General features: G+C 67.6%; 46 protein-coding genes and 2 riboswitches. Of the genes, 22 read left to right on the top strand and 24 right to left on the bottom strand.

The window, feature by feature from the left end:
• Window positions 1-63: 63 nt before the first annotated feature.
• Window positions 64-1,122, bottom strand: coding sequence for a CDP-glycerol glycerophosphotransferase family protein (locus tag ACTJJM_RS15330; protein ID WP_071305912.1), 1,059 nt, complete (start codon window positions 1,120-1,122; stop codon window positions 64-66).
• On the opposite strand from ACTJJM_RS15330, the gene ACTJJM_RS15335 reads away from it, so the two are divergent.
• A complete protein-coding gene (locus ACTJJM_RS15335; RefSeq protein ID WP_100446813.1) occupies window positions 1,121-1,939 on the top strand; it encodes a glycosyltransferase family 2 protein in 819 nt (272 codons plus the stop codon). The two genes, ACTJJM_RS15330 and ACTJJM_RS15335, sit on opposite strands and share 2 nt — an antisense overlap.
• Before the next feature lie 43 nt (window positions 1,940-1,982).
• Entirely contained in the window at window positions 1,983-3,104 is a 1,122-nt protein-coding gene (locus tag ACTJJM_RS15340; protein ID WP_049480204.1) for a glycosyltransferase, read from the top strand.
• An 18-nt stretch (window positions 3,105-3,122) separates the two neighbouring features.
• On the opposite strand, the gene ACTJJM_RS15345 is transcribed toward ACTJJM_RS15340, so the two are convergent.
• From ACTJJM_RS15345 to def, 4 genes are all read right to left on the bottom strand, one after another.
• A complete protein-coding gene (locus ACTJJM_RS15345) occupies window positions 3,123-4,844 on the bottom strand; it encodes a glycosyltransferase family 39 protein (protein WP_049480205.1) in 1,722 nt (573 codons plus the stop codon).
• Between the two features lie 23 nt (window positions 4,845-4,867).
• On the bottom strand, window positions 4,868-6,199 hold the full coding sequence (rsmB, locus tag ACTJJM_RS15350; protein ID WP_043397505.1) for a 16S rRNA (cytosine(967)-C(5))-methyltransferase RsmB: 1,332 nt from the start codon (window positions 6,197-6,199) through the stop codon (window positions 4,868-4,870).
• A gap of 3 nt (window positions 6,200-6,202) precedes the next feature.
• A complete protein-coding gene (gene fmt, locus ACTJJM_RS15355; protein ID WP_010481179.1) occupies window positions 6,203-7,126 on the bottom strand; it encodes a methionyl-tRNA formyltransferase in 924 nt (307 codons plus the stop codon).
• Window positions 7,127-7,246: 120 nt separating this feature from the next.
• Window positions 7,247-7,759: a peptide deformylase gene (gene def, locus ACTJJM_RS15360; protein WP_010481177.1), complete on the bottom strand. Its 513-nt coding sequence runs from the start codon at window positions 7,757-7,759 to the stop codon at window positions 7,247-7,249.
• Between the two features lie 126 nt (window positions 7,760-7,885).
• Between def and ACTJJM_RS15365 the strand changes: the two genes are divergently transcribed.
• The 9 genes from ACTJJM_RS15365 to ACTJJM_RS15405 all read left to right on the top strand — a co-directional run bounded on the left by ACTJJM_RS15365 (window position 7,886) and on the right by ACTJJM_RS15405 (window position 17,487).
• Window positions 7,886-9,019, top strand: coding sequence for a LysM peptidoglycan-binding domain-containing protein (locus tag ACTJJM_RS15365; RefSeq protein WP_058978742.1), 1,134 nt, complete (start codon window positions 7,886-7,888; stop codon window positions 9,017-9,019).
• Between the two features lie 166 nt (window positions 9,020-9,185).
• On the top strand, window positions 9,186-10,313 hold the full coding sequence (gene dprA, locus ACTJJM_RS15370) for a DNA-processing protein DprA (protein WP_227199691.1): 1,128 nt from the start codon (window positions 9,186-9,188) through the stop codon (window positions 10,311-10,313).
• A 43-nt stretch (window positions 10,314-10,356) separates the two neighbouring features.
• Complete coding sequence (locus ACTJJM_RS15375; protein ID WP_005411195.1) at window positions 10,357-10,830, top strand: DUF494 family protein; 474 nt, start codon at window positions 10,357-10,359, stop codon at window positions 10,828-10,830.
• Between the two features lie 39 nt (window positions 10,831-10,869).
• Window positions 10,870-11,628 carry a pilin gene (locus ACTJJM_RS15380; RefSeq protein ID WP_019338922.1) on the top strand — a complete coding sequence of 253 codons (759 nt, stop codon included), beginning with the start codon at window positions 10,870-10,872 and terminating at the stop codon, window positions 11,626-11,628.
• A 49-nt stretch (window positions 11,629-11,677) separates the two neighbouring features.
• Entirely contained in the window at window positions 11,678-12,610 is a 933-nt protein-coding gene (locus ACTJJM_RS15385; RefSeq protein ID WP_010481172.1) for an RDD family protein, read from the top strand.
• Window positions 12,611-12,803: 193 nt separating this feature from the next.
• Entirely contained in the window at window positions 12,804-15,290 is a 2,487-nt protein-coding gene (locus tag ACTJJM_RS15390) for a DNA topoisomerase I (protein WP_224328632.1), read from the top strand.
• A 97-nt stretch (window positions 15,291-15,387) separates the two neighbouring features.
• Window positions 15,388-15,978, top strand: coding sequence for a Sua5/YciO/YrdC/YwlC family protein (locus ACTJJM_RS15395; protein WP_080354943.1), 591 nt, complete (start codon window positions 15,388-15,390; stop codon window positions 15,976-15,978).
• Between the two features lie 43 nt (window positions 15,979-16,021).
• Window positions 16,022-16,705, top strand: coding sequence for a DUF4124 domain-containing protein (locus ACTJJM_RS15400; RefSeq protein ID WP_049413061.1), 684 nt, complete (start codon window positions 16,022-16,024; stop codon window positions 16,703-16,705).
• A 35-nt stretch (window positions 16,706-16,740) separates the two neighbouring features.
• On the top strand, window positions 16,741-17,487 hold the full coding sequence (locus ACTJJM_RS15405) for a hypothetical protein (RefSeq protein WP_049413059.1): 747 nt from the start codon (window positions 16,741-16,743) through the stop codon (window positions 17,485-17,487).
• Between the two features lie 115 nt (window positions 17,488-17,602).
• On the opposite strand, the gene ACTJJM_RS15410 is transcribed toward ACTJJM_RS15405, so the two are convergent.
• Entirely contained in the window at window positions 17,603-18,379 is a 777-nt protein-coding gene (locus ACTJJM_RS15410; protein ID WP_049480208.1) for an SDR family oxidoreductase, read from the bottom strand.
• A 111-nt stretch (window positions 18,380-18,490) separates the two neighbouring features.
• On the opposite strand from ACTJJM_RS15410, the gene ACTJJM_RS15415 reads away from it, so the two are divergent.
• Complete coding sequence (locus tag ACTJJM_RS15415) at window positions 18,491-18,703, top strand: hypothetical protein (RefSeq protein WP_241874384.1); 213 nt, start codon at window positions 18,491-18,493, stop codon at window positions 18,701-18,703.
• A gap of 73 nt (window positions 18,704-18,776) precedes the next feature.
• Here the strand turns inward: ACTJJM_RS15415 and sppA are convergent, their stop codons facing one another.
• The 4 genes from sppA to ACTJJM_RS15435 form a co-directional block, all read right to left on the bottom strand.
• Entirely contained in the window at window positions 18,777-20,699 is a 1,923-nt protein-coding gene (gene sppA, locus ACTJJM_RS15420; RefSeq protein ID WP_019338929.1) for a signal peptide peptidase SppA, read from the bottom strand.
• 116 nt (window positions 20,700-20,815) lie between these two features.
• A complete protein-coding gene (locus tag ACTJJM_RS15425) occupies window positions 20,816-22,180 on the bottom strand; it encodes an MATE family efflux transporter (RefSeq protein ID WP_010481157.1) in 1,365 nt (454 codons plus the stop codon).
• Between the two features lie 235 nt (window positions 22,181-22,415).
• The gene (locus ACTJJM_RS15430) at window positions 22,416-23,000 is read right to left on the bottom strand and encodes a DUF3106 domain-containing protein (RefSeq protein WP_010481155.1); all 585 of its coding nucleotides are present in this window, start codon (window positions 22,998-23,000) and stop codon (window positions 22,416-22,418) included.
• Window positions 22,993-23,997, bottom strand: coding sequence for a hypothetical protein (locus ACTJJM_RS15435; RefSeq protein WP_440865798.1), 1,005 nt, complete (start codon window positions 23,995-23,997; stop codon window positions 22,993-22,995). The genes ACTJJM_RS15430 and ACTJJM_RS15435 overlap by 8 nt, the downstream gene beginning before the upstream one ends.
• Before the next feature lie 412 nt (window positions 23,998-24,409).
• Here ACTJJM_RS15435 and ACTJJM_RS15440 point away from each other — a divergent pair, with 412 nt between their 5' ends.
• Window positions 24,410-26,587, top strand: a complete 2,178-nt coding sequence (locus ACTJJM_RS15440) for a primosomal protein N' (protein WP_010481151.1) — start codon at window positions 24,410-24,412, stop codon at window positions 26,585-26,587.
• A 91-nt stretch (window positions 26,588-26,678) separates the two neighbouring features.
• Here ACTJJM_RS15440 and ACTJJM_RS15445 read toward each other — a convergent pair whose 3' ends face one another.
• Window positions 26,679-27,299, bottom strand: coding sequence for a glutathione S-transferase family protein (locus ACTJJM_RS15445; RefSeq protein WP_010481150.1), 621 nt, complete (start codon window positions 27,297-27,299; stop codon window positions 26,679-26,681).
• Window positions 27,300-27,411: 112 nt separating this feature from the next.
• Window positions 27,412-28,191, bottom strand: coding sequence for an NYN domain-containing protein (locus tag ACTJJM_RS15450; protein ID WP_010481148.1), 780 nt, complete (start codon window positions 28,189-28,191; stop codon window positions 27,412-27,414).
• Window positions 28,192-28,314: 123 nt separating this feature from the next.
• On the opposite strand from ACTJJM_RS15450, the gene ACTJJM_RS15455 reads away from it, so the two are divergent.
• A complete protein-coding gene (locus ACTJJM_RS15455) occupies window positions 28,315-29,595 on the top strand; it encodes an NAD(P)/FAD-dependent oxidoreductase (protein WP_049452933.1) in 1,281 nt (426 codons plus the stop codon).
• Between the two features lie 82 nt (window positions 29,596-29,677).
• Here ACTJJM_RS15455 and ACTJJM_RS15460 read toward each other — a convergent pair whose 3' ends face one another.
• Together ACTJJM_RS15460 and ACTJJM_RS15465 are read right to left on the bottom strand one after the other, a co-directional pair.
• The gene (locus ACTJJM_RS15460) at window positions 29,678-30,109 is read right to left on the bottom strand and encodes a nuclear transport factor 2 family protein (protein WP_010481146.1); all 432 of its coding nucleotides are present in this window, start codon (window positions 30,107-30,109) and stop codon (window positions 29,678-29,680) included.
• Window positions 30,110-30,250: 141 nt separating this feature from the next.
• A complete protein-coding gene (locus ACTJJM_RS15465; protein WP_010481145.1) occupies window positions 30,251-30,526 on the bottom strand; it encodes a GIY-YIG nuclease family protein in 276 nt (91 codons plus the stop codon).
• Between the two features lie 40 nt (window positions 30,527-30,566).
• Window positions 30,567-30,656: riboswitch (glycine riboswitch) on the top strand.
• Between the two features lie 13 nt (window positions 30,657-30,669).
• Window positions 30,670-30,773, top strand: a riboswitch (glycine riboswitch).
• An 84-nt stretch (window positions 30,774-30,857) separates the two neighbouring features.
• Between ACTJJM_RS15465 and ACTJJM_RS15470 the strand changes: the two genes are divergently transcribed.
• A complete protein-coding gene (locus ACTJJM_RS15470; RefSeq protein ID WP_019338935.1) occupies window positions 30,858-31,475 on the top strand; it encodes a trimeric intracellular cation channel family protein in 618 nt (205 codons plus the stop codon).
• An 85-nt stretch (window positions 31,476-31,560) separates the two neighbouring features.
• Here ACTJJM_RS15470 and ACTJJM_RS15475 read toward each other — a convergent pair whose 3' ends face one another.
• From ACTJJM_RS15475 to ACTJJM_RS15510, 8 genes are all read right to left on the bottom strand, one after another.
• Window positions 31,561-31,872 (bottom strand): DUF5076 domain-containing protein, encoded by a 312-nt coding sequence (locus tag ACTJJM_RS15475; RefSeq protein WP_019660800.1) that lies wholly within the window; start codon window positions 31,870-31,872, stop codon window positions 31,561-31,563.
• A 271-nt stretch (window positions 31,873-32,143) separates the two neighbouring features.
• Window positions 32,144-33,217 (bottom strand): 3-deoxy-7-phosphoheptulonate synthase, encoded by a 1,074-nt coding sequence (locus tag ACTJJM_RS15480; protein ID WP_010481143.1) that lies wholly within the window; start codon window positions 33,215-33,217, stop codon window positions 32,144-32,146.
• Window positions 33,218-33,512: 295 nt separating this feature from the next.
• Entirely contained in the window at window positions 33,513-33,770 is a 258-nt protein-coding gene (locus ACTJJM_RS15485) for a hypothetical protein (protein WP_223009776.1), read from the bottom strand.
• Window positions 33,771-33,882: 112 nt separating this feature from the next.
• Window positions 33,883-34,221 (bottom strand): DUF6616 family protein, encoded by a 339-nt coding sequence (locus ACTJJM_RS15490; RefSeq protein WP_010481139.1) that lies wholly within the window; start codon window positions 34,219-34,221, stop codon window positions 33,883-33,885.
• Between the two features lie 55 nt (window positions 34,222-34,276).
• Window positions 34,277-35,017: a DNA alkylation repair protein gene (locus tag ACTJJM_RS15495; RefSeq protein ID WP_440865799.1), complete on the bottom strand. Its 741-nt coding sequence runs from the start codon at window positions 35,015-35,017 to the stop codon at window positions 34,277-34,279.
• Entirely contained in the window at window positions 35,014-35,508 is a 495-nt protein-coding gene (locus ACTJJM_RS15500) for a MarR family winged helix-turn-helix transcriptional regulator (RefSeq protein WP_049452939.1), read from the bottom strand. The genes ACTJJM_RS15495 and ACTJJM_RS15500 overlap by 4 nt, the downstream gene beginning before the upstream one ends.
• A 72-nt stretch (window positions 35,509-35,580) precedes the next feature.
• Window positions 35,581-36,879, bottom strand: a complete 1,299-nt coding sequence (locus tag ACTJJM_RS15505) for a sensor histidine kinase (RefSeq protein ID WP_043397593.1) — start codon at window positions 36,877-36,879, stop codon at window positions 35,581-35,583.
• Between the two features lie 32 nt (window positions 36,880-36,911).
• The gene (locus ACTJJM_RS15510) at window positions 36,912-37,619 is read right to left on the bottom strand and encodes a response regulator transcription factor (protein WP_010481131.1); all 708 of its coding nucleotides are present in this window, start codon (window positions 37,617-37,619) and stop codon (window positions 36,912-36,914) included.
• Window positions 37,620-37,725: 106 nt separating this feature from the next.
• Here ACTJJM_RS15510 and ACTJJM_RS15515 point away from each other — a divergent pair, with 106 nt between their 5' ends.
• From ACTJJM_RS15515 to ACTJJM_RS15525, 3 genes are all read left to right on the top strand, one after another.
• Window positions 37,726-38,655 (top strand): pepsin/retropepsin-like aspartic protease family protein, encoded by a 930-nt coding sequence (locus tag ACTJJM_RS15515; protein WP_191863094.1) that lies wholly within the window; start codon window positions 37,726-37,728, stop codon window positions 38,653-38,655.
• Window positions 38,656-38,722: 67 nt separating this feature from the next.
• Window positions 38,723-39,886, top strand: a complete 1,164-nt coding sequence (locus ACTJJM_RS15520; protein ID WP_197644300.1) for a serine hydrolase domain-containing protein — start codon at window positions 38,723-38,725, stop codon at window positions 39,884-39,886.
• Between the two features lie 73 nt (window positions 39,887-39,959).
• Window positions 39,960-40,226: a hypothetical protein gene (locus ACTJJM_RS15525; protein ID WP_010481126.1), complete on the top strand. Its 267-nt coding sequence runs from the start codon at window positions 39,960-39,962 to the stop codon at window positions 40,224-40,226.
• A gap of 114 nt (window positions 40,227-40,340) precedes the next feature.
• Here the strand turns inward: ACTJJM_RS15525 and groL are convergent, their stop codons facing one another.
• Entirely contained in the window at window positions 40,341-41,990 is a 1,650-nt protein-coding gene (groL, locus tag ACTJJM_RS15530) for a chaperonin GroEL (RefSeq protein ID WP_010481124.1), read from the bottom strand.
• A gap of 81 nt (window positions 41,991-42,071) precedes the next feature.
• Window positions 42,072-42,359 carry a co-chaperone GroES gene (locus ACTJJM_RS15535; RefSeq protein ID WP_019338944.1) on the bottom strand — a complete coding sequence of 96 codons (288 nt, stop codon included), beginning with the start codon at window positions 42,357-42,359 and terminating at the stop codon, window positions 42,072-42,074.
• A gap of 351 nt (window positions 42,360-42,710) precedes the next feature.
• On the opposite strand from ACTJJM_RS15535, the gene ACTJJM_RS15540 reads away from it, so the two are divergent.
• The 4 genes from ACTJJM_RS15540 to ACTJJM_RS15555 all read left to right on the top strand — a co-directional run bounded on the left by ACTJJM_RS15540 (window position 42,711) and on the right by ACTJJM_RS15555 (window position 47,846).
• Window positions 42,711-44,501 (top strand): endonuclease, encoded by a 1,791-nt coding sequence (locus ACTJJM_RS15540; RefSeq protein WP_126559805.1) that lies wholly within the window; start codon window positions 42,711-42,713, stop codon window positions 44,499-44,501.
• A 68-nt stretch (window positions 44,502-44,569) separates the two neighbouring features.
• Entirely contained in the window at window positions 44,570-44,908 is a 339-nt protein-coding gene (gene cutA, locus ACTJJM_RS15545; RefSeq protein ID WP_010481118.1) for a divalent-cation tolerance protein CutA, read from the top strand.
• Window positions 44,905-47,286, top strand: coding sequence for a protein-disulfide reductase DsbD domain-containing protein (locus ACTJJM_RS15550; protein ID WP_440865800.1), 2,382 nt, complete (start codon window positions 44,905-44,907; stop codon window positions 47,284-47,286). Before cutA ends, ACTJJM_RS15550 begins: the two co-directional genes overlap by 4 nt.
• Window positions 47,283-47,846, top strand: a complete 564-nt coding sequence (locus tag ACTJJM_RS15555; RefSeq protein ID WP_440865801.1) for a TlpA family protein disulfide reductase — start codon at window positions 47,283-47,285, stop codon at window positions 47,844-47,846. Before ACTJJM_RS15550 ends, ACTJJM_RS15555 begins: the two co-directional genes overlap by 4 nt.
• The last annotated feature ends 163 nt before the right edge of the window (window positions 47,847-48,009 follow it).

A 48,009-nucleotide genomic window follows, 5' to 3' on the forward strand; every position in this document is an offset into this window, starting at 1 on the left:
CCCCCCCCCCCCCCCCCCCCCCCCCCCCCCCCCCCCCCCCCCCCCCCCGCTACATCACCCCCGTTACCGCTGCGAGGGGCCCCAATAGCCCAGGTCCTTGCGGATCTGCAGGTCGCGCACCCAGCTGCCGAACGGCTTGCGCCGCAGCGCGCCCATTTCACCCGACAGGAAATCCTCGGTGGCCGCGATCACGCGCTCGCTGGACAGGCCATCGCGGTACGGGTGGATGGCATCGGCGTAGCGCACGATTTCCGCCTGCAGCGCCGCGTCCGGGTGCAGCGCGCGCTGCAGCATCGCCTGCAGCTGCGCAGGATCATCGAAGTCGATCATGTGCGGCTTGGGCACGCGGTTGCGGAAAGTCACCACTGGCTTGTGCTGGACAATGAACTCCGAAACGATCGACGAGGTATCCGATACCAGCACATCGGCGGCGCGCTGTGCGGCCATCACCTGCTCGGGCTCGATGAAGCGGGCATTGGCACCGGCCAGCGCGCGGTAGCGTTCGAACAGTTCCGGCGGGCACTTCGGGTGCAGGGTCAGCAGCCAGTAGTGATCACCAGCAGCGATATCGGCGGCGATCTGCGCGTGCAGGTGCGGGGCCGCGCTCAACCGTTCAGTGAAGGTCGAGCCGAACAGGATCACCGGGCGCTCGCCGGCCGGAGCACGCAACGCGGCGCTCTCGCCACCGTCATCGCGGAACAGCGGGTCCAGCTTCGGCCAGCCGGTCTCTGCCACCGCGAAATGGCCATGCAGGACAGCGATCTCGCGGAACGGCGCAGTGGTGGCCGGCCCCTGCGTGCAGTACAGGTCGAACATGCCGCGCACCCGGAAGTGGCCGCGCGCACTGTCGCGCTTTTCCACGTTGAAGCCATGGAACAGCTGCACCTTGGCCCCCGAAAGAAACGTCGGCACCCAGTTGGCCGCGCTGAATACCGCCCGCGGACGCATTGCCAGGGCCTGCTTCAGGCCCAGGTTGGGCACCCCCGGCAGGCTGCTGCCGGCCGCGCCATCCTCGAACCAGGCTGCTACCTCCTGCCCGGACGCGTGCAAGGCCTGCGCCAACGGGGCGAGAATAGGCAGCGCATAGCGCTCCGTCGCAAACAACAGGTACCCGGCCATCATGTCCTCCACGACCGCTCCCATCGAACGGCCTTGCATCTCGGCGTGCATTATCGCGTTCAACGAGGCCGGGCGCATCGGCGACTGCCTGGCCTCGCTGGCCTTCTGCGATGAGATTGTGGTGGTGGACTCGCAGTCCACTGACGCCACCGTAGCCATCGCCGAGGCCGCCGGTGCCCGCGTGCTGCAGCGCCGGTTCGAGGGTTTCCGCAGCCAGAAGGCGTTCTGCGTCGAGCAGGCCAGCCATGACTGGGTGCTGTGCCTGGATGCCGATGAACGGATCAGCCCGGAACTGCGCGCGGCCATCGAACAGGCCCGCGACGGCGGCTTCAGCGGCCACGCCGGCTACCGATTCGCCCGCCTCTCGGAGTATTTCGGCAGGTTCCTGCGCCACGGCAACGCCTATCCGGACCGGGTGATGCGGCTGTTCGACCGCCGCCAGGGCGGCTGGCGCGGCAAGCGCGAGATCCACGAGGCGGCCAGCGTCGACGGCAGCGTCGGTACGCTGCGCGGCGACCTGATCCACTACCCGTACCGGTCATTGCAGCAGCAGCTGGCCAAGACCGAGAAGTATGCGCGGATGATGGCCGAGCACGAGTTCGCACGGGGCAAGCGGGCCACCCTGGGCAAGCTGGTACTGGCGCCGGCCTGGCGGTTCTGGCGCGGCTTCCTGTTCCGTGGCGGCTTCCGCGATGGCTGGCATGGCCTGGTCTACGCCTACGTACGCGCCAACTACGTGCGGCAGAAGACCATCATGCTGTGGATGCTGGGCAATGGACAGGCGGTGGCCGATCCGGCGCCTTCCGCGGACCGGCCGTGACCACGCTGTGTCACACTTCGCGGGCGTTGCCTGAAGATCCCCCATGAAAATCCTGTACACCAACTTCCACTATGGCGACGGTGGCGGCCACACCACGTACATCGTCTCGTTGGCGCGTGCGTTGCACGGCCAGCACACGCTCCATGTCGCCGCGCCGGCCGACAGCCGGCTGCTGCGGACCATGGCCGATGAAGGCCTTGCCCGCACACTGCCGATTGCGTTCGGCAGCGGCCTGCCAACGCTGCCCCGGCAGCTGGCCGAACAGCGTGCACTGCGCAGGCTGGTGCGCGATGAAGGCATCGACCTGATCCACGTCAACGGTGCGCGCGACCACCGCTTCGTGATGCAGGGGCTGCTTGGCATGCGCCGCCCGCCGATCGTGCTGACCAAGCACAACAGCAAACCCACCGACACCTTCGGCAATGTGCTGCGCGCGCGCTGGGCCACCGATCGGCTGATCGCAGTCTCGGCCGACACCAAGCGCCTGCTGGAACAGGGCCCATACCGTCGCTGCCCGATCGACGTGGTCCGCAACGGCGTGGACCTGGAGCGCTACTCGCCACAGCCGGCCGGCACCGGCAGCGCGCTGCGCCAGCAATGGACGCAGGATCCACAGGCGCTGGTGCTGGTCAGCAATGCCGGCACCGACGATTACAAGGGCTGGATCGACCTGGCCCAGGCCATCGCGCGGCTGCCCGATGCGGTACGCCCGCACGTGCACATGGCCGTGGCCGGCCACCTGCCCACCGCGCAGCAGCGCGAACAGGTGCAGGCGCTGGGCGAGGTGGCCGCGCAGGTGCACTTCACCGGCCTGCTGACCGATACCCGCGTACTGATCGCGGCCGGCGATGCTGGCTTCGTGCTGTCCCATGACGTCGAGACGATCTCCTTCGCCTGCCGCGAGATGATGGCCAGCGCCAAGCCGATGCTGGTCAGCGATTACGCGGGCCTGCCGGAAAACATCGAACAAGGCGTCGATGGCTGGGTCGTTGCCACCCGCGACATCGACGCCATCGCCGCACAGGTGCAGGCGCTGTACGCACAGCGCGATGCGCTGCCGGAACATGGCCGGGCAGCACGCCGCCATGCACAGCGGGAGTTCGGCCTGCAGACATTCGCCGACGCCACGCTGGCCAGCTACCACGCCGCCCTGGCCAGCCCCTGAGCCAGGTTGCCCGAACGCTCAATCGGTGATGCCGGGCCCCTGCAGGCGGCGCTCGTGCTCGAGTTCCGCCGCCGACGGCCGGCAGGTGCCGGCGACCGCGTCGGCAGGCACCAGCCACCAGCGGCGACGATTGGAAATGCCCGCCATTTCGGCCTGCGCACGATCAATGCAGGCCTGCATCGCATCTTCGTTCACCAGCAGCCAGCGGTGCTGCGGAACCAGCCGCTGCCAGCGCACGGCTGCCTGCAGCTGTTGATGCCAACGCGCTTCGAATCCAAAGGTGGCCGCAGGACGATCGGCCATCAGCAGGTTCTGCTCTTTCCATGCCACCAGTCCCAGCTCGGCCTGCGGGCCGATGCGTGCGCTGACCTCGCGCATCAGGCCACGGGCCGAGCTGGAATCGTTCAACACCGGATAGCCGACCAGGCTGTACAGCACCCAGACCCCGGCCAGAGTAGCGACCAGGGCAACGTGCCTGCGCCGGCGCCCGCACACCCACAGGCTCAAGGCCGACCAGGCCGCCATCGCCAGCGCCGCCCAGGCCAGCGCATCGGTGGCACCGGGAAGCAACCCGCGGCCATGGGTAAGGCGCACTTCGAAATCCGGATCACCCAGCAGCGCCAGCGCACCGACCAGGCCCAGCGCCAGTGCCAGCAACGCGGTGAATGCGCCCAGCACACGCTGCACATCGCGCCGCCTCAGCAGCCCCGGCAGCAACGGCGCCAACGCCAGGCAGAACATCGGCAATGCCGGCAGGATGTAGACGTCGCGCTTGCCGTGCGGAATGGAGAAGAACAGCACGACCAGCAGCCACCAGGCCAACGGCAGCAGGTAGCGCGCATCGCGCCGGCGCAGCCGCCGGAACCAGGCCGGAAGCGCCCACGGCAGCAGCAGGAACGCGGGGATCCACATCGACGGCATGATCGCCAGGAAGTACCACCACGGCTGGTGATGGTCCCAGGACTGCGTATAGCGCCGTGCGGTCTGCCGGAACAGGATGTCGTCCATGTAGGCGCGATACGGCTCCGAGCCGGTGGCCAGGCCGGCCAGCAGCATCGGCACCAGCCACAACGACACCGCCAGCAGGAAGGCCAGCGGTGCCAGCCAGAAGCGCAGGTCACGCACGTGCAGGCTCACCCGCGGCCAATGCAGCATGGATGCGACTGCGGCCGGCACGATCATCATCAGCGCCAGCACGCCTACGCCCTTGGTGATCACCCCGATGCCGGCGAAGAACCAGCCCATCCACCACCAGCGCCAAGCCGGGCCCAGCAGCAGATGGCGCAGCAGGCCGTAGTTGGCCAGGGTGATGAACAGCACCACCAGCGGATCGATCTGCGCCTTTTTCGCCTGGAAGGTGAAGTGCAGCGCGAACAGCAGTGCCCAACCCGCGTACAGCCCCACCTGCCGCGTCCACAGGCGGCGGCCGAGATCGACCACGCACCACAGCGTGCCCAGCGCGGCCAGCAGCGAGGGCAGCAGGAACGCCACCCGCCAGTGGCCGACCAGGCTGTACAGCGCGGCCTGCCACCACATCAGCATCGGCGGCTTGTCCGAATACAGTTCGGGGCCGCGATGCGGGAACAACCAGTAACCGCTGTCGACCATCTGCTTGGCCACCAGCGCGAAACGTGGCTCATCCGATGGCCACGGATCACGGAGGCCCAGGCCGGCCCCCAGCACCAGCAGGGCCATCACCACCAACAACCACGTCTGGCGCGACGCGTGGGTTTTCAGCATGGGACTCGAAACGGCAGCGGGGGTCAGGCTGCTTTTAACAGACGCGCGTAGAAGAAACCGTCAGCATCGTTTTCACCCGGCAGCCGCTGGCGTGCCACCCCTTCGCAATCGACGCCGAACGCGTCGCCCAGTGGCTGCGCAACGGCATCCGGATGCCACTTCAGGAACGCGCGCACCTGATCGATGTTCTCGGCGCGCAGGATCGAACAGGTGGCATACAGCAGCACGCCACCCGGGCGCAGCATCGACCAGCAGGCTTCCAGCAGGCGCGCCTGCACGCCAACCAGTGCATCGATATCTTCAGCGCGACGGTGGAACATCACATCCGGCTGGCGGCGGATCACGCCAGTCGCCGAGCACGGCGCATCCAGCAGGATCGCGTCGAACGGCACGCCATCCCACCAGGCACCGGGATCACTGGCATCGGCAGCCAGGGTCTGCGCATGTTCGCCCACGCCGGTGCGGGTGTAGGTATCGCGTGCGCGGGCCAGACGGCGCGCGTCGATATCCAGCGCCAGCAGGCGCAGGCTGGGGTCGCGCTCCAGCAGGTGCGCCGACTTGCCGCCGGGTGCCGCGCAGGCGTCCAGCACGCGGGCACCGGCCACCGGGGCCAGCGCATCGGCCGCACACTGCGCCGACAGGTCCTGCACCGAGATCGCGCCCTCGGCGAAGCCGGGCAGCTGATTCACGGCAACCGGAGAGGCCAGGCGCAACGCGTCGGCGCTGAGCGGACTGGCTTCCGCGGCGATGCCGGCTTCGGCCAGCGCTGCCAGTGCCTTTTCACGGCCGCCCTGCTGGCGGTTGGCGCGCAACCACAGTGGCGCCGGTTGCAGGCTGGCGCTGAAGATCGCGTCGGCCTGCGCCGGCCAATCGCGTTCCACCGCATCGGCCAGCCATTCCGGGAAGGCATCGCGCGCGGGCTGTTCCGGGAAACCTTCGCGCTGCGCGCGGCGCAGGATCGCATTGACCAGGCCTGCCTGGCGCTCACGGCCCAGTGCACGCGCGGCATCGACCGTGGCCGACAGCGCCGCGTGCGCCGGCAGCTCGAGCACGTCCAGCTGGGCGAACCCGACCATCAGCAGCGTGCGCAGGTCGGCATCACGCGCCGACAGCGGCTTCTGCATCCACGACTGCAGCGCCGCGTCATAGGTGCTGCGACGACGCAGGACGGCAAAACACAGGGCTTCCAGCAGCGCGCGGTCGCGGCTGTCGGCCAGCTTCGGCAGCGCCCAGGCCAGCTCGGCCTTCAGCGAACGGCCACGGGTGAACACCTGTGCCAGCACACGTGCGGCCAGCATGCGCGTGGCCGCGCCCGGCGCCGCCTTGGCGACGGAGAAATCGTTCTGCTTCGACACCGCTTATGCCCCCACGCGCAGATCGCGGCGGGCGTTGAGGTAGTCGGCCGCAGTAATCGCCTTGCCACCTTCCCGCTGCAGCACTCGCAGGCGCAGCGCGCCCTGGCCACAGGCGATGTCGATGCCATCGCGGCTGGCCGCCAGTACGGTGCCCGGTGCCTGGCCGTGGTCCGCCTCCAGCGCCACCGCACCATGGATGCGCACGCGTTCACCGGCCAGCGTCGCCTCGGCGATCGGCCACGGATTGAACGCGCGCACGGTACGCGCCAGCGCGCCGGCGTCCTGCGCCCAATCCAGCTTCGCTTCGGCCTTGTCCAGCTTGTGCGCGTAGGTCACGCCCTGCTCCGGCTGCGGCCGCGCGATCGGCTTGATGCCGGCACGCAGCAGGCCCAGGCCATCGGACAGCACCTGTGCGCCCAGCTCGGCCAGCTTGTCATGCAGCTGGCCACCGGTATCGGTGGCCGCGATCGGCAGTTCCTGGTGCAGCAGCACCGGGCCGGTATCCAGGCCGGCCTCCATCTGCATCAGGCAGACGCCGGTCTTGGCGTCGCCGGCCTGGATCGCGCGCTGGATCGGCGCGGCACCGCGCCAGCGCGGCAGCAGCGAGGCATGCACGTTCCAGCAGCCGTGGGTCGGAATGGCCAGCACCGCCTTGGGCAGGATCAGGCCATAGGCCACTACCACCATCAGATCCGGCTGCAGGTCGCGCAGCTGCTGCTGGGCGGCCGCGTCCTTCAGCGACTCCGGCTGGTAGACCGGAATGCCACGGGCCACGGCTTCCAGCTTGACCGGCGACGGCGCCAGGCCACGGCCACGGCCGGCCGGACGATCAGGCTGGGTGTAGACGGCCACGACCTCATGATGGCGCGCAGCCGCGCGCAGCGATGACACCGCGAATTCCGGCGTACCGGCAAAGACAATCCTCATGGCTACCCCACTTGCAGGATGGATTCGTGCAGGAAAGAAAACGGCGCCGTCGGCCGGCGCCGTACAGCCCGCGCGTGCCGCGCAGGCGCGGGCCACCCGAAGGGTGGCCCGGATTGGCGATCACGCCACGTGCTTGCGCTGCTTGGCCAGCTTCTTGCGCACCATCTCGCGCTTGAGCGGCGACAGATAGTCGATGAACAGCTTGCCGTCCAGGTGATCCATCTCATGCTGGATGCAGGTGGCCAGCACTTCGCCGGCTTCCATCTGCTGTTCCTGGCCGTTGCGGTCCAGGTACTTCACGGTGATGGTATCGGCACGGGTGACGTCAGCGAAGATGCCCGGAACCGACAGGCAGCCTTCCTGGTACACCCGGCCCCCGTCCTTGGCGACGATCTCCGGGTTGATGAACACATGCGGTTCATTCTTTTCTTCGCTGACGTCGATGACCATGAAGCGCTTGTGCACGTCCACCTGGGTGGCGGCCAGGCCGATGCCCGGGGCGTCGTACATGGTCAGGAACATGTTGTCGATCAGTTCCTGGAAGGCCGGCGTGGTGACTTCGGCGGCTTCGATCAACGCAGCCTTGGTACGCAGGCGCGGATCGGGGAACTCGAGAATGGGGAGAAGGGCCATGGCTGTTTCCGGATAGGGGGCCGGCACGCCGGCATACGTCGCAGATTCTAGCTCCAACGCTTGCCTTGCGCCCCGGTTTCTGGACTATAGTGCGCGAACCTGTTGGGGAATCAGGGCTTCACACCTATGTTGCTTCGTTTTCGTACGGTCGTCGCCGCGGCGATGCTGACCGTGGCTGCCTATGCTACCGCCGTGGAAGTGAATGGCGGGCACCCGGACACCTATGTGGTCCGAAAAGGGGACACGTTGTGGGATATCGCCGCACGTTTCCTGCAGAAGCCGTGGCTGTGGCCGGAGATCTGGCAGGCCAATCCGCAGATCGCCAATCCGCACCTGATCTATCCCGGTGACGTGCTCAGCCTGGCCTATCTGGACCGGGTGACCGTCGCTGCCAAGCCCGGCCCGCGCCAGGAAGCCCCGATCGATGCCATTCCGCTGGCCCAGGTCGAGCCGTTCCTGAAGCAGCTGAGCGTGGTCGACAGCATCGAGCAACTGCCCTACGTGGCCGGCCTGGAGGAAGAACGCCTGCGCGTCACCAGCGGCAGCGCGGTGTACGTACGCCTGGCTGACGCCCAGCTGGGCCAGCGCTGGGCCGTGGTCCGCCCGACCGTGCGCTATGCCCAGCCCAAGCCGACCGAGGACCTGACCGCCAACGGCGACGTCACCCCGGGCAGCGGCAACCTGTGGCGGGCCTACAACGCCCCCAACCACCGCCGCGGCGTGCTCGGCTATGAGCTGGCCCAGGTCGCCACCGGCACCATCACCCACGTCGCCGGCGGCAAGGTCGAGGCGTCCACCCTGGTGCTGGACAAGAACGAGGGCGGCCGCGAGGTACGTGCGGGCGACCGCCTGGTCCCGGTCGAGGCCAGGCCCTACGACCTGCAGTTCATCCCCCATGTCCCGGCCGCCGGTGTCGAGGGCGTCGACGTGCGCGTGCTGGCCGTTGCCGACATGTTCACCGCTGGTGGGCCGCGCGACGTGATCGCGATCTCCGCAGGCCGCGCGCAGGGCGTGGACAACGGCACCGTGTTCTCGCTGTGGCGCCCGGGCCGCCACGTGGCGCACCGCATGAAGTACCCGAACTCCTCGCGCATGGATGATTCGCTCAGCACCGGCGCCGGCCGCGTCTCGCTGCCGGACGAATACGCCGCACACGCCATGGTGTTCCGTACCTTCGACAACGTCAGCTACGCACTGGTGATGCAGGGCGTGAAGCCGGTGCGCGTGGGATACAACGCACTGCACCCGGATGCGCGGTAGAGTCGACTGTTAGTCGACTGCTCTTCACCGCCCCCCGAAAGCGCCCGCGCTGCGCGCGGTAGTCGACTGACAGTCGACTCTACAGGGGCGGTCTCCGGCAAAGTCTGACAGCCACATGCGAAGGCGCCCTAGGGCGCCTTTGTTGTATGCGCTCGATAGTGGGGGGATGACCAACCCAACTGACGAGGCGCTGCTGCGCCTGTTGATGGCAGGCGGCGCGCTGGCACCACGTCGGGCCCTGCTGGAGGCCGCAGGCAATGCGGAAATCGCGATCGCGCAGGGCACCGCGAACTGGCGCGCGCACGGCTGCACGCCAGAGCAGTGCGCCGCACTGGAACGCCCGGACGCCCGTGCCTCGGCCGTGGCACGGCGCTGGCTGGAAGACGACAACCAGCACCTGCTGGCCTTCACCGATCCGGCATTCCCCCCGGCCCTGCTGGATGTTCCCAACCCACCCCTTGCGCTGTTCATCGCCGGTGACCCCAGCCTGGCCTGGCGCCCGTCGGTGGCGCTGGTCGGCAGCCGCTCGCCAACGCCGGGCGGACGCGCGCTGGCAGCCCGCTTTGCCGGCTGTTTCGTCGAAGCCGGACTGACGGTGACCAGCGGCCTGGCGGCGGGCATCGACGCCGCCGCCCACCAGGCGACACTCGACGCCGGTGGTTGCACCGTGGCGGTCATCGGCACCGGCCCGGACCGGGCCTACCCGGACAGCCACGCCCGCCTGCAGGCCCGGATCGCTACCGAAGGCGCGGTGCTCAGCGAGTACCTGCCAGGCACGCCGGCACGCCCCGGCCACTTTCCCGCCCGCAACCGGCTGGTGGCCGGGCTGGCACTGGCGACGGTGGTGGTCGAGGCCGCCCAGCGCTCCGGCGCCCTGATCACCGCACGCCTGGCCGCCGAGGCCGGCCGCGAGGTCTGCGCCCTGCCCGGCTCGGTGCTCAATCCACGCGCGGCGGGCTGCCATCGGCTGATCCGTGAGGGTGCTGCATTGATCGAGCGCCCGGAGGAGGTCCTGGAACTGCTGGCCCCCGCCCTCCGCCAGCAGCTGCCGGGCTTGCAATCACGGTTGGCCACCCCCACTGAACAGGCACCGCCGGTACTCCTGCCGGCGCGCTGGGCCGACGACCCTGACTACCAGTGCTTGTGGCGGGCCCTGGACCACAACCCAAGCAGTATGGATTCACTGATCACGCGCTGTGGATTGACGGCGCCCCAGGTGTCCTCCATGCTGCTGGCCATGGAACTGGCGGGAATCGTGGTGTGCGTACACGGCCGCTACTGTCGAACTCCCTAGTTTCTTCACCTCCACAGCGTCGCGCGACGCAGGCCGAGGGGCAATGAAAGAGAGCATCCTGGACGTACTGCTGTACCTGTTTGAACACTATTTCAGCGAAGATGCGGACCTGATCCGTGACCGCGATTCGCTCCAGAACGGCCTGATCCAGGCCGGTTTCAGCCCAACCGAGATCAACAAGGCATTCGACTGGCTCGATGCCCTGGCCGCGCAGCGGCCGAGCGTGGCCCAGGCACGGGTCGATGGCCCCGTGCGCGTCTACCACGGCCCCGAGCTGGACAAGCTGGACGTGGAATGCCGTGGTTTCCTGCTGTACCTGGAACAGCACGGCATCCTCGACGCCGACCAGCGCGAGCTGGTGCTGGACCGGGCGATGGCCCTGGACCAGGACGAACTGGACCTGGACGACCTGAAATGGGTCGTACTGATGGTGCTGTTCAACCAGCCCGGCTCCGAGGCGGCGTATGCCTGGATGGAGACGCAGATGTTCATGGACGAGCCAGAACCCCTGCACTGACCGTACACTTGGGGGCATAGCGCATTCAGGAGCGTCCCCGTGAGCGAGTGGTTCCATGCAGAAGGCAACCGGCAGCAGGGTCCGCTGCCAGCGGAACAGTTGGTCGAGTTGTTCCGCAACAACCAGATCTCCCTGGACACCCTGGTCTGGCGCGACGGCCTGCCGCAATGGCAGCCGTTGCGCACCGTGGTCGACGAACTCGGCCTGATCGTGCCGGCGCTGGACGCTGCCACGCCACCCGTGGAACCCGAGCCCGAACCGGAACCGGTGGCACCGCCTCCGCCGCAGCCGCCGGTACTGCCGCCGTCCACCCCCTACACCACCAGTGCATCGGCCACCGCCCTGCCGGCGCCGAAGAAGAAGCTGTCCGGTTGCGCACTGACCGCCATCATCGGCGGCGGCCTGCTGCTGGTGCTGGTACCGATCGTGGCCATCCTGGCCGCCATCGCGCTGCCTGCCTACAACGACTACACCGTGCGCGCCAAGGTCGCCGGCGCAGTGACCGCACTGCAGCCGTTGAAGGACCAGGTGCAGCATTTCGCCGATGACGAAGGCCGTTGCCCCGGTGCCAACGACGCCGGCTTCCCGGCCCCGGGTGACTTCGCCCATGCAGGGCTGTCGGCGGTGAACATCGGTCGCTTCAACAATGGCCACTGTGGCATCGAAGCCACCCTGGCGCTGCCCGGCAAGAGCCTCGATGGCGACCTGCTGTGGCTGGAATACGATCGCGACAGCGGCCGCTGGGAATGCAGTGGCGAAAGCAACGACAAGTACCTGCCGCCGTCGTGCCGCGGCTGAGCCACGCGCACGCCAGCACCTCCAAGGATGATTCAACAGGGAACATGCAATGACTGAGTGGTACTACGCCGAAGGACAGCAACGCCAGGGCCCGCTGCCGGTCCAGGAGATCCGCCAGCGCTTCCAGCGTGGCCAGCTCAACCTGGACACACTGGTCTGGCGCGAGGGCATGGCCCAGTGGGCTGCACTGCGCCAGGTGGTCGACGAGCTCGGCCTGCAGACGCTGGCCGATGCCAGCACGGCCACCAGCAGCGGCGGCTTCGACCTGCGTGGCGACTATGCCGCCATCGACAACGGCAGCGCCCCGCTGCCCGGCACCGGCGCACTCAGCAGCTCGCCATACAGCGCTCCAGCCGCCGCCGGCGGCGGTGGCCACGCACAGCCGGTGGTTGGCGGTGAAGTGGTCTACGCAGGCTTCTGGAAGCGCGTGGCGGCCTACATGATCGACTACTTCGTGCTGGTCATCCCCGGCAGCATCATCGGTGCCATCCTCGGTGCGATCCTCGGCGCCAGCATGGGCGCGGTGGGCAGTGGCGAATCGGCCATCGAGATCGTGGCGCAGCTGGCCAGTGCCCTGATCAACCTCTGCATCGGCATGGCCTACTACACCTGGTTCCACGCCTCGCAGGGCGGCGCCACGCTGGGCAAGATGGCGGTCGGCATCAAGGTCGTGCGTGGCAACGGCGAGCGCCTGACCAAGGCGCGCGCATTTGGCCGCTACTGGGCCATGCTGCTGAGCAGCTTCACCCTCGGCATCGGTTTCCTGATGGCGGCCTTCACCGAGCGCAAGCAGGGCCTGCACGACATGATCTGCGACACCCTGGTGGTCGACCGCTGGGCCTACACCGACCAGCCGCAGCTGCAGCGCCGCGAGCTGGGCACGGTGACCGTGCTGGTGCTCGTGCTGACCGGCCTGCTGTCGCTGGCGGGCGTGGTCCTGCTGGTGTTCGCGGTCGGCTTCATCGCCAAGATGGCCTCATGAACGGCCATCCTCACGCCTGGCTGCTTGACATGGGCTGGCCGGGCGTGATTCCTCTAATAAGGTGAAACCTGAACGCCCGGCACATTACCGGGCGTTCAGTTTATGGATTTGCCCGTGGCCGCTTCACTAATGCGGCCGTTTGCTCCACCCTAGCGGCCCCTCTCCCCCGGTCCGCCCACAGACCTTTCCTGACATGCCCAAGCACCTGCTCATCGTCGAATCGCCGGCCAAGGCCAAGACGATCAACAAATACCTCGGCAAGGACTACACGGTCCTGGCCTCGTATGGGCACGTGCGCGACCTGATCCCGAAGGAAGGCGCGGTCGACCCGGACAACGGGTTCGCCATGCACTACGACGTGATCGACAAGAACGAAAAGCATGTCGATGCGATTGCCAAGGCCGCCAAGAGCGCCGACGACATCCTGCTGGCCACCGACCCGGATCGCGAGGGTGAGGCGATCAGCTGGCACATCGCCGAGATCCTGAAGGAACGCGGGCTGGTCAAGGACAAGCCGATGCAGCGCGTGGTGTTCACCGAGATCACCCCGCGCGCCATCAAGGAAGCGATCAGCCAGCCGCGCGCGATCGCCAGCGACCTGGTCGATGCCCAGCAGGCGCGCCGCGCGCTGGACTACCTGGTCGGCTTCAACCTGTCGCCGGTGCTGTGGCGCAAGGTCCAGCGCGGCCTGTCCGCCGGCCGCGTGCAGAGCCCGGCGCTGCGCATGATCGTCGAGCGCGAGGAAGAGATCGAAGCCTTCATCGCCCGCGAATACTGGTCGATCGCCGCCGAATGCGCGCACCCGTCGCAGCACTTCAACGCCAAGCTGATCAAGCTGGACGGGCAGAAGTTCGAGCAGTTCACCATCACCGACGGCGACACCGCTGAAGCGGCACGCATGCGCATCCAGCAGGCCGCGCAGGGCTCGCTGCATGTCACCGATGTGGCCAGCAAGGAGCGCAAGCGCCGCCCGGCGCCGCCGTTCACCACCTCCACCCTGCAGCAGGAAGCCTCACGCAAGCTCGGCTTCACCACCCGCAAGACCATGCAGGTGGCGCAGAAGCTGTATGAAGGCGTGGCGATTGGCGACGAAGGCACCGTCGGCCTGATTTCTTACATGCGTACCGACTCGGTGAACCTGTCGCAGGACGCGCTGGCCGAAATCCGCGACGTGATCGCCCGCGACTACGGCATCGCCTCGCTGCCGGACCAGCCGAACACCTACCAGACCAAGTCCAAGAACGCCCAGGAGGCGCACGAAGCGGTGCGCCCGACCTCGGCCCTGCGCACTCCGTCCCAAGTGGCGCGCTTCCTGACCGACGACGAGCGCCGCCTGTACGAGCTGATCTGGAAGCGTGCGGTGGCCTGCCAGATGATCCCGGCCACGCTCAACACCGTCAGCGTCGACCTCTCGGCCGGCAGCGAGCACGTGTTCCGTGCCAGCGGCACCACCGTGGTGGTGCCCGGCTTCCTGGCCGTGTACGAAGAAGGCAAGGACAACAAGAGCGCCGAGGACGAGGACGAAGGCCGCAAGCTGCCGGCGATGAAGCCCGGCGACCGCGTGCCGCTGGAACGCATCCAGGCCGAACAGCATTTCACCCAGCCGCCGCCGCGCTACACCGAAGCGGCGCTGGTGAAGGCGCTGGAAGAGTACGGCATCGGCCGTCCCTCGACCTACGCTTCGATCATCCAGACCCTGCTGTTCCGCAAGTACGTGGAAATGGAAGGCCGCAGCTTCCGCCCGTCCGACGTCGGCCGCGCAGTGTCCAAGTTCCTGTCCAGCCACTTCACCCGGTACGTGGACTACGACTTCACCGCCAAGCTCGAAGATGAGCTCGATGCCGTCTCGCGTGGCGAAGAAGAGTGGATCCCGCTGATGGCCCGTTTCTGGGAGCCGTTCAAGGAGCTGGTGGAAGACAAGAAGGAATCGGTCGACCGTGCCGAGGCCAGTGGCGCGCGCGAGCTCGGCACCGACCCGAAGACCGGCAAGCCGGTCAGCGTGCGCCTGGGTCGCTTCGGGCCGTACGCCGCCATCGGCAGCACCGCCGAGGATGCCGAGGAGAAGCCCAAGTTCGCCTCGCTGCGCCCCGGCCAGTCGATGCACACCATCTCCCTGGAAGACGCGCTGGAACTGTTCCTGATGCCGCGCGCGCTGGGTGAGGACAAGGGCGAGCCGGTCAGCGTCGGCATCGGCCGCTTCGGCCCGTTTGCCAAGCGCGGCAGCACCTATGCCTCGCTGAAGAAGGAAGACGACCCGTACACCATCGACCTGGCCCGCGCCGTGTTCCTGATCGAAGAGAAGGAAGAGATCGCGCGCAACCGGATCATCAAGGAATTCGACGGCAGCGACATCCAGGTGCTGAACGGCCGCTTCGGCCCGTACATCAGCGACGGCAAGATGAACGGCAAGATCCCCAAGGATCGCGAGCCGGCATCGCTGACCCTGGCCGAAGTGCAGCAGCTGATGGAAGAAACCGGCAAGCCGGTGCGCAAGGGCTTTGGCGCCAAGAAGGCCACCGCGAAGAAGGCCCCGGCCAAGAAAGCAGCGGTGAAGAAGGAAGCGGCGCCAAAGAAGGCCGCTGCAAAAAAAGCACCTGCCAAGAAGGCCCCGGCCAAGAAAGCAGTAAAGAAGGCCGCCGCCAAGAAGGCCCCGGCGAAGAAGGCCGCTGCAAAGAAGTAGATCCACGCCATGCATGGATGAGGGCCAAGGTGTGCGGACCAGCGGTCCGCACCTACCGTCCGCGCCGACCACCCCTTCTGCACGCAGCAGGGGGATAATGGAGGCCCACGCCGGGCCGGTCGCCGCCATGAAAGAACTCACCCTGGACTCTGCTGTCGCCACGCTCCGCGCGGGCGGCGTGATCGCCTACCCGACCGAAGCGGTCTGGGGCCTGGGCTGTGATCCCTCGCACGAAGCTGCGGTGCACATGGTGCTGCGGCTGAAGCAGCGCCCGATCGAAAAAGGCATGATCCTGGTCGCGGCCGAGCTGGCGCAGCTGGAAGGCTGGGTGCGCCTGCAGGCGCTGCCCGACGCCCGCCAGCGCGCGGTACTGGCCAGCTGGCCCGGCGCCAACACCTGGATCCTGCCCGCCGGCCCGCGCGCGCAGCCCTGGGTCACCGGCGAGCACAGCGGCATCGCGGTGCGCATCAGCGCACACCCGCTGGTGGCCGAACTCTGCCGCGCCTGGGGTGGCCCGCTGGTCTCCACCAGCGCCAATCTGGCCGGCGAACCACCGGCGCGCAGCCGCGAAGAGCTGGATCCGCGCCTGCTGCGCCTGCTCGACGGCATCCTTGACGGACAGACCGGTGGCCTGGCCCAACCCACCCCCATACGCGACGCGCTCAGCGGCAACGTGCTGCGCTCCTGAGCTGCCGATTGCACTGCCGCGGACAATCACGCACGCTGCCGCCATGAGCCTGCTGCGCGCCACCTTCAGCCTGTGCCTGCTGCTGCCGTGGACGGCGTCCGCCGCCGGGGCCGAGGACGTGCGGGTGTACCGCTGCGTTGCCAGCAACGGCGCCGTTGCCCTGCAGGACACGCCCTGCAACAGCGGCCGCCAGCAGGTACGCGACCTGCAGCGCCCGCGCGATCCCGCTCCACGGGTGGTACGCAGTGATGCCACGCCTCCGCCGCCCAGCGAACCCCCGGTCATCCGCGAGCGCGAAGTCCGCCACGTCTACATCCAGCCGCCGCAGCCGATGTACGAATGCGTGAGCGAGGATGGACGCCGCTATACCAGCGACAACAACGAAGGCAATCCGCGCTGGGTGCCGCTGTGGACCAGTGTCTGGCTGCCACACGGCCATCGGGGCCCGGCCTACCCGGGTCCGCGCCCGGCCATCGGCACGCCGATCGGCGAAGGCGCGGGTTATCGCCCTCCCTCGATCGGCATGGGCGTGCAGGTACCGGCCGGCAGCGTGCTGGTTCGCGACAGCTGCCATGCGTTGCCGCCGCAGGAAGTCTGCGCGCGACTGAGTGACCGCCGCTGGGAGCTGGATCGCCGTTACAACAGCGCACTGCAGAGTGAACGCACCGCCATCAGCAACGAACAGCGCGGCATCGATGCGCGCCTGTCGCGCGATTGCGAACGCTGAGCGCAGCAGGCCGTCGCAGCCTGTACGCTGTGCGCATGAACCGAGTGATCTGGCTGCTTCTGGTGCTGCTGCCTGGAAGCGCGTTGGCCGAAGAGGGCGTGATCTACCGCTGTACCTCCAGCAGCAGTGACGTCCCTACCCTGCAGCGCACGCCGTGCCCCACCGGCAGCAAGCAGCAGGTGCTGCGCATACCCGACCCGGCCAACTCGCAGCCGGCCGCCGCTGCACCTGTGGCGGCCGAACCTGCACCCGCCCCTGTCGAAACACCCGCGCCGGTGCCGGCCGGAGCGGCCGTTGCCCCTGCGGCCCCAGCGAAGCCACGACGCGCGGATGAAGGACGCACGATCATGGAGGCAGGTATGGTCGAACACGAAGGAGACGACCAGATCCTCGACAGCGCGACGCTGCGCCGCGATGCCGAGGCCCGCGCCGCCGCAGGTGATGGTCCACCGAAGCCGCCGCTTCCTCCGATCTTCCAGTGCACCGACAGCCAGGGCGGCGGCTACCTGTACGAGTACGAGGCCGCGCCCGGCCGCTGCGAGCTGATGACGGTACAGGGCCTTGGCGGAGTGACGCCGGTGAATGCCGCCAGCTGTGAAGTGGTGCGCGACCACTGCGAAGCGCTTCCCGAAGCGAAGCGCTGCGGTGGTTGGCAGCAGCGCTTCCGCGATGCCCGCGGCCGTGAGCGCTTTGCCGCGCCGGAGAACCGCGATACCGCGCGCGGTGAACGCAAGCGGCTGCAGGACGTGCTCGAAGCCAGCAACTGCCCGGTACCGGGGTGACAGCGGCGGCATGGCCGCACCTGCCCAAGGGGTGGATCTGTTGTAGAGCCGAGCCAGGCTCGGCTACCGTTGGCGGAGTGCAGCCGAGCAAGGGCTCGGCTCTACAGCAGAGCGATCAGAACCCGTAGCGCAGGAATCCACCATCCACTGCGATGCACTCGCCGGTGACATAGCTGGCCGCCGGCAGGCACAGGAAGCCCACGGCTGCAGCCACTTCCTCCGGCTCGCCGATGCGGCGCATGGGGGTGCGGTTGATCACTTCCTCGTAGTAGTCCGGGTCCGCCAACGGCCCGGACGTGCGCCGCGTGCGGATGTACCACGGCGCCACCGCGTTGACCCGGATGCCATCCTCGGCCCACTCGACGGCCAGGTTGCGGGTCATCTGGTGCATCGCCGCCTTGGTCATGCCGTAGACCACGCCGCTGCGCACATGGGTCAGGCCGGACACGCTGCCGACGTTGACGATGGACGACGACGCGTGGCGGGCCAGCAACGGATGCGCGTAGCGCGACAGCTCGAATGCCGAGAACAGGTTGGTCTCGAAGATCTTCCGCCATTCATCCTCGGAATACTCGGTGGCCGCCTTGGTGACGTTGCCGCCGGCGTTGTTGACCAGGATGTGCAGGCCATCGCTGTGGTCCTCCACCCAGTCCAGGATCTGGCGGCGGTCCTCGTCGTCGGAGACATCGGCAGCCAGTGCATGCACTTGCATCTGCGGATGCACGTCCAGCAGTTCGTCGCGCGCGGTCTCCAGCATGTCGATATCACGGCCGACGATCATCAGATCGGCGCCGAAGCCGGCCAGTTCATGCGCGATGGCAAGGCCGATGCCGGCGCTGGCGCCGGTGATCAAGGCGGTCTGGCCGTCCAGGCGCCACCGTTGCTGGGTCATGTGCTCTCCGGGGCCGCGCCCGCTGTGTTTCGATGCGGCAAGGATACGCGCTCACGGCCGCCCCCTGCCGAGGATGCGACACTGCCCGCACGCCCATCACGGAGTGCCGCCATGCGCATCCTGATCCTGTCCACGTCCCTGCTGGCCACCGTGCTGCTGTCCGCCTGCCAGCGCCCGCCCACACCGAACCCGGAGAAGCCGCCGGAACCGCAGGCCATGGCCCGCGCGATCCAGCAGCCACTGGACCGCGCCAAGCGCGTGCAGAAAACCGTCGATGACGCCGCTGCGAGCGAGCGCAGGGCCGAGGCTGACGCCACGCAGTAACCCCGCAAATGAAAACGCCCGGCCAAGGCCGGGCGTTCCCAGTAGATCCAGGCCATGCGTGGATGGCTTCCGGTCAGAACCCGCAGAAGCAGTACGCCAACGCCTTCACCGGCGTGCCGTTGCCCTTCTCGCGGGCCGCGTTCTCGACAAAGCGCAGCTGCGTATCCACTTCCGGCATCGTGCGCGCCAGCACCATCCGCGCCATGCCCGAGTCGGACAGCATCCAGGCACCGGCACGGCTGCCGGCGAAACCGCTGACGAACTGCGCGAACGGCGTTGCCGCCTTCTCGATGTAACGCACGCGATAGGCATCGGCCTTGCCCAGCTTGGCGCGGCTGGCGGCATCGGCCACGGCATCCTTCAAGCCACCGAAAGCATCGACCAGGCCACGTTCCTTGGCCTGCGCACCGCTCCACACGCGGCCACGGGCCACTTCATCGACCGCCTCGACCGGCTTCTTGCGGGCGTCGGCGACGCGACCGGTGAAGTCGGCGTAACCCTTGTTGATCACCGACTGGATGACCTGGCCCACGGCCGGATCCATCGGGCGGGTGACATCGAACGCACCGGCGAAACGGGTGGTGCCGACACCATCGGTGTGCACGCCGATCTTGTCCAGCGCGCGGCTGAAGTTCGGCACCATGCCGAAGATGCCGATCGAACCGGTGATGGTCGACGGATCAGCATAGATGCGATCGGCGTTCATGCTGATCCAGTAGCCACCGGAGGCAGCCAGGTCGCCCATCGACACCACCACCGGCTTGCCGGCGGCCTGCAGGGCCACCACTTCACGGCGGATCTGCTCGGAGGCGAACACTTCACCACCCGGCGAATTGACACGCAGCACCACGGACTTCACGTTCTCATCGTCACGCGCGGCACGCAGCAGCGCCGAGGTCGATTCGCCACCGATGCGGCCGGCCGGGAGATCGCCGCCGCTGATTTCACCGGCGGCCACCACCACCGCCACCTGCGGACGGTTGTCGACCGGGTTGCGGCGCGCATCGAGCTGGCCCAGGTAGGTGCCGAAGTCGACGTTGCGGAAACCACCGTCGGCATCGTCGTCGGCCACGCCGCGCTCGATCATCAGATCCTCGAATTCCTCGCGGGTCTTCAGTGAAGTCACCAGCTTCTGCTGCAGGGCGAACTTGGCCAGGTCACCACCGGCAGCGGCGATGCCTTCCGGCAGCGTGTCGATGCCGGCGGCCAGCTGTGCCGGGTCCAGGCGACGGGCCTTGGCGATGTCGCCCAGGTAGCGCTGCCACACGTCGTTCATCCAGAACAGGTCGGCTTCCTTGGAGGCCGGCGACGCAGCATCGAGCACGTACGGCTCGGCCGCGGACTTGTACTCGCCCACCTTGAACAGGTGCACGTCCACGCCGAGCTTGTCCTGCAGGCCGGAGCGGAAATACTGCCGGTAGCGGCCCAGGCCCTCGAGCACCACCGACCCCATCGGATCCAGGTAGACCTCGTCGGCCTGCGCGGCCAGCAGGTACTGCGACTGGCCCATGCTCTCGCTGTAAGCCACCAGCTGCTTACCGGAGGCGCGCAGGTCCTGCAGTGCGGCGGCGACTTCACGCAGCGAGGCGAAGCCCGACGGCTGCAGCTTGTCCAGCTCCAGCACTACGCGTTCGATCTTCTTGTCTTCCTTGGCCGACTCGATCACCCGCAGCAGGTCGCGCAGCTGGATCTCTTCGGCACCGTTGTCGCCCACCGCCTTGGCCAGCGCACGGCTGACCGGATCAGCGCTGAACTGCTCGACCAGGCGGCCTTCCGGCGCGATCACCAGGGTGGTGCGGTCCTGCAGCGATTTGCTGGCACCGGCGCCCATGCCGGCAGCGATGACGAACATCACCAGCAGCAGGAACAGCAGGCCGAAGAACACCAGGTTGAGGATCAACCGGCGGGTGAAGTTCATGACGTCCCACAGCCCGATGAAGAAACTGGCGACGGGGTTGCGACGCGCCGGGGGCAACGGGGGCACGGGTTGATTCATGGAACGCTCCGGATGGCTTCTTGCCGTGGTGCCAGCATAGCCGGTGCCGCGTGATGCGGCATCGGACACAAGTCAGGGGATCGCCCGCCACGGGTCATCGCGGCGGGCGGGGCGGATCAGGACAGTACGGACTGGCCGATGCGCAGGCTGCTGCGCCGCAGGCGCCAGCCCATCAGGATGGCGGCGGCGGTCAGGCCGACGATCAGGCCGATCCACATGCCCTGCGGGCCCATGCCCAGCCCCAGGCCGAGCCCGGCGCCGAGCGGCATGCCCAGGCCCCAGTACGCGAACATGGCGATGAACATCGGCACGCGGGTGTCCTTCAGGCCGCGCAGTGCGCCGGCGGACAGTACCTGGATGCCATCCGGGAACTGGAAGGTGGCCGCGTACAGCAGCAGGGTGGAGGCCAGGCCGGCCACCGCCAGGTCGTTGGTGTAGACACCGACGATGGCATCGTGGCCGAACAGCAGCACCGCCGCCGACAACGTCTGCGTGCCCATGATGATCGCGTAGCCAGCCCACGCCGCACGGCGCACGCCGAAGCCATCGCCACGGCCGACTGCATGGCCGACCCGCACGGTGGTGGCTTCGGCCACGCCCATCGGGATCATGAAGCACAGCTGCGCCACGTTGATCGCGATCTGGTGCGCGGCCGCTTCATTGGCACCGAGGCGGCCGATCAGCAGCGCGGTGACGATGAACAGGCCGCCCTCCATCAGTACGGTGATGCCGATCGGCAGGCCGGTGCGCAGCAGATCCCAGATCGCCTTCCAGCGCGGCCCTTCGAAGTGCGAGAACAGCTGCAGGTGGGCGAAGCGCTTGGTGAACCACAGGTAGGTGGCGAAGGCGATCGCCTGCAGCCACATCATCACTGCCGAGGCGATGCCCAGGCCCTCGGCACCCATTTCCGGGAAGCCCAGCTTGCCGTTGGCCAGCACGTAGCCCATCGGCGCCAGCACCAGCAGGCCGCCGAAGCCGAGCAGCATGGTCGGCAACGTCCAGTGCATGCCCTCGCTCAGATAGCGCATGCAGAAATACAGGGTCAGCGCCGGGCCGCCCCAACGCACCGCATGCAGGAACGCGGTGGCGCCCGGCACGATGTCCGGCGCGATGCCGAAGGCCGGCAGCAGCGGCGGCACCACGGTGAGGAAGGTGAACATGATCAGGCCCAGGCCCAACGCCAGCCACAGTGCCTGGCGGAACAGCGGGCCGATCTCGCGCTCGCGGCCGGCGCCATGCAGCTGCGACACCGAGGCCGTGAGCGAGATCAGGGTGCCGATCGGGATCAGCATCGGCAGCCACAACAGCGCCGTGCCGATGGTCACCGCGGCCAGGGTCGCGGTGGCGTGGTGGCCGGCAATGACGTTGTCGACGAAGGAGATCAGACCGGTGGATACATGCCCGAGCACAAGCGGCAGGGCGAGCAGACCGGTGGCGCCGACTTCCTTGCTGAAGCGCGGCGTGGAGGTTGCAGTAGACATAAGGTGCTTGACGCGAACTGCGGTTGCGCGCGAAGGGCACAGGCACCGGGTTGCGGCCGGTCATCTTACGCGTGCAGCGCGCGCATTCCCATGACATGGCGTGAATGCTGGGTTCCGGCAGGCCCCGGCATCACGCGTTGCGATCGCGTTACGAACAGGAAAGGGGACGGAGGGGATTAAGTCGTTTCCAGCCCGACTGTGCCGAATACGACTTAATCCCCTCCGTCCCCTTTGTTTACTGACCCGCCTGGCGCTTGAGCCAGGTGTCGCGCTCGGCGGCCGGCACCGCGAGGAACGCGCTGCGAACCGTGTCGCGCTCCTGCGGCGGCGTGCGCTGCGCGACCAGGGTGAGCTGGGCCAGCTGCGCCGGGCTGAGCTGGCGCAGCACGGCCAGCGCGGCCTCGCGCTGTTGCGGCGGCACGAACCCGAACAGGCCGTGCAGCTTGGGGAACTCCAGGCCCAACTGCGGGCCCAACCGCCAGCCTTCGCGGAACGCCTGGTCCTGCGCCTGGAACTGCTGGCGCAGGCGCTGCTGCTGGTCGGCTGGCAGCGCATTGAATCGCGCAGCGGCCTGACGGATCCGCTCGCGCTCGCCCTCCGGCAGGGCGCGCCAGGCCGCGTAATCGGCCCGACGCTGGCGCTGCTGCGGGGCGTCAAGCTGGGCGAACGCGGCGGGTGTCGTGCTTGTGGTGGCCGGGGCCGTAGCCGCCGGTGAACTGCCTGGCACTGGCGGCGGCAGCGGCACGTTCAAGGTCTGCGGCGCGGCGGACAGCGACAACGGCAGGGCCAGCAGCAGGCTGGCGAGCAGGGTCTTATTCATCGGCGGCAGCGGTTTCCAGCGTGGCACTGGCCGGCTCGGGCCGGCTCGGCTTGGATTGTGATTCGTCCACCGGCAGCGGGCCGCCAGCAGCGGTCCACGCATACAGATCAGCATCGGCCACCAGCGGATAGTCGCGGTCGGCCAGCATGGTGGCGTCGTCCGTAGCCTGCGCAGGGGTCGCGTCCGGCGTGGCGTTGACCTTGCTTGGCGGCAGTGCTTCCACCGTGACGGGGCCCGCCTCACCGACCACGCCTTCCGGCAGCGGTGCGTCGCTGCCAGACGAATGGCCCTGCCAATAGCGCCAGCCCAGCGCGGCTGCCAATAGCACAACCACGGTCACCAGCAGGATAAATGGACCGCGCCAGCGCGGCTTTGCGTTCGAACGGCGGCGCTTGCCATTGGCAGCCGTGCGATCTTCACGCTGCGGCGCACGCCAGCCGGAGGTCGGGGCTTCATTGTTGGCCGCCGGCGCGGCCGGCTGCTGCAGCTGCTGCAGGCGTTTGGCGGGCAGGTCGCGGATGCGCAACTGCACCTGTTCGGCCAGCTGGCGCCAGGCCGAGGCATCGGGCTGGCCGTGCGCGTCACGCGGGCAGGCCTCGGCCAGCAGGTGCTGGTAGCCGGCTTCATCCTGGTCAAGCACGCGCATGGCGATACCTTCATCCAGGCTGCCGCCCACCCGCAGCAACAGCGCCAGGCGCGGCAACGGTCCCATCTCGCTCAGCGCGGCCAGCGGCGGTTCCCACTGGCCGCCCATCGGCTCGCGCAGCGCCTGGCGCTGGCCCAGCAGGGTCCAGAAGCGGGTCGGCCACTGCGCCATCGGCAGGTCACTGGCGACCGCGGCAAAGGCACGCATCACCGCCACCAGGGTCTGCTCGGCACGCGCGGCATCGCCGCACTGCAGCTCAGCCACCACCAGGGCGCGGCGCTCGACGCCACGCAGGAACGCCGACAGCGCGCCGGCCGCGGTCGAGGAAACAGGGGCGGGCACAGCCGTCATCGGTCACTCCAAAGGTCTGGGGGAATGATAGCGGCAGGCAATCGACGCCCGTAGGACTTGCGCCCACGGATACTTCGTGCTGCAGGTTGTGCACAGCACCACGCTCCCGGCGCGGGAAACTGCGGCATGCAGCTGAATTCACTCTGTTTCAGCAATGTTTCACACTTAAGTCCTTGATTTTGAATTCCTTTTAAGTATGGCGATTTTTTGACCAACCCAAGCGTGAGCTCGTCGCCATCGGCCTCCTGCGTTCCCGTCGACCGGTAACGCACAACGTTATCCACAGAACATGTGGATAAGCCTGAATCTCCAATGGACACCGATATTTAGGTGACATTTATGATTCAACGGGCGCCGCTCCGCCGTCTCCCACCCCGCCATTCGCGCGCGCATGGCCCGGTACACTGGCCCGATGCTTTCACCGATTCCGACCCTGCAGGTCGCCCTGCCCGTCCCCCTGCCCCGCCTGTTCGACTACCTGTCGCCGGAGGGCGATGGCCCCACGGTTGCGGTCGGCTGCCGCCTGAAGGTGCCGTTCGGCAACCGCGAGCTGGTCGGGGTGGTGGTGGGGCACGGCCAGACCGACGACGGCCAGGGACTGCGCCAGGCGTTGGCCTGGTGCGACCCGCAGCCGCTGCTGCAGGGGGAGCTGTGGCAGAGCCTGCAATGGCTGGCGCGTTACACCCACGCACCGCTGGGCGAAGTCCTCAGCACCGCGCTGCCCGGCCCACTGCGCCATGGCGACACCCTGCCTGACACCCATCACTGGGGCTGGCAGCTGACCCCCGAAGGCCGTGCCCAGCGCGGGAAGCTGCGCGCCGGCAGCCGCCCGCGACAGTTGGCAGAACTGCTGGCCGAAGCCGTCGTGGACGAGGACGTGCTGGGCGAACGCATGGAGGACTGGCGGACCGCCGCGCGCAGCCTGGCCAAGCGTGCGCTGGCCGAGCGCGTGGCGATGACGGTGGCACCGCAGCATGCGCAGCCGCTGCCCGGCCCCACGCTCAACCCGGACCAGGCCGAGGCCGTGGCCGCGATCAACGCTGCCGAAGGCTTCCAACCCTTCCTGCTGGATGGCGTGACCGGCAGCGGCAAGACCGAGGTCTACCTGCAGGCCATCATCCACTGCCTGGCACAGGGCAGGCAGGCGCTGGTGCTGGTGCCGGAAATCGGCCTGACCCCGCAGACCCTGGCACGCTTCCGCGGCCGCCTCGGCATCGCCGTGCATGCACTGCATTCGGGGTTGAACGACAACGAGCGCGCGCGCGTCTGGGCTGCGGCTTCGCGTGGCGAAGCACGGGTCATCGTCGGCACCCGCTCGGCGGTGTTCACGCCATTGCCGCAGGCCGGGCTGCTGATCATCGACGAGGAACACGACGGCAGCTACAAGCAGCAGGACGGCATCCGCTATCACGCGCGCGATTTCGCTCTGGTGCGCGCCAAGGCGCTGGGCATTCCGGTGCTGCTCGGCAGTGCCACCCCTTCGCTGGAAACGCTGCACAACGCCTATGCCGGGCGCTACACCCACCTGCGCCTGAAGCAGCGTGCCGGTGATGCACGGCCACCGCGCGTGCGCATCCTCGATGTGCGCAAGCGGCCGCTCCACGATGGCCTCTCGGCTGATGTGCTGGCCGGCATCGGCGAGCACCTGCAGCGCGGCCAGCAGGTGCTGGTGTTCAAGAACCGCCGTGGCTACGCGCCGGTATTGCTGTGCCACGACTGCGGCTGGACCGCGCCGTGCAACCGCTGCGATGCACCGATGACCGTGCATGGCGGCGGCCGTCGCCTGCAGTGCCATCACTGCGGCGCACGGCAACCGGCGCCGCTGGCATGCCCGGCCTGCGGCAGCCTGGCGCTGCAGCCGCAGGGCATCGGTACCGAACGCCTGGAAGAGCATCTCACCGCGGCCTTCGCCGACGTCCCTGTGGTGCGCATCGACCGCGGTACCACGTCGCGACGTGACGCGCTGGAACAGCAGCTGGCGAAGCTGGGCGACCAGCCCGGCATCCTGGTCGGCACGCAGATTCTGGCCAAGGGCCACGACCTGCCGAAGCTGACCCTGGTAGTGGTGGTCGGCATCGACGAGGGCCTGTTCTCGGCCGATTTCCGCGCCAGCGAGAAGCTGGCGCAGCAGCTGATCCAAGTGGCGGGCCGTGCGGGCCGTGCACGTGATCCCGGCGAAGTCTGGCTGCAGACCCATCACCCCGGGCACCCGTTGCTGGAAACCCTGGTGAGTGGTGGCTACCACCCGTTCGCGCAGGCCGAGTTGAACCAGCGACAGGCCGCCGGATTCCCGCCGTTCGCGCATCTGGCGCTGATGCGCGCCGAGGCGCAGCAGGTGGAGCATGCCAATGCATTCCTGCTGGCAGCGCGGCAGCTGCTGGGCGAGCAGAACGTGGTGGAGGCGTATGGGCCGATGCCGGCGCCGATGCCGCGGCGGGCCGGTTACCAGCGCACGCAACTGCTGCTGTCTGCCGTGCAGCGGCCGCCATTGCACGGTGTGCTCGGGCAACTGGTTCCGCAGCTGTATGCGCTGCCGGAAGCACGCAAAGTGCGCTGGTCGCTGGATGTGGATCCGACGGACCTGTATTGATCCGGTAGGTGCTGCCGGGCACGGCTCGGCACTACGGTAGAGCCGAGCCATGCTCGGCTGCTTCTCTTTCCAGGAAAAGACCCGTCCCCGCTTACGTCAGCGGCGACATCACGCCGCGCTGGTAGGCCGGCCGCTCGCGCAGGCGCGCATACCAGTCGGCCAGGTGCGGCAGTTCCGGGCGCTGGATCGGCAGTTCGAACCAGGCATAGATCAGCGAGCCCAGCGGGATGTCACCCATCGCGAATTTCTCACCCGACAGCCACGGCTGTTTGGCCAGCGTGGCATCGGCCATCGCCAGGTAGTCACCGGCACGCACGATGGCGGCATTGATGCGCGATTCGTCACGGTCGGCCGGGGCGGTGCGCATGATGCCCCAGATCAGGTCGGTGTACAGCGGCGCCATGCGCGAGGTGCTCCAGTCCATCCATTTCTCGGCCTGGGCACGCTCCATCGGGTCTTCGGCGTACAGCGTGCCCAATGCGTAGCGTGCGCTCAGGTAGCGCACGATGGCGTTCGATTCCCACAGCGGCAGGCCGTGGTCTTCGATCACCGGCACCAGGCTGTTGGGATTCATCGCCTGGTACTCCGGCGTCTGCGTGCCGCCGTGGCTGCCACCAACTTCGATGGATTCATACGGCAGGCCGATCTCCTCGGCGCACCACAGCACCTTGCGGACGTTACTGGAATTGCGGCGGCCCCAGATCTTCAACATGCGGGTTTTTCCTTGCTGGCAATGCGAGCGGCAACGATACGCCTGATCGGGTGGGGTGTGTGCGTGCCGGATGCGGGATCTTGCATCCGGCGTTGCCGGCCAGCGGACGGCACTACCGGTTCTTCTTCGGCAGCGCGCGCACGTAGGATGACTTGCCGTCCTTCTTCAGCTCGAACAGCCCGATCGCTGCCAGCAGGTCACTGAGCTTGCCGTAACCGTAGTTGCGCGGATCGAACGAAGCCTGGTTGCCGATCTGGCTGCCAACCGGCCCCAGATGCGACCAGCCATCCTCGCCCTCGGCCGAGGACACCGCGCGGCGCAGCATCTTCACCAGCCGGGTGTCGCTGCGCATTTCCGCACCGCTCTTGCGCGGCCGCGCATCGTCGTTGGCCACCGGCTCGTTCGAGGCCTGTTCGCTGGAGGCCTGTTCGGTATCCGGCACGCTGGCGTGGGTCTGGCCCAGCGCTTCCAGGTAGGTGAACTTCGAGCACGCGTTGACGAATGGCTCGGGCGTCTTCTTCTCGCCGAAGCCATACACCTTCACGCCATCGGTCAGCAGGCGCATCACCATCGGAGTGAAGTCGGCATCACTGGAGACGATGGCGAAACCATCGAGGTTGCGCGCGTACAGCAGATCCATGGCGTCGATCACCATCGCCATGTCCGAGGCATTCTTGCCCTTGCTGTAGGCGAACTGCTGGATCGGACGGATCGCGTACTCGTGCAGCACCGCCTCCCAGCCCTTCAACCGCGGACTCTTCCAGTTGCCATAGGCGCGGCGTACGTTGGCCACACCGTAGCGGGCGACTTCGGCCAGGACCTCGTCGATCTTCGAGGCCGGCGCGTTGTCGGCGTCGATCAACAGGGCGATGCGCTTTTCCGGTTCGCTCATGGGCTCCTCACGGGCCGTTGCCTGAACCCGAGTATCGCCGATCCACGCGGGCGCTGACGTGACAGGGGGCCATCATGCGAAGATGCCAGGCGCTTCCCCCAATGCCCCCACTGGAGTGAGTCGATGAGTCGCGAGCGCGTTCCCCACCTGGTTGTTGTCGGCGGCGGTTTTGCCGGTCTCTGGGCCACCCGTGCCCTGGCCCGCGAGCGCATACGCATCACCCTGGTCGACCGCCGCAACCATCACCTCTTCCAGCCGCTGCTGTACCAGGTGGCCACCGCCGGCCTGTCCGCCCCGGATATCGCCGCACCGCTGCGCCACATCCTCGGCCACCAGCGCAATGTGGAAGTCCGCCTCGGCGAAGTGGTGGCCATCGACAAGCAGGCCCGGCAGATCCGAATGGCCGATGGCAGCACGCTGGACTACGACAGCCTGCTGCTGGCCACCGGCGCCACCCACGCCTACTTCGGCAACGACCAATGGGCCGATGACGCGCCCGGGCTGAAGACGCTGGACGATGCCATCGCGCTGCGCCGCAAGCTGCTGCTGGCGTTCGAGCGCGCCGAGGCAGAACCGGACCCGGCGAAGAAGGCCGCATGGTTGAGCTTCGCCGTGGTTGGCGGTGGACCTACCGGCGTCGAACTGGCCGGCACGCTGGCCGAGATCGCGCGCCATACCCTGCGCAACGAGTTCCGCCACATCGACCCGGCCAGCGCAAAGGTGAGGCTGGTCGAAGCCGGGCCGCGCGTACTGTCCTCGTTCCCGGAAGTGCTTTCGCTGAAGGCGCGCCGGCAGCTGGAAAAGCTGGGCGTGGAAGTGCTGACCGGCACCCCGGTGAGCGACATCGACAGCCAGGGCTTCAGGCTCGGCGATCAGTTCGTGCCGGCACGCACGGTGGTGTGGGCCGCCGGTGTGGCCGCTTCACCGCTGGCGCGCACGCTGGAGGTGCCGCTGGACCGCGCCGGGCGCGTGCAGGTGCAACCCGACCTCACCCTGTCTGGCCACCCGGAACTGTTCGTGGCTGGCGATCTGGCCGTATTGAACCAGGCCAACGGCAAGCCGGTGCCTGGCGTGGCGCCCGCGGCCAAGCAGATGGGCAAGTACGTGGCCGAGGTGATCCGCGCGCGCCTGCACGGCAAGCCCGAACCCGGCCCGTTCAAGTACGCAGACTTCGGCAACCTGGCCACGATCGGCCGCATGGCTGCGATCGTGCACCTGGGCCGGCTGCAGCTGTCCGGTGTGCTGGCGTGGTGGTTCTGGCTGGCCGCGCACGTGTTCTTCCTGATCGGCTTCCGCAACCGCATCGTGGTGCTGCTGAACTGGGCCGTGGCGTACTGGAGCTACCAGCGCAGCGCGCGCATCATCTTCGGCGATGACCAGGACGACCGGCGACCGAAGCGCTAGGGCCGCACGCATGCTCCTGTAGCGCCGAGCCATGCTCGGCTGCACTTCGCGCGGTTTGCAGAAGCCGAGCATGGGCTCGGCTCTACGGCGCCTTCGGTTTCGGGTACCACAGTGCGTTGACGATTACCCAGCGCTGGTCGAAGCGCCCCATGTGGAAGTAGTCGACAAACCACGGCGTTTCCAGCCGCACCGACGCCGCGTTGCCGGTCACGTCCAGCACCGTGCAGCGGCGGTCCCATTGATCCTTCGGGGTCTTCAACGCGCCCTGCTTCGTCAGCGAGACCAGTTCTTCCTTCGACATACGGCGCAGGCCCAGGCGTTCGTCGGGCGTATCGCCGAGGACCGCGCGCTTGGCCAGGTCCGGATGCAGGGAGCGGGCGACGCGCTGCGGGTCGGCTTCCAGCTGGCCATCGACATAGTCGTGGCAGGTGGCTTCGATGGCCGCGAGGGTGGCCGGGTCGGCGGCGGGGCTCGTTGCTGCGGAAAGAGCGAACAGCAGGGCGATCGTGGACATCCGGGTCTCCAGCGCTGAGGGCTGGGCGATCATGGCATGTGCAAGCCGCATCCACGCATGGCGTGGATCTACTGTAGAACCGGGCCCATGCTCGGCTTCACCATCAGGCAGCAGCAACAACAGCCGAGCGTGGGCTCGGCTCTACAGAAGCGCGGGATCCGGCGCCTGCAGCCAGGCCAGCTTGCGTTCGCGCGGCTGCTGCTTGAGCTGCCATTCGGCCCGTGACGCGGCGGCCCGGTCCGGGTACTCGCGCACGGCCAGCACGCGCAGCGGTGGCCGCGCCCGGGTGTAGCGCGCGCCCTTGCCGGCCTGGTGGGCAGCGAAACGCGCGCCCACGTCGGTGCTGATGCCGGCGTAATAGCTGCCATCCCGGCATTCGAGCAGGTACAGGAACCAGGGGCGGAGGGACGGGGCCATGCCCGGATTATGCCGTGCTGCACTGCAGCGGATATACTGGCGGCCGAATGCAGGAGAGAGGCGCCGCGCTGGCGCCCGCCGAAGGCGCAGGCTCCCATGATCGCTCAGGCCGGTGGGCTGGAATCCCACCAACCATGCATTCGACTCGCCGAGCTGGAGAGAGGTCACCGGGCACGCCCGGGACGATCCGCCGAAGGGGCACGCGGCCCATGCCGCTGAACTCTCAGGCAAAAGGACAGCGGGAGCGGCACCGGTCATCGTCATCCCGTCATTGCGCAGGCAGTGGCGGTAGTCGCGCATGGCCGGCCCCACCGCGCCCGGAGCCTGTCCCATGCTGCTGTCCGTCATCTACCTGATCGCCATTTCCGCCGAAGCCATGACCGGCGCACTGTCCGCCGGCCGCCGCCGCATGGACCTGTTCGGCGTGGTCATGATCGCCTGCGTCACTGCCCTCGGTGGTGGTTCACTGCGCGACATCCTGCTCGGCCACTATCCGCTGGGCTGGGTGAAGCATCCCGAGTACCTGGGCTTCACCGTATGCGCGGCGCTGATCGCCACCTGGGTCGCACGTTGGATGCACCACTTCCGCCGCACCTTCCTGGTACTCGACGGCCTGGGCCTGATCGCCTTCACCCTGATCGGCTGCTCGATCGCGCGCGAAGCCGGCCATGCCATGCCCATCGTGCTGATTGCCGGCATGCTGACCGGCGCGTTCGGCGGCGTGCTGCGCGACATCCTCTGCAACGAGGTACCACTCATCTTCCAGAAGGAGCTGTACGCGATCATCGCGCTGCTGACCGGCGCGGCCTACCTGTTGCTGCTGCACTGGGGCGTGGCCGATGCCACCGCAATCCTGTGCTGCCTCGGCGGCGGCTTCGCGCTGCGCCTGCTGGCGATCCACTACCGCTGGGAAATGCCGAAGTTCGTGTACCACGACGAAGTGCATTGAAGTTCGCGTTCTCCACGTCGCCCAGCGCTTGTTGCCGTGTTGCGTTGGGACGCTGTCTCCAGCGCCGCGGCGCCCATCTGGTCCCTCAGTGGCGGACCACGAATCCCCCCGAGCGCCCACTGGACGGCGCCCGCAGCTCTTCATCGAATGCATCCTTGATCGCGTTGATCGCCGCGCCGCGCTCCATCCCGCCACTCACGACCAGAGCATCTGCGACATGCTGGGCGACGTCTGCCAGGATGCGTCCCCACGCATGCTCCTCTCGAATGCCAGGACGATCGCCATACAGGCCAACGTTCAGCGAAGCATGCAATCCCCGTTCGGCAATCCACACGCGGATCATCTCGATGGAATCCTCATCGCGCTGTGCGGCTTCTGGAATGATCAGTTCTTTCATGGCTGCGGCCACCAAACAGGAAGTGGCATTGTGACGTGACCTGGAGCGTACGTGGAGCGGATCTTCTACAAAGCCCCGCGCTTCGCGGGCTCGACGCTACATGAAGGCCCCATCCATCGTTCTCACCACCCCGGCGATGTACCTGGCGCTGTCGCTCATGCGCAGCGCCAGGCGCATCGCCGGTGCAGATGGGCCGGTCTCCAACTCCGACCGGCCCTGATCGCGGCCGCACCCCCGCAGGCGCTGGCCACCATCCACACACGTGCCGCACTCAAGCGGCTTCGGACACCTTTACGTCGCGACGGGCACGCACGGCCGCGGCCAGTCGCTCCAGCACCGTCACGGTGGTGTCCCAGTCGATGCAGCCATCGGTGATGCTCTGCCCGTAGACCAGCGGCTGGCCTTCCACCAGTTCCTGGCGGCCACCGACCAGATGGCTCTCGATCATCACGCCAACGATGCGCTGTTCGCCGTCTTCCAGCTGAACGGCGATGTCGTCGATCACCTTCGGCTGGTTCTCCGGGTTCTTCAGGCTGTTGGCATGGCTGGCGTCGATCATCAGGCGCGCCGGCAGCTTGGCCTTGGCCAACACCTGGCAGGCCTCGGCAACACTGCCTGCGTCGTAGTTCGGCTGCTTGCCGCCGCGCAGGATCACATGGCAATCCGGGTTGCCGGTGGTCGACACGATGGCGGTGCCGCCCTGCTTGGTGACCGACAGGAAGTGATGCGGATTGGACGCCGCACCCACTGCGTCAGCGGCGATCTTCACGTTGCCATCGGTGCCGTTCTTGAAGCCGACCGGGCACGACAACCCCGAGGCCAGCTCGCGATGCACCTGGCTTTCAGTGGTGCGTGCGCCGATCGCGCCCCATGCCACCAGGTCGGCGATGTACTGCGGCGAGATCACGTCAAGGAACTCGACACCGGCCGGCAGGCCCAGCTTGTTGATGTCGCGCAGCAGGCCGCGTGCGATGCGCAGGCCCTTGTCGATCCTGAAGCTGCCGTCCAGGTCCGGATCGTTGATCAGGCCCTTCCAGCCCACCGTGGTGCGCGGCTTCTCGAAGTACACGCGCATGACGATTTCCAGTTCGCCGGCCAGCGCGTCGCGCAGCGGCTTCAGGCGCTGGGCGTACTCGATGGCGGCCTTCGGGTCGTGGATCGAGCACGGGCCTACCACCACTGCCAGGCGGTCGTCGCGGCCATGCAGGATCTGGTGCAGGGCCGCGCGCGAGGCGCTGACGGTGTCGGAGGCTTCATCGTCACAGGGCAGCATCGCCAGCAGCTGGGCAGGCGGTGTCAGCGGTTCGATGGTGCGGATACGCAGGTCGTCGGTGTGCGGGGGCATTGCGGGAGATCTCCGGAACGTTGGGGGTCCCCAGCGTGGCGGCATGAAAAAAGCCGCCAGGTTCGCTGGCGGCTTTCGGGAATGCGTCTGAAGCTTTCTTCAGGGTGAGCGCAATCCTTCCTCCGCCGGTGGCTTCGGAAAGTAATACCAGTAAAAGCTGGTGGGGGCTGCGTTCATGGGATCTATTGATAGCACAGCTTTTGCGCAGTGCAAAATGTTTCATACGCAACTGGGGACGCGGTTCAGCGAGATGCGCGCCAGCCCGGCCTACGCGGCGGCAACCACGCAAAGTCGCTCATTTGCCATGCACTTCCACGTCCAGCAGCAGGCCCTCATGGATGTCGGCCCAGCGTTCCAGCACGCGATCTAGTTCCCGCCGGGCCTCGTCCAGCTGCTCGGGGTTGAGCAGGGAACGCGCGGTGTAGAGGTCGGAAACCAACCGCCGCAGGGCCGATTCCTGGATGGCCACCGACGGCCCCTCCAGCCCCGGCAACTGCAACGCCGGGCTGTCGCCAAGAGGGCCGAACAGCGTGACCTGGAGCGTGCTCTGCATGATCGACTTCCCTGCGGATGGACATGGGCAATGTCCTGTTTACCGCGTCCGGGTGACAGGCGCATGTGCCACCCATGCCGAGGACCGGGATCTGCCGGCGTCTGCCGCCCCGCTACAAGGCGGCCAGGTCGGCCAAGTGCTGGGCCATGCTGTCCATCGCGCCTACCGCATGGGTGGTGGTGAAGTACTCATGCCAGCCGGTAGCGGCAATGCCAGCCACCAGCGCATCGACCTCCTCGCGGCTCGCGCAGCGCCAGACCGCATAGAACTGTTCATCGCTGCTATGCGGTACGTCCCTGGCAATGCGGCCCATCGCCAGCGGCGTGATGCGGGCTGGATCGAACTGCTGCATGCCGGCGCCAATACGGGCGAAGAAGGCATTCCGCTGCTCGGGCGGCAGTGTGGTCCAGGCCGGCGTGGCGGTATAGAGCTCGATGAAGGTGTGCGACATGGTGGTTCTTCCTTGAGGTTGACGGGGTTGCGGGTTTGTCGGCCAGCATCCGGCACTACCGGAGCGAGCGCAGTGCGCGTTTGCGGATGTAGGCGTTGGCGTCGCTGTGGCGCTCGTGCTGCCAACGCGTGCACAGCACGCGCAGCCACTTCGGCTGAGTCTTGCCGGCATCATTGAGCCAGTTGCCGACCGAATCCTGCACGTAGCGTTCCGGGTCGTCAGCCAGTGCTTCCAGCATCGGCAATGCATGTTCAGGGTGCTGCTTGAACAGCGCGATATGTGTGGCCCAGACACCGCGCGGACGCAGTGCTTCGCAGGCGAAGCGGCGCAGGTACGGCGATGTTTCCTGTGTCCACGGTTGCAGGTACTCAAGCGCCTGCATTGGCGCGGCAACGATGTCCGTGCGTAGCGCCAGCCACGCCCATTCGCGCACACCGAAGTGTGGATCATCGGCCAGCGTGCGCATGTGCTGCAGCTTCTCTGCCAACGTTGCACGGGCATCGCTGCCGATCAGGTAGCAGGCCCAGCCGCGCACGGTATCGGAGCTGTGATGCTGCCAAGGCGCAGGCGCGCCCTGCCCCGCCTCACGCAGCAGCTGCGCAGCCAAGGCCATGCGCAGCGTGATGCCCTTGGCTGAGGCATCCTGCATGCGCTGCAGCGCTTCCGGTGCAAGCGTAGGTGCCACCGCCTGCAGCAGCGCAGCGAAATCCACCGCCAGGCATTCAGCCAGATGGCTGGCGGCGACGCTGCCAGTGTTGAGCGCATTCAATCGCTCAGCTGTCAGGGTCCCGCTCATGCCCCACGACCTGTATCGGTGTGCCGCCAGACCTTGTGCAGCAGCTGCGACAACTGCTGCTGTTCTTCCGCGTCCAACCCGCTGAACAAGCCCCCTATCCATTGCGTGTGCTGGTTGAACAGCGTCTCGGCCAGGCACTTCCCCTGTGTGGTCAGCACGATCTGCAGGCGCCTGCCGTCTTCGGCGTCACTGCGCCGCTGCAGCAGCCCTTCGCGCTGCAGGCCATCGATCAGGCCACTGATCGTGGCGCGGGTGACACCTGCGCGCTCGGCCAGTTCATGCGGAGGCAGCGTGCCACCCGCGCCGTGCAGCAGGAAAAGCACGATGAAACGCCCTTCACTGAGCCCGTGCGGCGCCAGGCGCGTGGCGCAGTCGCGGTCGATGGCCGATGACAGCGACAGCAGCTGGAAACACAGGCGCAGCTGCGCGACGCCGGTATGGCCGCGTCGTTGCGCTTCATCCAGAAGGGCACTGTGCTTGGCTTCCAGCATGGCTCTCTCCAACATGATTAGGTGCCTAATCATATTGCAAAACAAGGCTCCAACGCCAGTATCAAGGCGATATCAGGAAACCGGCCCCAGCAGCAGGCGTGCGATCAGTCCGCCGCCGTCACGCTGCAGCAGCAGAAGCTCGCCCCCATGCCGTCGTGCGACGTTGGCCGCCACCGCCAGGCCCAGGCCGGTCCCTCCCGTGGCGCGGCTGCGCGAGCTCTCGCTGCGTTGGAAGGGTTGCAGCAGGCGTGCGCGGTCGTCCTCGGCGATGCCCGGACCGCGGTCCATCACATCCAGCTGCATGCGACTGCCTTCCATGGCGATGTGCAGGTCTACGGCACCGGCGTAGCGGTCTGCGTTGTCGATGAGGTTGTCGATCGCCCGCCGCAGCAGGAGCGCGTCGCCCTGCCACGGCAAGGTGTCCGGTCCCTCGATGGAGATCTCGACGCCGCGCAGCAGGGCACCCTGCACGCATTCCTCCAGCAACGCGGCAAGGTCCAGCGGCCGTAACTGCAGTGGTTGCAGTTCGCCGCGTGCGTAGTCGAGCACCTGCTCGATCATCGTATCCATGCGTTCGATGTCGGCCACCATCCGCGCCGCCTGCGGTGGCGGTGCGAACTCCGCACGCAGACGCAGGCCGGTCAACGGCGTGCGCAGGTCGTGCGCTACTGCGGCCAGCATGCGCGTCATGTCCTGGGCCTGTTCGCGCAGGCGCACGCGCCCGGTGCTGATCGCTGCAGCCAATATCTGTACTTCGCGTGGGCCGTCGTCCGGCAATGGTGTTTCGGCCTGCAGGTCCACACGTGCACTGGCATCGGCCAAGCGTCGTAGTGGACGCACCAGCCGGATCGATGCCCACGCCGCCAGCGGCGCCAACAATAAGGCACCGCCCAGCAGCGCCAGCACGACCTGCCGGCGCCACGCCGCCAGATCGCTGTGGTCACTACCCACCACCTGCCATCGGCCATCGGCCTGGCGCATGCCCAGTTCAAACGGCGGCCATTGCATCGCGGTCAGCAGCGCGGCCTGCGCCTTCAGTACACCGACCCGCGCCGTGGCGTCGAGCACAGCGCCGCCTTCGATGACCTGCACATCAGGCGCCTTGCCCTGTCCGCTCCAGACCAGGCGCACCTCCTTCGCCGGCAAACCCATCTGCAGCGCCGCCAACTGGGTGAGCCAGTCACTGGCACTGCCCTGTGGTGGCGCATCCTGCGTCGCCAGATGCAGGCCCAGTGGTGCCGCGGCCTGTTCCCCTCGCAGCACCTGCACGGCCTGGTCCAACCGCATCGGTGGCGGCGCGGGCCGAGGCATCCACCCAACCACCGCCACGCTGACCAGCGTCGCCAGCAGCAGGCTGGCCAGGGCCAGCATCGTGATCCAACGCGCGGTCGGCCACCGGCTGCTCACAGCAGCTGTACCTCGGCGTCGAAGCGATAGCCTTCGCCACGCGATGTCTGCACCAGCGATTCCGCACCGGGTGAAGCCTGCCCGAGCTTGCGGCGCAGGCGGCTGATCGCCAGGTCGACCGCGCGGTCGACGCTGTCACTGGGCTCGCCACGGCTCAGCTGCAGCAGCTGCTCGCGCCCCAGCACCCGCCCGGGGCGTTCGGCCAGCGCCAGCAACAGGCTGAATTCACCACGGCTGAGCACCAGCTCGTTGCCATCCGGGGCCAGCAGGCGACGTTGTTCCGGCAGCAACCGCCAACCAGAAAAGCGCAGTTCACTGGCGACCTGCGCGCGCAGCTTGTCCTGCCGGCGCAGCAGCGCACGTACCCGCGCCAGCAGCTCGCGCGGATCGAACGGTTTGGCCAGATAGTCGTCCGCGCCCATCTCCAGGCCGATCACCCTGTCCGGTGCGCTGCCCATCGCCGACAACATCAGGATCGGGATCGCCCGCGCCTGCAGTCGGCGGCAGACCGAAAGTCCATCCTCGCCGGGCATCATCCAGTCAAGCACGATCAGGTCCGGACGTTCGACCTGCAGCAGCACATCCAGCGCCGCTGCGTCGGCAGCCACTCGCACCTGGTAGCCGTGCAGCAGCAGGCAATCGGCGATGGCATCACGGATGCTGGCGTCGTCATCGACAACGATGACACGGGCGGGAGTCGTCATGCGGGCAGTATCAGGCAGGTCTGTATCAGGACGGTATCAACGCCGATATTCCCGCGATACGCCGCTGCGCGCCAATGGTCACCCATGATCACTGCGGAGACTTCCCTTGCGCCTCATCCCATTCTTCCTGCTTGCTGCCCCGCTGCCTGCGCTGGCGTCCGATCCCCCCGAACACATCCTGCCGATGTGGATGCAGGGCGGTCATCCGGCCGTGGCCGTGTCGCTGGACGGGCGTGCCGAACCGCTGCGCTTCGTGGTCGACAGCGCGGCAGGCGCCACTCTGGTCGATGACCGCGTCGTGCGACGCTATGGTCTGGAGGATGCGGATGCAGAGGTATCACAGGCCCAAGGGGCCAGTGCAGCGTCCGCGCGGCTGCAGCGCATACGCAGCACGTCCTGGCAGCTGGGCAGCTGGCAGCTGCAGGCCCAAGCCATGAAGGTCGATCTGTCGTCGTTGCCGAAGGAGGATGATCCGGCCATTGACGGCTTGATCGGCAACGATCTGACCGGACGCTGGGACACCCGTTGGGATTTCGGCCGCAATCAACTGGCGCTGTGGACACCCGGTGGATTGAACCTGGAAGGACCGGGTTGCCAGCCCAATGCGCTGCCCGGCCGCACTGACGGCCTGCGCCAGTTCGGCTTCATCACGCTTGCACTGGGCGCGCCTGCGGTGGACGCCATCGCCGTGGTCGACACCGGTGCCGCGCAGACCGTCCTCAACGCCGAAGCAGCCCGCGCACTGGGGCTGCGCACCGACGGCAGCGACGCGCGGGTGCGGGTGCGTGAAAAGGGCACCGAAGGCCTGGGCGGCGGAAAGCAGGCAACCTGGCTGTACACCCTGCCCGGCATGACCGGCAGCGGCTGGCAGCACCCGTCGATGGAGGTCCGCATCAGCGAACTGCCAGTGTTCAAGGCGATCGGCCTGGAGGGTCGGCCGGCGCTGATCCTTGGTGCGGATGCAATGCGTGGCGGCCAGGTGGACATCGGTGCCGGCGCGGCCCGGATCTGCCTGCGCCGGCCGCAGGCCAGCTGACATCTGGCAATGACGCCAGCGGCAGCCTGGCGTAGCATCACCGTGCGCCCCACCAGGAGTTCCACGCATGCGCCGTGTTGCCCTGTTGTTGCTGACGCTTTTTCCGCTGGCCGTGCTGGCCGCACCGCCCCCGGTACCCGCGCCGGCCCACATCGACGCCGAAGCCCAGCGTCTAATGCTTGCCGCCCACGCGCGCGGCATGGCGCTGGCGGTGATCGATGGCGGCAAGGTGGTGCACGTGGCCGCCTACGGTGAACGCAACGCCGCAGGCGAGCCGCTGCGCACCGATACCGTGATGTACGCCGCGTCGCTGACCAAGATGGCGTTCGGCCATCTGGTCGCACAGTTGGCGCAGGACCGGAAGATCGAGCTGGATGCCAGCATTGCTGCGGCGCTGGACAAGCCCCTGCCGGACTACCCGCCCGAGCCGAAGAAATACGCCGACTACAGCGTGCTGGCCGATGATGCGCGCTGGCGCCAGCTCACCCCTCGCCTGCTGCTCAACCACGCCAGTGGCTTTGCCAACTTCGGGTTTCTTGAACCGGACGGCCGGCTGAAGTTCCACTTCGATCCGGGCAGCCGCTACGGCTATTCCGGCGAAGGGCTGATCCTGCTGCAGTTCGTGATCGAACGCGGGCGGCTCGGCGAGGATGTAGGCGCGTTGATGCAGCAGCGGGTGTTCGACCGCTTCGGCATGACCCGCACCAGCATGATGTGGCGTGCGGATTTCGCCGCCAACCTGGCCGATGGCTGGACGGCAGAAGGTACGGCCGAACCGCACGATGAGCGCAGCCGCGTGCGTGCGGCTGGTTCAATGGATACCACCATCGCCGACATGGCCCGTTTCGCCGCTGGCTACGTGCGCGGCGATGGATTATCAGCGGCGATGCGCAGGGAGCTGGTGCGGCCGCAGCTGCAGATCACCAGCGCCAGCCAGTTCCCCACCCTGCAGCCGGAGCTGCCGAAGGCGCAGCAGCGCAAGGACCTGGCGGCTGGCCTGGGCGTGGTGACGTTTCTCGGCCCGCAGGGCGCAGGCTTCTACAAGGGCGGCCACGACGATGCGGTGGGCAATACGCTGGTATGCATGGAGCAGCACCAGCGCTGCGTGGTGATCCTGGGCAACGATGTGCGGGCAGAGGCGGCCTTCCCGGCCCTGGTGGCGTTCGTGCTGGGCGACACCGGCGTGCCGTGGCAGTGGGAGTACGGCGCGGCGAAAGCGTTTGTCAGATGATCGAAGCGTTACCGTTGCACACAGGTCCCGCAGTCGTGCAGCATGCAGACACGGACGCAATGCAGGAGACAGGATGAATCGCCCAGAGATCGATGCCATTGCCGAAGCGGTGTTGCAGCCGGATGCACGGCGTCTGCGCATCGCTGCACGCCATCGCCAGGCTGAACATCGGCAGCGACGTCAGCGGGTGGCAGCCGGCGCCAGTCTGATCGGGATGGCGGGGGGCCTGCTGCTTGCGCCGATCGCGGGGCTGCCGTGGGTACAGGGGATGATTGCTGGCGGCGCGCTGTCCCTGCTGGCGGCCCACCTGTGGCTGCAGCGGCGCGAGGGCCGCGGGTAGACTTACACCTGGCAGCGGCATCCACGCGTGGCGTGGATCCATTTTGATTCCGACAGGCCACAAAAAAACCCCGCCTTCCGGCGGGGTTTTTCATTACGGGGTGAAAGCGGGGACTTAGAAGTCCATGCCGCCCATGCCACCCATGCCGCCCATGCCACCGGCGCCACCCATGGCCGGCTCGTCCTTCTTCGGAGCTTCGGCAACCATGGCTTCGGTGGTGATCATCAGGCCAGCGATCGAGGCAGCGTTCTGCAGGGCCGAACGGGTCACCTTGGTCGGGTCCAGGATGCCGAACTGCAGCATGTCGCCGAACTCGCCGGTGGCGGCGTTGTAGCCGAAGCTGCCGGTGCCTTCCTTGACCTTGTTGATGATGACCGACGGTTCTTCACCGGCGTTGGCAACGATTTCGCGCAGCGGGGCTTCCATCGCACGCAGGGCGATCTGGATGCCGTGGTTCTGGTCTTCGTTGGCACCCTTCAGGCCGGCCAGTGCGGTGACCGCACGGACCAGGGCAACACCGCCGCCCGGGACCACGCCTTCTTCAACGGCTGCACGGGTAGCGTGCAGGGCGTCGTCGACGCGATCCTTCTTTTCCTTCATTTCGATTTCGGTCGAAGCACCGACCTTGATCACGGCAACGCCGCCGGCCAGCTTGGCCACGCGTTCCTGCAGCTTCTCGCGATCGTAATCGGAGGAGGTGTCCTGGATCTGGGTCTTGATCTGGCCGACGCGTGCGTCGACGGCAGCCTTGTCACCCACGCCATCGATGATGGTGGTGTTTTCCTTGGAGACCTGCACCTTCTTGGCGCGGCCCAGGTCCTTGATGGTGGCCTTTTCCAGCGACAGGCCAACTTCTTCGGAGATCACGGTGCCGCCGGTAAGCACGGCCATGTCTTCCAGCATCGCCTTGCGACGGTCGCCGAAGCCCGGAGCCTTGACGGCCACGACCTTGACGATGCCACGGATGGTGTTGACCACCAGGGTCGCCAGCGCTTCGCCTTCGACTTCTTCGGCAACGATCAGCAGCGGCTTGCCGGCCTTGGCGACGCCTTCCAGCACCGGCAGCAGGTCACGGACGTTGGAGATCTTCTTGTCGTGCAGCAGGATGTACGGGTCATCCAGGTCAGCGGTCTGCGACTGCTGGTTGTTGATGAAGTACGGGGACAGGTAGCCGCGGTCGAACTGCATGCCCTTGACCACGTCCAGCTCGTTGTCCAGGCCCGAGCCTTCTTCAACGGTGATGACGCCTTCCTTGCCGACTTCCTTCATCGCGTCAGCGATGATCTGGCCGATCGACTCGTCCGAGTTGGCCGAGATGGTGCCGACCTGGGCAATCGCCTTGTCGTCGGCGGTCGGCTTGGAGATGGTCTTCAGCTCGGCAACGGCGGCCACGACGGCCTTGTCGATACCGCGCTTGAGGTCCATCGGGTTCATGCCGGCGGCAACAGCCTTGGCACCTTCGCGGATCAGGGCCTGGGCCAGCACGGTGGCGGTGGTGGTGCCGTCGCCGGCGTCGTCGTTGGTGCGCGAAGCAACTTCCTTCACCATCTGCGCGCCCATGTTCTCGAACTTGTCAGCCAGTTCGATTTCCTTGGCGACGGAGACGCCGTCCTTGGTGATGGTCGGCGCGCCGAAGCTCTTTTCCAGCACGACGTTGCGGCCCTTCGGGCCCAGGGTGGCCTTGACGGCATTGGCGAGAACGTTGACGCCGCGCACCATGCGCGAACGGGCGTCTTCACCGAAACGAATATCCTTGGCAGCCATTGCGATTACCTCGATGTTTGCGCCGGGCCGGGCCCGGCGACGAAAAGGGATGTCTTACAGAAAAGCAGGTCGCGCCGAGGCTCAGCCGATGATGGCGAGCACGTCGTCTTCGCGCAGGACCTTGTACTCGACGCCTTCGCTCTTGTACGAGCTGCCGGCGTACTGGCCGTAGATGACCTTGTCGCCAACCTTCAGCGACGGCGCGCGCACGTTGCCGTTGTCCAGCGGCTTGCCCGGGCCGACGGCCACAACTTCACCCTTGGTGGACTTTTCCTTGGCCGAGTCGGGGATGACGATGCCACCGGCGGAGATTTCGTCGGCTTCGATCGGCTTGACCACAACGCGGTCGTGCAGCGGCTTGATGCTCATGAGAGACCTCTTAAGTTATTGATTGGTCTGAAAAAGTCCGGCGATGTTAGCAGTCACACCAGGCGAGTGCCAGCAACGCGCGTGAAAAAGCCCGACAAGTCGGGAGCACGACAGAGATGGAGACCTCCACAGGCCTTTCAAGGGCCGATCCCGAAATTTTTCTCCGGACCCGCAAACCTCCTTCCCTGCGTGGACGCCTGTATAGGGATGCAACGCGGCAAGCCAAGGGGGGAACGGGTGACATTTGGTGACCAATGTCCCACTGTCAGATATCTGACGTTCATTTACGACAAAGTGTCACTGGATCGGCCTTAGGCTCGGCCGCGCATTCCCAATCACAAGGAGTTGTCGATGCGATTGCTGTCCCCGCTTGCCGCCGCCTGCCTGCTGGCGCTGGCCGCCGCGCCGGCCCAGGCCGAGGTCTTCATCAATGAACTGCACTATGACGACAGCACCGCCGCCGGTGACGTCGGCGAAGCGATCGAGGTCGTAGCCACCGCCGGTGAGGATCTGTCCGGCTACCGCCTCTACCTCTACAACGGCAGCAATCCTTCGGCCGCCACGGTCTACGCCAACAACCCGGTTCCGGCCGGCACCGCCGCCGGTTGCGGCAGCGCCACCCTGGCCGTGGTCAGCTACCCGACCAACGGCCTCCAGAACGGCCCGAACGACGGCATCGCCCTGGTCGATGCCAGCGGCAAGGTGGTCCAGTTCCTCAGCTACGAGGGCGCCATCACCGCCTCCGGTGGCCCTGCCGCCGGCATGACCAGCCAGAACATCCCGGTGGCCGAGACCAACAGCACCGCGCCGGGCACCTCGCTGCAGCTGACCGGCAGCGGCAGCCAGTACGCCCACTTCACCTGGGCCGAATCGGCCGGGCAGACGTTTGGCAGCTGCAACAACGGCCAGACCTTCAGCGGCGGCGGCACCCCGGGCCCGAACACGCCGCCGTCGGTGTCCACCACCACCCCGGCACAGGGCAGCAGCACCTTCCCGGCCGCGGCCGATCTGGAAGTGGTGTTCAGCGAAACCGTGAACCTGGCCAGTGGCGCATTCGCGCTGAGCTGCGGCACCTCCGGCAGCGTGCCGCTGACCTTCCCGGCCAGCGGCCGCAGCGTGAAACTGTCCACCAACACCGCGCTGGTGGCCGGTGAAGCCTGCCGCTTCGATATCCGCGCCGCGCGCATCACCGACCTGCAGGGCGCGCATCCGGCGGCCGACAGCCGCATCGCGTTCACCGTGGCCAGCACCGGCGGCAACCCCGACCCGGGCAATCCGGGTGTACCGGCCGGCTATTACTCAAAGGTCAACACCAGCAGCCCCAGCCAGCTGCGTTGCTCGCTGCACGCCACCATCAAGGGCCATACCGCCTATCCGTACAGCGGCTCGGGCACCAGCACCTGGACCATCCTGGAAATCGCCGACGAGGATCCGAACAATTCCGGCAGGATCCTGGATGCGTATCGCAACCGCAGCTACGCCAAGGTGACCGACCGCGCCGGCAGCGGCAGTGGCCTGAAGTACAACCGCGAGCACACCTGGCCGAACTCGCTGGGCTTTGCCAGCACCACCGGTGACAAGGGCCTGCCGTACGCGCCGTATACCGACACCCACATGCTGTACCTGACCGACGCGCAGTGGAACGCCGACCGTGGCAACAAGCCGTTCGGCAAGTGCGACGCCAACTGCGGCGAGCGGGCCACCGAGGCCAACAACGGCCAGGGCGGCGGCAGCGGCGGTTACCCGGGCAACTCCAACTGGGTACGCACGCCGGACGGCAACACCGGCACCTTCGAGGTGTGGGGCAAGCGCAAGGGCGACATGGCGCGTGCGGTGCTGTACATGGCCATCCGCTACGAGGGCGGCAAGGATGCGGCGACCGGCCAGTCCGAGCCGGACCTGGAGCTGACCGACGACCGCAGCAAGATCGTCAAGACCAGCAGTTCGCCGGCCTACATGGGCCTGCTGTCCACGCTGATCGACTGGCACCTGTCCGATCCGCCGGATGATGCCGAACGTGCGCGCAATGACGTGATCTACAGCTTCCAGGGCAACCGCAATCCGTTCATCGACCACCCCGAGTGGGCGACCCCGGGCCTGTTCACCTCGGCCAAGCCGGCTACCTGCCAGCTGGCCAACTGACCGCGCAACGCAGCGGTCCACTGCCGCCGCCGGGCCCTGACCCGGCGGCGGCCCTATACTCGACGGTCATGTCGACCGTCGATCCCGTCCTGCTGCTGTTGACCACCTGCCCGGACCGGGCCAGTGCCGAGCGCATCGCGCACGCGCTGGTCGGCGAGCGCCTGGCCGCGTGCGTGACCCGCCTCGATGGCGCGCAGTCGACCTACCGCTGGCAGGGCGAGGTGACCACCGACGCCGAGCTGCAACTGCTGGTGAAGACCACCGCAAGCCGCGTCGATGACGCGATTGCCCGGATCGTCGAACTGCATCCGTATGAACTCCCGGAGTGCATCGCGGTCGAAACCCGGGCCGGCCTGCCGGCGTATCTGGACTGGATCCGGGCACAGACCCGGGAGGACACTGATTGAAGACTCTGTTTGCGCGTGGCGCCGCCTTGTGCGCCCTGATGTGGCTCTCGCTGCCCGCCTTCGCCCTGGATGAGAAGGACCTGCTGCCGGTGGACCAGGCGTTCGCGCTGACCGCCACCGCCCCCGAGCGCGGCCAGGTGCAACTGCAGTTCAAGATCGCACCCGGCTACTACCTGTATCGCCACCGCACCAGCGTCAAGGCTGATCCGGCGTTCAACGCCGGCGCGCTGCAGATGCCCAAGGGCGACAAGCACCACGACGATTTCTTCGGCGAAGTCGAAACCTATCGCGAACGCCTGCAGGCCACCCTGCCCGGCACGCCGACCGACGCCGCCGGCACCATCAGCCTGGAAGTGCGTTACCAAGGCTGCGCCGATGCCGGTGTCTGCTACCCGCCGCAGAAGCGCGTGGTGCAGGTCACCCTGCCCGGTAGCGGCGCACAGGCCGCGGCCCCTGCCGCGCGTGCCGGTGCCGCCAGCCCGTTCAACAACCCGCTGGCCGGTGCCGGCAACAGCGGCGGCCTGCGCCTGCCGGGTGCCGCCAGCAACAGCCAGGCGCTGCCGCTTCCTTCGGAGCAGGCGTTCGGCTTCGACGCCATCGCCAGTGACGGCAACACCCTGCTGCTGCGCTTCAGCCCGGCGCCGGGCTACTACCTGTATCGCGACCGCACCTCGCTGAAGCTGGACGGCAGCACCGGCGTGCTGGCCGACAAGCTGCGCTGGCCGGCCGCACAGTCGCATCGCGACGAGCATTTCGGCGATGTCTCGGTCTACTTCAACCAGGTGGAAGTGCCGCTGCCGCTGCGCCGCGCCGTCGCCGATGCGGTCGACAGCACCCTGGTGGTGACTTTCCAGGGCTGCCAGACCGATGGCATCTGTTACCCGCCGATGACCCGCCGGGTGAAGCTGTCGATCCCGGCCGGCAAGATCAACGCCAGCACCGATCAGTCGCCGCCGCGCAACGAGGTGATCAGTCCGCTGCCTACCGCCAGCGGCGCACCACGCGAAGCCGCCAACGGCGCCCCGTTGCGCCTGCTGCCGACGGTGCCCAATACGGATGCCAGCACCCCGGCCGTTGCAGGCGCCGAAAACGGCAATGAGTTCGCTGCCGATGCGCGCGGTGACAACGCCCTGCGCACGCGCCCACCGGCGACCACGCCGAATCCGGACCGTTCGTTCGTTTGGGTGCTGCTGCTGGCCCTGGCCGGTGGCCTGGTACTGAACCTGATGCCCTGCGTGCTGCCGATCCTCTCGCTGAAGGTGCTGAGCCTGGCGCAGAGTGGCGAAAGCCCGCAGCGCGCGCGCAGCCACGCCCTCTGGTACACGTTGGGCGTACTGGTCGCGTTCGCGGTGATCGGCGCGTTGATGGTCGGCCTGCGCGCGATCGGCAACGCCGTCGGCATCGGCTTCCAGCTGCAGCACCCGGGCGTGGTGGCGGTGCTGGCCTACATCATGTTCGCGGTGGGCCTGAGCCTGTCCGGCGTATTCACCCTCGGCGGTGGTATCGGCAACCTGGGCCAGTCGCTGGCCAGCCGCAGCGGCCCGGCCGGTGACTTCTTCACCGGTGCGCTGGCCTGCGTGGTCGGCAGTGCCTGCGTCGGCCCGTTCATGGGCGGCGCGATCGCCTACGCGTTCATTGCCCCGCCGCTGAAGGCGATGACCGTGTTCCTGTTCCTCGGCCTGGGCCTGGCGCTGCCGTTCCTGCTGATCGGCTTCGTGCCGGCACTGGCGCGCCGCCTGCCCAAGCCGGGCCCGTGGATGGAGACGCTCAAGCACGTGCTGGCCTTCCCGATGTACGCCACCGCGCTGTGGCTGCTGTGGGTGCTGGGCAAGCAGCGTGGCGTGGACGGCATGGCGCTGGTGCTGGGTGGCCTGCTGCTGCTGGCCTTCGGCCTGTGGCTGTTTGAACGCAACCGCTGGACCGGCTCGCGTGCAGTGACCCAGCTCGGCGTGCTGCTGGCGATCGGTGCATTGATACCGGCCTGGGGCGTGACCCAGCTGGCACCGCCGGCACGCGCCGCACAGGCCGCCAGCGACAACGTGGTCGAGTACTCGCCGCAGTTGCTCGACCGTCTGCGCGCCGACAACCGCGTGGTGTTCGTCAACATGACCGCCGACTGGTGCGTGAGCTGCAAGGCCAACGAACGCGCCGTGCTGTCGCGGCCGGAGTTCAAGGAACTGCTCAAGCGCACCAACGCGGTGTACATGCGCGGGGACTACACCAACGTCGATCCGCAGATCACCACGTTCCTGGAAGAGCACAAGGCCGTGGGCGTGCCGCTGTACGTCGTGTACGGCCCGGGCGCACCGCCGACCGTGCTGCCGACCCTGCTGACCCAGGCGGTGGTCGAGGAAGCGCTGCTGCGCACCGCACGATGAAGTGGCAACGGCCAGCGCTGCTGTGGACAGCGGTGCTGGCCGCCGGCCTTGGACTGTGGGCCGGGCATCGATTGGCTCCTGCGCCGGCTGCGCCTGAGGCCATGCCAGCGGCGCCCGCCGTTGCGGCTGCGGCACCCGCCTTGCAGGTTGGCGACAGCCTGCCCGCATTGTCGCTGCCCGATCTTGATGGCCGGCCGCTGGACCTGCGCCAGCACGCTGCCGGTCGCCCGCTGTTGATCAATGTCTGGGCCAGCTGGTGCGCCCCGTGCGTGGAAGAAATGCCGGAGCTTGCCCGCTTCGCCCATGCACAGGGCGACAGCGGTGTGCAGGTGCTGGGCCTGGCACTGGATACCCCGGAAGACGTGCGCGGTTTCCTGCAGCGTGTCCCGGTGGATTACCCGATCGTGATCGAGACCCCGGGGCCGCGCGATGCCAGCGTGCAGCTGGGCAACGCACAGGGCCTGCTGCCCTACAGCGTGCTGTTCGATGCGCAGGGGCGGCTGGTGAAGGCAAAGCTGGGACCGTTCGCCCACGGCGAGATCGACAGCTGGGTGAAATGAGGGGGGTTTTTGCAGGGCTTGCAGCCCTGCACCCGGCTCAATGCAACGCCAACAGCCAAAGCGGGCGTTCCGCGGGTTGGCGGGGCGATGTCGGAGTGCGGGGACGCTGCAAGTACGTCCCTGTAAGCTTGGCAGCCGCATCCATGCGGCTGACACCCCGCAC

The sequence above is a fragment of the Stenotrophomonas sp. 22692 genome (assembly GCF_052045015.1).
Taxonomy (GTDB): Bacteria; Pseudomonadota; Gammaproteobacteria; order Xanthomonadales; family Xanthomonadaceae; genus Stenotrophomonas; species Stenotrophomonas geniculata.

Excerpts from the sequence above, each read along its gene's own strand:
- ACTJJM_RS15475 (WP_019660800.1), bottom strand. The coding sequence starts at position 31,872 with ATGAAAGAACTGATCATTCCAGAAGCCGCACAGCGCGATGAGGATTCC.
- ACTJJM_RS15485 (WP_223009776.1), bottom strand. The coding sequence starts at position 33,770 with ATGCAGAGCACGCTCCAGGTCACGCTGTTCGGCCCTCTTGGCGACAGC.
- ACTJJM_RS15500 (WP_049452939.1), bottom strand. The coding sequence starts at position 35,508 with ATGCTGGAAGCCAAGCACAGTGCCCTTCTGGATGAAGCGCAACGACGC.
- ACTJJM_RS15480 (WP_010481143.1), bottom strand. The coding sequence starts at position 33,217 with ATGCCCCCGCACACCGACGACCTGCGTATCCGCACCATCGAACCGCTG.
- ACTJJM_RS15390 (WP_224328632.1), top strand. The coding sequence starts at position 12,804 with ATGCCCAAGCACCTGCTCATCGTCGAATCGCCGGCCAAGGCCAAGACG.
- ACTJJM_RS15555 (WP_440865801.1), top strand. The coding sequence starts at position 47,283 with ATGAAGTGGCAACGGCCAGCGCTGCTGTGGACAGCGGTGCTGGCCGCC.
- fmt (WP_010481179.1), bottom strand. The coding sequence starts at position 7,126 with ATGAGGATTGTCTTTGCCGGTACGCCGGAATTCGCGGTGTCATCGCTG.
- ACTJJM_RS15330 (WP_071305912.1), bottom strand. The coding sequence starts at position 1,122 with ATGATGGCCGGGTACCTGTTGTTTGCGACGGAGCGCTATGCGCTGCCT.
- ACTJJM_RS15415 (WP_241874384.1), top strand. The coding sequence starts at position 18,491 with ATGCGCATCCTGATCCTGTCCACGTCCCTGCTGGCCACCGTGCTGCTG.
- dprA (WP_227199691.1), top strand. The coding sequence starts at position 9,186 with ATGACCAACCCAACTGACGAGGCGCTGCTGCGCCTGTTGATGGCAGGC.
- ACTJJM_RS15540 (WP_126559805.1), top strand. The coding sequence starts at position 42,711 with ATGCGATTGCTGTCCCCGCTTGCCGCCGCCTGCCTGCTGGCGCTGGCC.
- ACTJJM_RS15435 (WP_440865798.1), bottom strand. The coding sequence starts at position 23,997 with ATGACGGCTGTGCCCGCCCCTGTTTCCTCGACCGCGGCCGGCGCGCTG.
- ACTJJM_RS15375 (WP_005411195.1), top strand. The coding sequence starts at position 10,357 with ATGAAAGAGAGCATCCTGGACGTACTGCTGTACCTGTTTGAACACTAT.
- ACTJJM_RS15365 (WP_058978742.1), top strand. The coding sequence starts at position 7,886 with ATGTTGCTTCGTTTTCGTACGGTCGTCGCCGCGGCGATGCTGACCGTG.
- ACTJJM_RS15495 (WP_440865799.1), bottom strand. The coding sequence starts at position 35,017 with ATGAGCGGGACCCTGACAGCTGAGCGATTGAATGCGCTCAACACTGGC.
- ACTJJM_RS15460 (WP_010481146.1), bottom strand. The coding sequence starts at position 30,109 with ATGTCCACGATCGCCCTGCTGTTCGCTCTTTCCGCAGCAACGAGCCCC.
- ACTJJM_RS15465 (WP_010481145.1), bottom strand. The coding sequence starts at position 30,526 with ATGGCCCCGTCCCTCCGCCCCTGGTTCCTGTACCTGCTCGAATGCCGG.
- ACTJJM_RS15395 (WP_080354943.1), top strand. The coding sequence starts at position 15,388 with ATGGAGGCCCACGCCGGGCCGGTCGCCGCCATGAAAGAACTCACCCTG.
- ACTJJM_RS15450 (WP_010481148.1), bottom strand. The coding sequence starts at position 28,191 with ATGAGCGAACCGGAAAAGCGCATCGCCCTGTTGATCGACGCCGACAAC.
- ACTJJM_RS15470 (WP_019338935.1), top strand. The coding sequence starts at position 30,858 with ATGCTGCTGTCCGTCATCTACCTGATCGCCATTTCCGCCGAAGCCATG.
- ACTJJM_RS15535 (WP_019338944.1), bottom strand. The coding sequence starts at position 42,359 with ATGAGCATCAAGCCGCTGCACGACCGCGTTGTGGTCAAGCCGATCGAA.
- ACTJJM_RS15440 (WP_010481151.1), top strand. The coding sequence starts at position 24,410 with ATGCTTTCACCGATTCCGACCCTGCAGGTCGCCCTGCCCGTCCCCCTG.
- ACTJJM_RS15520 (WP_197644300.1), top strand. The coding sequence starts at position 38,723 with ATGCGCCGTGTTGCCCTGTTGTTGCTGACGCTTTTTCCGCTGGCCGTG.
- ACTJJM_RS15335 (WP_100446813.1), top strand. The coding sequence starts at position 1,121 with ATGTCCTCCACGACCGCTCCCATCGAACGGCCTTGCATCTCGGCGTGC.
- ACTJJM_RS15410 (WP_049480208.1), bottom strand. The coding sequence starts at position 18,379 with ATGACCCAGCAACGGTGGCGCCTGGACGGCCAGACCGCCTTGATCACC.
- ACTJJM_RS15490 (WP_010481139.1), bottom strand. The coding sequence starts at position 34,221 with ATGTCGCACACCTTCATCGAGCTCTATACCGCCACGCCGGCCTGGACC.
- ACTJJM_RS15455 (WP_049452933.1), top strand. The coding sequence starts at position 28,315 with ATGAGTCGCGAGCGCGTTCCCCACCTGGTTGTTGTCGGCGGCGGTTTT.
- ACTJJM_RS15510 (WP_010481131.1), bottom strand. The coding sequence starts at position 37,619 with ATGACGACTCCCGCCCGTGTCATCGTTGTCGATGACGACGCCAGCATC.
- ACTJJM_RS15425 (WP_010481157.1), bottom strand. The coding sequence starts at position 22,180 with ATGTCTACTGCAACCTCCACGCCGCGCTTCAGCAAGGAAGTCGGCGCC.
- cutA (WP_010481118.1), top strand. The coding sequence starts at position 44,570 with ATGTCGACCGTCGATCCCGTCCTGCTGCTGTTGACCACCTGCCCGGAC.
- ACTJJM_RS15525 (WP_010481126.1), top strand. The coding sequence starts at position 39,960 with ATGAATCGCCCAGAGATCGATGCCATTGCCGAAGCGGTGTTGCAGCCG.
- ACTJJM_RS15505 (WP_043397593.1), bottom strand. The coding sequence starts at position 36,879 with ATGCTGGCCCTGGCCAGCCTGCTGCTGGCGACGCTGGTCAGCGTGGCG.
- ACTJJM_RS15385 (WP_010481172.1), top strand. The coding sequence starts at position 11,678 with ATGACTGAGTGGTACTACGCCGAAGGACAGCAACGCCAGGGCCCGCTG.
- ACTJJM_RS15345 (WP_049480205.1), bottom strand. The coding sequence starts at position 4,844 with ATGCTGAAAACCCACGCGTCGCGCCAGACGTGGTTGTTGGTGGTGATG.
- ACTJJM_RS15405 (WP_049413059.1), top strand. The coding sequence starts at position 16,741 with ATGAACCGAGTGATCTGGCTGCTTCTGGTGCTGCTGCCTGGAAGCGCG.
- ACTJJM_RS15445 (WP_010481150.1), bottom strand. The coding sequence starts at position 27,299 with ATGTTGAAGATCTGGGGCCGCCGCAATTCCAGTAACGTCCGCAAGGTG.
- sppA (WP_019338929.1), bottom strand. The coding sequence starts at position 20,699 with ATGAATCAACCCGTGCCCCCGTTGCCCCCGGCGCGTCGCAACCCCGTC.
- groL (WP_010481124.1), bottom strand. The coding sequence starts at position 41,990 with ATGGCTGCCAAGGATATTCGTTTCGGTGAAGACGCCCGTTCGCGCATG.
- ACTJJM_RS15340 (WP_049480204.1), top strand. The coding sequence starts at position 1,983 with ATGAAAATCCTGTACACCAACTTCCACTATGGCGACGGTGGCGGCCAC.
- def (WP_010481177.1), bottom strand. The coding sequence starts at position 7,759 with ATGGCCCTTCTCCCCATTCTCGAGTTCCCCGATCCGCGCCTGCGTACC.
- ACTJJM_RS15400 (WP_049413061.1), top strand. The coding sequence starts at position 16,022 with ATGAGCCTGCTGCGCGCCACCTTCAGCCTGTGCCTGCTGCTGCCGTGG.
- ACTJJM_RS15430 (WP_010481155.1), bottom strand. The coding sequence starts at position 23,000 with ATGAATAAGACCCTGCTCGCCAGCCTGCTGCTGGCCCTGCCGTTGTCG.